This window comes from Rhodopirellula sp. MGV (genome assembly GCF_002251265.1).
GTDB classification, from domain to species: Bacteria; Planctomycetota; Planctomycetia; order Pirellulales; family Pirellulaceae; genus Stieleria; species Stieleria baltica_A.
In genome coordinates this window covers 1-49,678 of record NZ_NPDI01000043.1, presented here as the reverse complement: position 1 = coordinate 49,678, position 49,678 = coordinate 1, and the positions used below count along the sequence as shown (strand labels likewise).

Here is a 49,678-nt window from a genome sequence, read left to right as displayed (position 1 = left end):
TCGTCGGCGGTGTCAGGTGGTTGTCTCACCAACAAAGTATGTCATGTCATCGCTCGACGCGCAACTCCGCCCAAAGCCCCTGGTTGCCCTATTGTGACTGCGCAAATTCCGTGCCGAACAGTATTGTACCTGACACCTTTTCGCTATGGCTGGTAAAGAACTTCGTGGTTGTGAACGGTTTGTCGACATGTGGGCCCTGCCAGGCGTGCATGCGAGCAATGTCGAATTGTTGCAGCGGTTGAAGACGGCCGACACGAATCACTTCACCAAGAACATGGATTGTGTTGGCACCGTCAACACGCTGGACCAAGAAACTGGCGATTGGGAGAAGACGCATCTGATCGGACTTCGGACTGATATCTGGAAACCCGACGACGAAGAGATGCACAGTTGCCTGGAAGCGATGAAAGACAAACGTCGCAGTGAAGTCAAACGCTCGATCAAACGCAGCGGGCGGCTGAACGAAAAGCAAAAGTCACGACTCGAAGAACAACTCGCCGACGACGACATCATGCAGATGCAAAGCGGCGATATCCGTACGCGTCGTCTGGTCCTCAAGTTGTTTCGCACCACCGGTGAAAGCGTCCGTTGGTGCGGAACCATCGAAGAGATCACCGCAACCGAAGTTCATAATTCGATCGGCACCGGCAAAACGTTGCTGACCATGGCAGTGATGCTGGCCCGCAACGAATACGTCACCTACGTGCAACAAAACCATCGCACGTTCCGCATCCCGTCGATCTTCAGCTTCTGCTACCACAGCGACGACCAAATGTGGAACGTGATTCTGCGTCGACACTGGTTGTCGATCGGGGCCGACTTCGAAGTCGAAGTCGACGGCCAAGGCATCGGTGAAATCGATGGCAAGCTGTTTTCCTTCGGCAGCGACAGCCACCTCGTCTTCGATCCCCATCCGCTTGTTCAACAGCGGAACTTCATGAATCTGATCACGCTGTTCGCGGCATCAGTCGGTTATCACAAAGCCATGCGGCGCAGCGTCGACCGGCGGATCGAAGCGGCCCTCGAAGGCAACTCACATCTGAACGTGCTGCAGAACGAAGAGCTGCGGCTACGCCAAAACGGCCGCGCTGCGGCTTAGCGGCCTGTCGACCGCCGCTTACGCATCGAGCCCTACGTCCCAAAACGAACGCAGTAGCTTGATCCTGCGTGACGGCAACGCTGGCGTATAGACGCTGGCATACAGACGCTTTCGGTGTGCCCATCACTCTTTGAGAAGTTTGGCGGCTCGCGACGCGTTGTACTCGAGATGAAAGATCTTCCACGGCTCTTTGCTCGTGTTGACACTTAAAATCCAATCGTCGACGACAACATTTCGAAGCTCGCCGCCTGATTTAAGAACGACTCCTTTCGAAACGAGCTTCCCGGCCTGCAGACGTTTTTCGAACTGCTCCAGAACGCCAGCGACAACGCTCATTGGAAAATCAACATTGGCTCGCTTGTTCCAATCATTCGCGAATTGGGCACGCTGAGCCAAATGAATCGTTGCCGCACCAATTGGCTTTCCGTCCGGCCCGATCGCGTTCGGATTTCGAGCTATCTCCCACTTCCGTTTGCCAACGCGAAGATGAATGGTACTGGGAATTGTCGTGCCAGGAATCACCGGGCCGACCTCTTCAACCGTCCACCAAATCTCTTTCTTGATGGCCCTTTGGCTGCCACCGCGTTTCAAGAAGCTTTCCAAAGGCCGCTTGATTTGATTCACCCAGTCTTTCATTTTCGAACTGAGATTTTCGACCGGAATGGAATTCAATGCGGCGTAAAGTTTTTCGAACCAGGGGCGAACCTGCTTCGCGAACGCATTGTTCTGACGCGCCAATTCGATCGCTTGGCGAAGACGCCGCGAATAACGAGGCAACTTCCCGACCTTCGCCAAGTCGCCGAGATAGGGGATCACACCAAGTCCGCTAAGCCCCGCGCCCAACCAGTCGCCGCGTCCGAGTGAGATCACCACGTTCGCGCTGTCCGCAAATGGCGTTGGCTCAAAAATGCCAATGATGTCGAGCGTCAGCTGAACCACGTCCAAGACGAACTCTTTTTCTTCAGGAGTCAGACTTCGTTCGTCGCGAACCACACCAGGCGTGGCATAGCTCGCATTCGGCGGAAGGACGATCTCGGCACGCCGCTGGGCGGTAGGATCCCCAAATGAATAGCACATTGGTCCTGGTACCCGATTGTTTGCCATCACCGTGGCTCCTTCATCATCGTAAAGGCTGTCTGTTTCCGCAGAGATTTACCAGCGATCCATCTTAGCAAACCGCACTTGGTAGACAGTACCACTTATCCTGTCAGAATACTTGTCAGGAGGATGATCTATGGACTGTCGAAAAATTTGTTGTGTGTTGCCCCTGTCATTGATGCTCGCTTCGTTGCTGACGTTGTCGTCGCTTGCGCAGCCACCAACGTTGAACGAACCGACCGGAACGGATCCGATAGGAACGGAGCCACTCGAATCGGAGCCGGCAAATCCAGAGGCCGCCGAAGGACAAGACGCCCCCGATCCGTCGGCTGTAAACGAAGCGTTAATTGCCGGGATCCGACAACAAATCGAATCGATCGTCACGCAACAAAAGTCAGCCGCGACACGTCTCGAAGATCTTTCCGCCGCCAAGCTGGAAACCGAACAAACCTTGCAGCGGATCAAGGACACCGGCCTGAACGAAGATCCGCCGTATTCGATCATCCTGCTGGACGAAATCAACGACAACTTGAAAAGCGAGCGTGAACGCCGCGAGTTGTTGGAAGCGAGCATCCTGACCGCTCGTGAAGCGGTCGAAACGGCACGTGTCGAACTCGAAGATCACAACCGCGAACTCAGGCAACTCAAAGAGCAACTCCCCGAAAATGATGGCCGCCTGGTCGTTGCCCGAACGCGCGTTCAACTTGCCGAAGAAGTTCTTTCCCTGCGCCGCCAAGAACTTGCCATCGAAGAGGCAACCGAGCAACGTCGGAAACTGAAAACGGAATTCGAACAACGGCGTCAAAGTCTCGTTGCCAGTCACATCACGTTCACTCGATCGGAACTGAACGAACAGCTAGCCGAAATCAAAGTCCGCGAGAACGAATTGAAGCGTAGAAGCTCACGTGTCAAATCAGAAGCTAACTACGCGGAAAATCGCTGGATGCAAAGTCGACAAGACCTCGACTCGTCCCCTTCGCCCGACCCGGTGCTTCGTGAACGAGTCGAAGCGTTGAAATCGGCGCAACAGTCGACAGAGTTGGAAGGCGCCGTCATCAACCAACGACTGCAACGTCTGCCTTGGATTCGTACGTCATGGGAACGGCGTTTTCAATTGCTGCAAGGCAACGTCTCGCGAAACGATCGTCGCGATTGGTCGGACGAAACACATCAATGGCTGGAAACACTTGATCGTGAACGACGTGCCCGCGAATTAAAGCTCGACGAAGTTCGCACGTCACTTGGCAACCTGTCCGGCCGATTAGAAAACCGTGGCGAGCTCGACCCGCAATTGGTCCGCTGGATCGAAGAGCATCAAGCATCACTGAATCGTCAGATCACAATCTACAACGACAGCTTGATTGCGATTCAAAACGCCGCCGGCGTGCTTGGAAATTTACTTCTTCAACTTGAGGGTGGCCCGAAACGCACGTTCGGCGAATGGGTCGCCGACAGCTGGATCACGGTGCAGCGGTTTTGGAATTATGAATTGACCAATGTCGAAGACACATCGCTTACGGTCGGCAAAATCGTCAGCACGTTGTTGTTCGTCTTCTTCGGTTACTTTGCCGCGCGACTGATCAGCAGTTGGCTGGGGTCACGATTGCCTAAAGTCGGCGTGGACGAAGCCGGGGCGCATGCGATCGAGTCATTGTCGTTTTATATCTTGCTGATCACGTTCGGATTGGGAGCGTTGAAATATGCGAGTGTACCGCTGACGGTGTTCACGTTCTTGGGTGGCGCGATCGCGATTGGCGTCGGCTTTGGCAGCCAGAACATCTTGAACAACTTCATCAGTGGACTGATCCTATTGGCCGAGCGTCCGATCAAAGCTGGCGACTTGATCATGGTCGATGACACCTACGGCAACGTCAAATCCATCGGTGCCCGAAGTACCGTCATTCGTACCGGAGAGAATCTGGACATCATCATTCCCAACAGCAAGTTTCTTGAAAACAACGTTGTCAACCTAACACGGCGTGATGACCGCTTGCGTACGTCGATCAACGTGGGCGTCGCTTACGGTTCGCCGCTGGAACGCGTCATCGAGCTACTCGAACAAGCCGCCGCCGAACACGAGTCAGTTCACGAGCGTCCCAAGCCTTTTGTTTGGTTCAATGACTTTGGAGACAACGCGTTGGCGTTTCAGGTCCATTTTTGGATCAACGCCCGGACCGTCGTTCAACGTAAGAAAATCGAAAGCGAAGTCCGCCTTGCGATCGATCGGCTATTCCACGAAGCGGGCGTCGTGATCGCATTCCCACAACGCGACTTGCACCTGGACAGTAACCGTCCAATCGAGATCAGAATGGTCGACCCGAGAAACTAAACGGCTTTGAAAACGAAACGGTATTGAACCATAACAATCACTCCGCCGTTTCCAGCTTGGCTTCTAATTCGCGAAGCTTCTCACTCAGTCGTTTGATCTCATCCTTAATTTCAGCCTTGCTGCTGTCGGAGCTCTCGTCTGCAGCCTCCGCTTTCGATGGTGCCCCTTTCGACGGAGCAGGGAAGTCTTGCTCGAGTGCCAACACGTCGACTTCTGGAGGTGCGGGCAGTTCGTCGACAACTTCCGCTGGTGCCTTGTTGGTCACGTTTGCGTTTCCCAGCCTGCCAAACATAGCACCGAACCCGCCGAGCAATGATCCTGCTTCACCGCTATTGCCCGACGCAGCAGCGGCATCGGACACAGCAGCTTTGTTGGGATCGATCGAAATTTGGACCAAGTCATCTTGGCGAATCACGCCGAGTTCATAAACGCCATCGATCATTGCCAGCTGCTTTTCAAGCGTGACGCCGTCGGCGACCATGCGACCGTCAAGACTAATGATCCGGTCACCGGCACGTAGACCATTGGACACACCGACTTCATTGGGAGCTAGCGACTTGATCACGACCCCGCGCTGGCCAGAATTGACTGCAATCTCGGCCCCCAGCGCAGCGATGTTATCGGGTTGCGATATCGTGCGACGTGGCGTTTGCGATGAAGACGATTGAGTATCGATTGAAGGCGCCGGGAATAGCGTCCCGGAGGGTTCCAAGGACGTGCCGATCTCTGGAGAATTCAATTCGCTTGGCGATGCCACGTTCGCTGCACCAGACTTGCCAACCAAACGGATTTCGATGTCCTTAACGACACCGTTCTGTCCGACCCGAAGTGTGACCTGATCTCCGGGCTGATAGCGGCGAAGCTCATTTGCCAACACGTTGATCGACGGTGTGACCGCACCATTGAGCATAAAGATGTAATCGCCTTCGCGAAGTCCCCCTCGATTCGCTTGCGAGTGAGGCAAAAATCCGGTGATTTGAACTCCAGAGTACTGTCCCGCGCGAGCGTTCGAACCAGTGATGCCGATCGACGCTTGGTCACCATCGTTTTGATCCATTGACTGCAAAACCGACGCGCCGAACGCCTGTTGGACACCTCGATCAACGTTGCCGCGTCCGCGTGGCGTTTGAAGATTCGGATCTGGGTTGCTCGGTGGTAACGCGGTTCGGGGCGCAATCGGGCTAAACGTCGGACCATCCCCTCCGGCGGGGTTCCGATAGCGTGATGAGGGGTTGGCGGGTGCCGGCGTGCCGGGGTTGGGCTGATTCGGTGCAGTCCGGTCGGTTGCCGGATTGGCACCGGGACGCGGCTGTTGCTGATTTTGCAACTGGACGCTGATTCGTTCTCGCAAACGCTGGATCAAGCCTTGGCCCTGTGCTTGGGAATCGGCCCCAAACACAATTGCTGTCAAAATACCGGAGGCGAGGATAGCCTGTTGCGAACGCTTCATGGAATCGAAAGGAGTTGAAAGTGCGAGTGGGGATCGACCTAGTTCATCATAAGCACGCACCCACCCAGAAAACAGAGTCTTGTGGCCAAGCGGTGCTGTTGCGCGGCCGGAGAGCCACAAAAAATAGGGCAAACGATGTCCGATAGGCCGATCGGGGTTGCCGTCATTCAATGACAAACGCTATGCCCCATTTAGGAAGCCGGACGAACTTGAATCAAAGTTGTGATTTTTCAACAAGTGTCTCGGCAAGCACCTGATTCCACTCACCAAGTGATATCGGAGCCTAGTATGGCCAGCGGATGGATCCAGCCCAAACAGTGTCGCAATCTTCTTGTGCTCGTCGAATCAGTGACCGCACCCTTGTTGATCGATCATGCGGCTCCCGTTTGTTTGGAAGTCGACATCGATGTCAGCATTCCGGTGCCCTGTGACAACACACGCGCCGCCGACTTGATCACAGCGATCAGCCGTCAAGCACTTGAGGCGATGCCCGATGGCGGCGACTTAATCATCACCGCTTGCCGCACCGAAAACGGCATCGAACTTGAAATTGCTGACAGCGGAATGGACAGCAAGCATCGCGAGCGTTCGTTGCCGATCGCGGCCGCCGCCATTGGCGCTGACCTGACTTGGCAAAACTGTCCTCAAGGCGGCGTTGCTGTCACCATCTGCTTTCCAGCCCAATCGGCGCAAAGTCGACTGGCCGCGTGATCGCATTGGCGAGTATGAAGCGACTTGTCATCGCAACCACTCCGCAGCCCATTTTTGTCGTAGTCAACAGTGTCCGGATTCAACCTCGCACCACTTCCCATCAACAAGATCATTGTCGGGGGCGCATGCGTTGCCCTGATTTTGATCGGGATGTCGTTGATCCCAGCGCAACAAGCTGACTACGAGCGACTGCCGCTTTTGGGCGACCGACAATTCAATCGGGCCGAATTAGACGAACTCGAACTGGCTTTCAGCGAAGCGGGTTTGAAATCCTACGAACGACGAAGCGGGCAACTTTGGGTCGCACCTGAAAAAAGGTCAGAGTTCCTCGCCGTCGCGCAGAAATCCGGCGCACTTCCGATCGACCTTTTGGAACCCACCACCGAAGCGTCAAGCGGATTGGAACTGTTCGAATCCAGCATCCAACAGCGTTCTCGGTTGCAATCGCACAAGGCTCTTCAGTTAGGCACGAAACTGCGCGCGTTCCCCGATGTCGCCTGGGCATCCGTCACGTACGACCAACAGCTACTTGGCGGCTTGCAACAGGAAACCATCCAGTCTGCGAGTGTGGTGATCATCCCCAGCAATGAAAAGCCTCTGTCGCCGAACCGGATCGACATGATTCGCCAGTATGTCGCGGGAGCCTATGCGGGGATGACTGTCGAACAAGTCACCGTCACGGACACAACGGCGATGGAGTCTTACAACGGTAAAATTGACGAAACCAAACGCGCCCAACGGCACTTTGAATACGAGATGGAACAACGCCTGACCGATTTGTTGATCGGATTTGGCAACGTCCGGGTTGCCGTGATGCATTCGCCTGGCGAACCCGATGACCCCACTTCGGTCCAGCCACGGATCTCGATCGCACTATCCGAAGCCCAGTTCCACATTCAGTGGGCTCGTGACTTTCGATCTCTCCATCATGATGCCGAAGCAATCCCTTGGCCTTCGAAAGAACAACTCGCCAGTGCCCGCGACCGTGTGATCGCGAATGTCAACGAAGTGCTTCGCCCACTCGTCGGAAGCCACGTGGACGATTCGCGAATCCATATTTGCAGCTACCCTGACTCGATTCCCGCCGAGCAGTACGCGACACCACCGCACGAACCGTTCTCGCTCGCCAACGCACAATCGATCGCGTCAAACAATGTCCCGTTGACCGCGTCGATCATTGGCTTAGCTCTAATAACACTGTTTTGCGGTGCGGCCGCCCTGCGGATGCGACTGCGGGTGACCGACCCGTCGATCGCCGCAAAACACTCGATCGCAACCAGCAAGCACACCTCATCAAGACCTCGATCGGAAAACGATCGTCAACCTGATGCCACGACGATTCGTGAAGACTTGACCGAATTGATCGAGGCCAATCCCGAACTGGCTGCCCAAATTGTCCATCGCTGGATGGCAGACGCCGCCTAGTCACCCTATTCAATCGGATGCATGCCTGTGCCGAACGACTTGGCAGGAAGCGTCTGAAACAAACAGCGATTGAAATAACATCAGGGTCTGACCCCAGAGTTGATGGAGCAACTCATGCACGACATTGAAACCGACGAACGGTGCCTCGCCACTCGACAGATCGCCATCCTGTTGCAATCCCTGCCGGCACGTACCCACCGCGTCTTGGTCGGGCAATTGGATCAAGACGACAAGCACGAAATCAATCAACAACTCGAACTGTTGGGTGATGCCGACCCGCTGGAGCAATACCGCGTGATGAAGCGGTTGCGCGAACAATTGAAGGCCGGCACGAGCGATGCCGAACGCGTTGAATCGGAAATCCAAGACGAGATTCAAATCGGTCGCGCACGTGTTTCTCGAAAACGACGTAACGGCAATTACCGCCCGTCGGAACGTCCAACAATGACGAACGAGGAATCGGCGTCCAATCGGATTTCGTCCGATCAAATGGCGCCGGGTGAACAAGACGATTCCGAACCAGTCTATCAGGTCAGTTCCATCCGGCTGTCAGACTTTTACCAGTCCCAAGCCGTTGGTGTGATGCCGGCATCGGCACTGTTCGGCGGCATCAACGATGAAGATGCCGAACCGGTTCGTTTGCCGATCCGTTCGGCCCCCACCCCATCACGTGTCACACAACATCGCGATGGATCGAATCGACAAAAGTCGACTGCAGGTCTATCTGCGACCGAAGCCGAGTTGATTCAACGGGTCGACCAATTTCTTCAGCAACTTTCGCCCAGCGATTTGTGCCGCGCCCTCGCGATGGTCACGACACGACAAGCTTTCTTGGTATTATGCGGACTTCCTAACGAAAAAGCGGAAACGGTCTTGGGGTTGCTGCCACGTCGGAAAGCCAAACAGGTTCGCAATGACATGCGAACGTTAGGCCCGTTGCAACTGTCCGATATCGACGCCGCAAAACGCAAGCTGGCCGAAGTCGCCTTGGAACTGCAGTCCGAACCGCTGTCCGTGGCGGCTTGAACGCGTCCAATCATCGGGCCTGCTGAATCCACCAACAACGAATAGGCAACTCCATTGGTCGGATCTCGAATCCTTGCGGCAGGCGCATTTTTCTTCCTCGCGATTTTCGTTGGCGGGATGCTTTATCGTGGCCCCGCGCCGCTGGCAAGCGATGCTGATCCATCGGTCCCATCGGCGGCACGGATGCGCGAGAACCTGAATCACTTGCTCGGCGTGCCGGCCCAGCAACACTCTGCCGGTTCGCCCGAAGGCGTACAGTTTCGAGACCGTTTGCAGTCCTACCTTGATGGCGTCGGTGCTCAGACGACTCGCATCGATATCCCGTTCGATTTGGAAAATCAAAGCTGGCACCCAAGCGACCGTATCAAGCTGTTGCCGGAATCCCCGACGCTGCACAACTTGCTGGCGACTATTCCGGGAAAATCGCCCGAACTGGCTCCGATCGTGATCGCGACCCACCACGACTCCTGTCCCTGGGGTCCAGGCGCCGGCGATGCCGGCTCTGCCGTCGTGGCCCTGGCCGAGTGCGCGCGGCTTCTAGGACAATCGCCCCCACAGCGGACAACCCATTTCGTCTTTAGTGATGGTGAAGAGTTTGGTCTGCTTGGCGTTCATGCACTTTTTGGCCACAACGCTTTGCCGATCAATGACCCGGCATTCGTCTTGAATTTTGATGCGCGGGGAACACTCGGTGGCGTCCCCATGTTCGAAACGCACGACAACAATGCCGCATGGGCCAACGCGATCATCAACGATTTGGCATTCCCTAAAATCACGACGTCGCTCGCAGTACTGGTTTACCGCACCTTGCCCAACGCCACCGATTTCGACGTCTATCGTAAAAACTTTGGTTGGCCTGGATTTAACTACGCAACCATCGGTGGTGCCTATCACTACCACACGCCGCATGACACGCCAGAAAACGTCAGCGATCGAACGCTTCAACACATGGGCAACCACGTCGCCTTCATGCATCACGCGATCGATCGGCTGAGCAAGGACGAGTTACAAGCGATTCGGGATCAAACCACATCACAGCCAAGCAACGCCGTCTTCTTCGACGTGCTCGGGCTGCACGTCTTCATCATGTCCTCGGCAACACAGGTTGTTTTGGCGGTGATCGGATTCTTGGCGGTTTGGTGGCGACCGCTGCGAAATGGCATCGGCAATGCATTGATTACTGTCTTGAAGATACTGCCGGTCGGTTTGCTGCTGATTATCGCCAGCGTCATCCTAGGGTTCGTCACCATTGTCGTCTTGAAACAGACCCCGTATCACAGCCTGCGTTACACGCCCGTCGATTTGGAAGCAGGGCTGATCACGATCGCTGTCACGACCGTTGCGATCACGCTTCTGGCCGAAGTGTTACTGAAACGTGTCTTTCGATTCTCGGCCGAATTTGTCTTTGCCGACGCCGTCTGGATGATCGTCTCAACGCTCGGCCTTGTCGCCGCGTTTTTCCTCCCAGCCGGTGCCTACATTTTAGTCTTCCCCGTCCTAGCGTACGGAATCGTCGCGGTGATTGCGCCTCGCCAATCACTGGCCGCATGGTTCGGATGGTGTGTGATGGCCTTGATCGTTGGACCGGTGTTAGTCTTGTTGGTCCAATCGATCGGCCCTTGGAAGCAACCGATTTACGCGGTCATCGCGGGCTTGCTGTGTGTACCGATGGCAGCCGTTTGGTTTGCTTCGCACAAGTTTGCTGATCCTATGATTGAACCGGATCCATCATCATGACGAAACAGCTCTCCGGCTGGAAACGCAGATTGTTCGTAGCTCTCCGAGCTGCGGTGGTCGCGTATTTGGTGATTTTGCTCGCGATGGTACTTCTCGAACCACGGCTGTTGTTCCCCGGCGCCTATCGTGAAGTCACTCCGGCGGCAACGTCACTGCCAACCGCATGGTCCTACACGGCGGCCGATGGAAGCGAGATCGTCGGCCAATTGATCGAACACCCTGATGCCGAACGCACGGTGCTGTTCCTGCATGGCAACGCAACCTATGCGAGCCGTCAAGTTGCCTGGGCCGAACAGATCAGCCGCCTATGGAAAGCCAACGTCTTGGCGGCCGAGTATCGCGGGTTCGTTGACGACCAGCTGACTCCAGGTGAAGCCAACCTGACCGCCGATGCGATCTCAGCGTTCGATGCCCTCCAAAAGCATTATGGCTTGAACCCGCAAGACATCATCGTCTACGGCCGCTCGCTCGGCGGCGGGTGTGCAGCTGCGGTTGCCGCAGAACGTGAGATCAAACACTTGGTGCTTGACCGAACCTTTGATTCGGCAGCCAACGTTGGGGCTAGACGGTATCCGTTCATCCCAGTGCATCTGTTGATGCGCAACCCGTTCGATTCAATGGAACGGCTGCAATCGTATGATGGCACACTGGTCCAGGTGCACGGGACGAACGATTCAATCGTCCCATATCCCAATGGCCGTCATCTGTTCGAAACACTGACGACCGTCGACAAGTATTTTATACGCTTGGAGCCATTCGACCATCTGGATCCGATGAGCGACAAAACCTTGATGGACATCCTTGGCTATCTGTCCAGCCAGGACGAAACATCTGCAGAATTGTCACTCACTGATTGAGCAGGTCAATCATGAACGGGTCGCTCAATCGAGCGGCTGTTCTTCGAAATCAGTCGGCGAGACCCAACCGGCCTTTAACTTTTCGCCCGCCATGTAGCGTTCATAAAAGTGGTCGGTCGCCGGCGAAGTGTATTGGTACTGGTCGAAGAGATCGCCGTTACCAAACATGCGTGGGTCGCCCTGGCTTTTCAGTTCCGATTCCATCTGTTCACGCAACTTCGCCAATCGTTCTTCGTTGTCCGGATTGGTGGCCAAGTTGTCAACACAGTCTGGGTCTCGGCCGACATGATAAAGCTCCTCCTTGGCACGCTTGCCAAAACAAAGTCGCCAAAACGTCGATGCGGTTCCGCTGCGACGCAAATCCAACACATCGGTTTTGGTCGGTCCGCCGTCGCAATTCAAATAGCCTGTTTCTGGATTACCACCAGGCCAACGGTCGACCTCGTAGTTGCGAATGTACAGCCAATCGCCGTGCCGGATGCCACGAATCGGATAGCCGCCCTGGTTGGGACGTCCAATGTCGTGCCGTTCTTTTCCGACCAAGACATGGTCACGGCCGGCGACGGGCCCATCGGCGGCAAAGATGTCAAACAAGTCCTTCCCCGTGATCGATTGCATAATCGGGCCCGACTCGCGAATCCCCGCCGCCTTTAAAAACGTCGGCGCAAGTCCCGCGAAGTCCACAAAGTCATCAACGCTGCGTCCGGAATGCTCGATCCCGGCTGGCCAACGAATCGCCAACGGAATGTGATTCGATTCGTCATACGCTTGTCCTTTGGCACGGGGAAATGGCATGCATGATCACTCGTCGCGACAATCAAGGTATTGTCCAGCTGGCCAGCTTGTTCGAGCTGTTCCAGAATGCGACCCAAGTGATTGTCATAGTGCTCGACTTCGACGGCATAGTCCAACATGTCATTGCGAACCGTTTCGTTATCTGGCCAATAGCTTGGTACATGGTCGATGTCCGACGTTTTCTTTCCCATCCGCACACCAGCCCCGTATTCATACCCGCGGTGTGGTTCGGTGGTTCCATACCAAAACGCCCACGGTTTGCCGTCGGGGACATCAGTAAGGAAATCGCCAAAATTGCCCGCGTAGTCGTTGTTGGAAATCATCTTTGCAGGCGGCTGTGCCTTGCGTTTGGAGTATCCCTTTCCTGTGATCGCCCGGCGATTTCCATCGGCGTCATCGGCGTAGCCAGGGCCCCAGCCTTTCCCGGTAAATCCGGTGAAGTAGCCATCGGCAGCCAAACGTTCGACATAGCCACCGAACTTGGCGGGAAAGAAACACATGTGGTTGCCAGCCTGTTCCAACTGCCACGAATATCGCCCCGTCAAAATGATCGCACGCGATGGCGCACACTTGGCGTTGGGTGTGTAGGCGTTGTTGAACAGCAAGCCTTCTTTTGCGACACGATCAAAGTTCGGCGTGTTAACCCAAGGACATCCATAAGCACTCGCATGCCCGTACGACCAATCATCCGCGATCGCGATCAGAATGTTTGGCCGCTCGATCTGGTTACCAGGCTCATCTGCTGCCTCGTCTGCGGTCGCTGGCGAGCGGAGCAGGGGACTGGTCAAGAGACACAGTCCAAACAGTAGCGATGCCCAGCGATAACGCATCGACGGGACATTGGGTGATAAGAATCTCATCAGCAGGCTATCGGTTCGGCGGGGGTGGGGAAGGTTGGCAAAGTCCACCACCAGGATAGCCGATCACGATGCGAGCCGTATTAGGAATCCGAATCCGACGACTTGCCTTTGCGGGCACGACGTTTTTCGACGAGGTCTTTGATCTTCGCTTCGCGTTGACGCAACTTTTTGACGCGTGCTTCGTATTTGGCCTCGCGTTGCTTTAGCGCCTGATAGCGCCGATTGATCCGTTCGGCGGCTTCGCGAATGCGTTGCTTCTTCTGTTTCAGCTTGTCCCGTTCGTCGGCCGACAAATCCGGGTTTTGCAATTGCCGATCAAGCTCGACTTCACTGGCAACGAGTGCCTCGTCATCAGCCAATTGCACTTCGGCGGCCTGTTCTTCGTCTTCTTCCAACTCGTCACGACGAAGCAGCAGATCCGGTGACAGGAAAATCGCGTTCGCGACAATCATCATCGATCCGAACGTGATCATGCCAAGGAACATTGCGATCCCGCCGTGGACCATTACCGCGATCGCCAGCACGACCGGACGCGTGACGCGTGGCCATACCAACGCACAATAAAACACTTCCCAGAACAGCGTCACATTCGACAATGCCGAAATGATCGCGGGATAGCGTGACAGCCACGTCATGTTGATCGACTGGTACTCGTAGTTCGAAACCGCGTACCAAACCGCCAATCCGTTCCACCAGGTCTCGCCACGCGCTTTCGACAATCCGCCGAACAGATAGATCACGCATAAGTGCAACTGCAACAAACGCGTGCAAATGTTCGCCGCAACACTGGCGGTCGAATCGGGAAACAGCCAAGCCAGCCGTCGTGATGTTTCAATTCGGTCGCCCAAGCGAGTCCGAATGATTGCGTCCAAAGAGTACTTGGCACCACAGGGTGCGACGGCCAAGTACATCGTGATGTAGGTGACGATTTGATCCAGGCCAAACAACGCGCCCGTCAATCGATGCAGGTACATCAACTGCAAAAACAACGTCAGTGGCACGGTGATCCGCGTGAGCAATCCGACCGCCATCGCCGCCGTCACGAACAACGTGAATCCGTGGTGGGCATAGAGCAAACCTGGACTGTCGATTCGCCATAAATAGCTTCGTGCCCAGTCGCGATTTCCAAACGCCCCATCGTGCAATTGCTGGGCCATCTCGTTGCTGATCCAACCGTTCGGGCCGATGAATTTGAGCAAGCTTCCGGCCAGCACCAGATGGCAATACAGCAACATCACACCGGTTGCGATCCGCATCACACACAGCAAATGCGGTCGACGCGGTGTGAACCAAAAACGTTCCCAGGCATCACCCCACTTCGACAGCGATTCCTTATAAGAACCGGCTGCCGCGGAATTGTTTTGGGCAACGGTTGTGCCGGACGTCCCTCGCGTCATTGCGATTCCTCCGCTGCCGAATCTGTTTGTGGAACCGGTATGACTTCGGTCGAAACCTGCTCCGCGTCTTCCACCGGCACCGGTGCGATTTGATCAGAGAACACCGGCTGGTCTAACAGAATCCTGTAAAGCCGCTCGTCGCTTAGTTCGATGGGCTCCGCTTGATAGTTGGATAGCGAAGGCAAGCCATGTTCGATGCGACGCAGTGCGACGTGTCGCCCACCGTTTTCGTGTTGCAAATGATCGACCAACGACTGCCGAATGAACTCATATCGGGCACGTCGCTGTTGCCAAAGTTCTGCGGCCGCGCGATCGGTTTCGAACATGTCATCCGGCGGTCCGGGCGGCCAGTAGCTCGCGTGCAAGAACTCTGCCAGCATGAAATGCCGGTGATACAGCAACCTTGGCCATTGCTGTTTCAAATCGGGATACAGCTGCTCTGAAATCGACTGGTCTGGCTGTGTCAGCGCGGCTTGAAACAGGTGGCTGGGGCCGGGGTCGGGCGCAAAGAATGCATAGCCACGATTGAGATGCAGAAACTCACCATAGCCACGAAACGGCCGAATCAAAACGTCGATCAATGGCGAAGGCCCATCGACCGTCGTCGTTTGAAATGCCAGCGGCGGAAGCGCGACCGCCAACAGGTGAAACAGCAACAATCCGCTGATGATCAAGCGGCGACGCTTGGACAGGATCGATGGCTTGGCAGCAGGCGACGGCATGCGGTCGTGGACCATAAAAAAGACTGGGATGAATCGGGACACAACAGGGTAATCCGATCCATCCCAATGTGCAGGATTGATGTCGAGCAGGCCTGATGGTTCAGGCCACTTCGCAAAGCGTTAAACCTAGTCCGCTTTCTTCGCCAGCGTACGCAGGTGCAGCTCGGTCAGCTGTGCGGCATCGACCTCGCCAGGAGCTTCGGTCATCAAGTCCGACGCCTTTTGCGTTTTCGGGAATGCGATAACTTCGCGGATGTTGTCGAGACCGGCGAACAGCATGACCCAACGGTCGATCCCCAGTGCGATCCCGCCGTGCGGCGGTGCACCGAAACGCAACGCGTTCAACAAGAACCCGAAGCGGTCTTCTGCGGTCGCTTCGTCGATGTCCATCAAACCGAACACCTTCGACTGGATGCCTTGATCGTGGATCCGGATCGTACCGCCACCCGCTTCGCTGCCGTTGATGACCAAGTCGTACGCTTGGGCGCGGCAACCCTTCGGATCGCTATCGAGTTTTTCGAAGTCTGATTCCAACGGCGCGGTGAAGGGGTGGTGCATTGCAACCCAACGTCCCGACTCGTCATCGCGTTCAAACATCGGGAACTCAGTCACCCAGCTGCAGTGCAGATCGCCAGGTTTGTAGAGTTCCAGTTCGGCGCCCAAACGTTTGCGCAGTGCGTTGAGACCTTTGCAGGTGACTTCCCAGGAATCGGCCAGGAACAACAACAAGTCACCGGGTTCGCCACCCATCAAGGATTTGATTTCGGCGAGGTGTTCGGCTTCGAAGTTCTTGGCGATCGGGCTCCACAATGATCCGTCTTCTTCGACGCGGAACCAAGCCAATCCCTTGGCTCCGAAGTCCTTCACAAATTCGGTCAGCTCGTCGATTTGGCGACGCGAGTATTTCTCGGCTGCACCTTCGGCTCGCAAACCGCGGATAAAGTTGCCCGAGTCGGCGACCGCGCGGAAGACGCGGAACTCGGTCTTCTTGCCGACCGAAGTCACGTCGGTGATTTCCATTCCGAAACGCAAATCAGGCGCGTCATGGCCGAAGCGACGCATCGCTTCGTCATAAGTCATCCGTGGCAACGGCAACGGGACGTCTTTACCCAAGATTTGCTTGGCGGTCTTGGCGACCAATCCGTCGATCAAGCCCATGATGTCGTCCGAATCGACGAACGACATTTCCAAGTCCAACTGGGTGAACTCGGGCTGGCGGTCGGCACGTAGGTCTTCGTCACGGAAACACTTGGCGACTTGGACGTAACGGTCAAAACCGGCGACCATCAGGATCTGTTTATAAAGCTGCGGCGACTGGGGCAGGGCGTAGAAATCGCCGGGGTGCACGCGGCTGGGCACCAAATAATCGCGAGCACCTTCGGGAGTGCTGCGTCCCAAAATCGGTGTTTCGACGTCGATGAAGTCGTGCTCGGCGAAGTAGTCTCGCATGGTTTTGACGATCTGGCTTCGCAGCACCATCGCACGCTGCATCTCGGGACGACGCAGGTCCAAGAAGCGATACTTCAATCGCAAGTCTTCGCCCGGCATGTCAGCCTGACTTGGCGTGAACGGCGGGGTTTGGCAAGCGTTGAGAACCTTCAACTCGGGGCAACGAACTTCGATTTCGCCCGTCGCCAGCTTCTCGTTGGTCTTGCCTTCCAAGCGATTGGCAACCGTTCCGCGAACCAGGATCACGCTTTCGATCGGCACGTGGCCGGCAGCGTCGATCTGTGCTGCACCAGCTTCGGGGGGTCCGATCACAACTTGCGTCAAACCATAACGGTCTCGCAGGTCGATGAAGACGGCTCCGCCGTGATCGCGTCGATTTTCGACCCAACCGCACAGGGTAACTTCGGTTCCGACGTGTTCTTTGCGCAGTTCGCCGCAGGTGTGTGTTCGCAGCACGAGACTTTGAGGGGGAAAATAGGGGAAATTGGCCTGAGAGAAAGCGGGATTTTAGACGCTCAGGCCCCGATTGCTCAGGGGGCCTTTGCCGGTCGGGCGGTTCTTTCTGAAAACCACCCCAAACGCCCCTGAATGGGAACGAGATCCAACCGGTCGCTCGCTTTGCAGGCATGCTGAATTTCGCAGCCGCAAATTGCAAAAAAGAAACGCCCCGCCAGATGTTGGCGGGGCGTCGTGTCGTTCTTCCGATCTGGATCAAGCGAGATTAGTACTCGCTGGGTACCGGTTGCTCCAAAGCATCGTCAGTCGCCTCGTGGTCCTTTTCACCCCCGCCAAGCGTGATGACTTTGTAGCCACCGATGGACTTGAAGTAGACCATCAACCCGAGAAATCCGACCGCCATCATCGCAGGCACATACGCGGTCAAGGTCAACGCTCGGCGACCGCCAAACAAGTACGATGCCTGCACGGCAGGAATATCGGTGTCTGCGTTGGCAACCAAAGCTTCCTTTTCCTCTTCAGGAATCAGCTTTGCATCGGAAATACCTGATGGGTCCACGCCTTCGCCTTCGGCCAAGTGGGTACCGTTTGCCGCATTCAGTTTGGCAGCATTCAGTGGCCGATACTCATAGCCCCAGGACGTGACGGGATCTGGATCGGCGTAACGTTCGAACGTGTCCGTGGCAGTCGCTTGCAGGTTCTGACTCATCTCATAACCCTGCTGTGTACCGATGCGTGGACCAGCGATTTGGCCGACGCACAACATTCCTGCAGCACCGAGTGCTCCCATCGCGACCGAACCGCTTTGCGGATATCGCTCACCAGCAACACCCAACATCGTCGGCCACAAGAACGCTTTACCGAGCGAGTAGAACGTTGCGGCAACGAAGATCATGCCAACGCTTTGGATCGGCGACCCAAGCCAAAGCAGGCCCAAGCAAGCGATGATCGAACTTCCGAACAACAATCCGATCGGGTTGACCTTGTGAACAATCGGCCCGGCGAAAAATCGCAGCACGAACATCAACGCCGACGTGTAAACCAAAATCAGCACCGAGTTCGGCAGCAGGTTTTCCATCAACTTGGTCATCCACGAGTCGACACCAAGTTCCATGTATCCGATCAACGCGTGCAGCACGATCAAGACCAAGAACGGGATCGAGGCAAAGCACGAGAACACCGCACCGAAGTTGCCGGACGATTCGCCAACCGTTTCGGGCAATTTCTCAGGCAGAATCAACACACCATAAATCACCACAACGATCGCGAAACTCGACAGCGCCCACTGCCAAGGCAATTCGACAAACCAGCAGTTTTCGCCGATGAAACCAGCCGCAAACAAACCGCCGATGATCATCCCCGCAGGCCAACCGGCATGCAGAATGTTCAAGTAATGTGTTTTGTTCTCTGGATAGATCTGGGCGATCAGCGGGTTGATCACAGCTTCATAAAGCCCCTGACAAATCGAGAACAAGAACGCACTCCAGAACAGAACATTGAAGACGTTCTTGGTTGCGTTCTCTGGATCCGACTCGCGCCACCCGTCAAACAATGGGTTCGCCGCAAACAACATCACCGCACTCGCTAGGTGCAGCACAAACGCGAGTGCGAGCAGTTTCTTGTACCCGAACTTTTCGACCAAGATCCCGCCGAAGAAGATCATCAAACCGAAGCCAAGGAATCCGGCACCTAAAATCGCACCGAAATCACCTCCGCCCAAATCGAATTCTCGTTCCCACGGGCCCCCAGCAGCCGTTCGTGTTGCAAAACCAATTCCAGAAGCCACCAGCGTCAGAAAGCTGGCAAGCATCAATTTTCCACGTGCTTGTTCCATTCGGGGAGCTCCGCAAGGCGAGAAGGAGTATTTTGAAGGTGGGGGATCGGAATGCTGCCGATGGTACCGGGTTCGGTCAAGACGTTGCTGGCAATTCCGTGCGAGAAACAAAAGTTAATCCCCACACCCCTTCGTCGCTACCAGCTTGCCCGTCAGAGTCACCCTGACAAGCAAATTTTCCGCCATTTTCTGAGCCACACCTAGCCATCTAACAGCGTTCAAACTGCCACAATCCGCCACCGGGTGGCAAGAAACCAGACTAACGGCACTGCAATCAAGGACTGAGCCACCACCCAAATCGGCGGACTTCCGTAGCACGCGCCCATTGCCGGATCGGTATCATGCGGCAACTTTGACAGGCACCCTTCCGATACCCCACGCCTCTCCACACTCGCCTCCGTTCCACAGGAATCCAATCATGCGTCTGATCTTCTCCGCACTCCTCGCCCTTGGAGCTTTGACCACTATGCCAAACGCCGGACAAGCTGCCGAGAAAAGCACCGAGCACGAGTGCGCGCTCGACTTCAAAATGAAAGACATCGACGGCAAAGAAGTCGATTTGGAAGATTACGAAGGCAAAGTGGTGCTGATCGTCAACACCGCCAGCCAGTGCGGTCTGACCCCGCAATACACCGGACTGGAATCGCTGTACCAAAAGTACAAGGACAAAGGATTCGTGATCCTCGGATTCCCCTGCAACCAATTCGGTTCGCAAGAACCCGGCACCGACGCTGAGATCAAAACGTTCTGCAGCACCCAGCACAACGTTTCGTTCCCCATGTTCAGCAAGATCAAAGTCAACAGCGACGAAGCATGTGACCTGTACAAGTACCTGACCAGCAAAGACACCAAACCGAAGGGCGCCGGCGCCGTGTCATGGAATTTCGAAAAGTTCCTGATCGATCGCGAAGGCAACCTGGTCGGCCGATTCGAGCCCCGCACCACGCCAAGCGACTCGACGTTGGTCAAAGCGATCGAAGCGAAGCTCTAAGAGTCCTGAGCGAATTAGAGTCGCTCAGTGTTGGGAATACTCGATGTTCTCGGTGGGCGGCTCGGCAAATCCAACTTCTGGCGAAAGCTTGATCGCCTTGGAGATCAACTCCGCTTGCTGTCCGACCACGTCGGCTTGATCCCGATAGGTTGCGGCGACGTCATCTCGCTGCAACCTCGTTTCTTCTTCGCCAAGCGAACGCAATAGACGCTCTTTTTCACGCAGCGTTCGCAGCATCGACCACCCCATTCGCTCAGCCGCGTCTCCGTGATATTCGATCATCGAGAGCAGCGTGTGGGCATGCCCGACGTGGCAACGGTACCGAGGAATCGACGAGTCCTGGACCCGCCACATCTGCCCATTGCAATCGGGGCACATGTAAGGCGACAGTTTGCCGATTCGGTTCTCCGCCGAGATATTGCTCTCGACCGTCATCGCAAACTGTAACTCCATCAATAACTGCTGCGATGGCGTGACTGTTTCACCGGCCGGTGTCTGTGCCAGTACCGACATCGCAGTCGCGATACCATCGAGTGGCAAAATCCCGTCGACGTCACAATAGCGAATCGCATTGCTGGGCATATCGGGGGCGACGGCGGTCTCGGGATGCTGGGCGATCGCTTTCCCGCCACATTGTTTGATTGCCTCCAAGCCGGCGGCGCCATCATCGAGCATTCCCGTTAGCACGATTCCAACCGCTGCCCCACCGTGATGAACCGCTGCGGAGCGAAACATCGGATCCGCAGCCGGGCGTGAATAGTTTTCCTTCGGACCGATCGTTGTACGAATCGTCGCCCGCTCAATTAACAAATGCCGATCGGGTACCGCGACATAGACGTTTCCCTTTTCGAATCGCATCCCATCAACGGCGAGATGACACGGCAAATTGCTGTGCCGGCCAAAAATGTCCGCCAGGTAGTTCCGGCGTGGGCTGGCTGAGGTGTGCTGCGTGATAAAGATTGCACCTGGGAAATCGCTCGGCACATCGGCAAGCAATGACGAAATCGCTTCAATTCCGCCCATCGACGCCGCGATGCAATAGATGTCGTGCGTTCGGCTGCCATCGTCGTGTTTGGGTTGGATGTACACCGCGTCACCTCGTTGCCTGCGTAGCCTGTCGACCTGCCACTCCAGCTGGCCGCTTTTCAAACAGCCATCAAGGCGTGCAATCGCTATGCCAACAGAGGGACCGGCGCAGGACTTGTCGTGCCGTCATGACAAACACAATCGACAAAATGCTTGACAGCCATGCTTCTCGCGATACGATCAGCGTGCCTTTGGTGACCCGCCCCGGATTCTTTGAACCGGAGGGGTGAACAGGGAACTCCGGTGCAATTCCGGGACGGTCCGGCCGCTGTATGCCGCCCGCGATCTGTGAAATGATCGCATCCTTCACTCGATTCTTATCACTGCCATTGTTCTGTGGCCAACATCGCGTTGGCGGCTGGAACGAGAAGGCACTGGGTGAATGGAAAAGGCGGTAAGTCAGAAGACCTACCATAGGCAAGACGAACTTGTGCCCTCCTGGATTGGGGCGGTCGTTGCAGCGAACTGCTGCCGGTCCAAAGGCAACATCGCTGGCACCTTTCTAAAGCCAACCTGTTGGAACCTGCCACACTCAGCTTTTGCTCGACGTGGTACGAAGACTCTGCACGAAGACTCTGCACGAAGAGTTTCCAACAATCGTCCCCCCACTCTCCACCGTGAAAACTCAGCTGGCCCTGTCTCTCGTTGCCACCACCTTACTCAGCCACTCCACCGTCCAAGCACAACAAGGCGGACCTTACTCCGGCCCCACTGGCGTGACCGCCGGAGCGATCGACAATCCAATCGCTCGAGCCGACATCTCAATTTTTGAATCACGTGTCGTCGACTATTCCCCCGCCCCCGGGGTCGGGCCCAACTTCGATTCCCCCACCACAGGCATCTCCTCGCTAGGCGAACTTTATAGCCCCGTCGCTCGACCATCGGACCTGACAGGCTTCGACAAACGCTACCAACCGGCGATCGGAAGCGAACCTTCCGGAGCCCACGCCGGCGCTGTAACCGATCCCTTTGCCGGTGACCTTTACAACTCGTCGGATACCTACGGATTCATCGGGATCGATAATCCAGGCTCGATCACGCTGGGATTTGACAATCCGATTTTTAACGGGGACGGTGCCGACTTTGCCGTTTTCGAGAACGGCTTTTCGTTCGGTGGCTCCACGTCGTTGTTTGCCGAATTCGCATTCGTCGAAGTCTCCACCAACGGCAGCGACTTTCTGCGTTTCGCTTCCATCTCACTTAACGATGGCGCATCCGCAGGTGCCGGTTCGTTCCAAAGCTTTGATGTTTCCAACGTTTACAACTTGGCTGGCAAGCACGCAGCGAACTGGGGCACGCCGTTTGACCTGGATGAATTGAGCAATGACACCATGGTGCTGGACGGCATCCTGGACCTGAACCAGATCAACTATGTTCGCTTGGTCGATGTGGTCGGCAGCGGCGAACTGTTGGATGATCTCGGAAATCCGATCGACGGAGTCGCACGCGATTCACTTGGCAACCCGATCCTGGACAACTGGGTCAGCTTCGATTCGGCCGGCTTTGATTACGTCGGTCTATCCACCGGAGCAATCGGTCTTTTGAATGTCAGTGCTGTCCCCGAGCCATCCGCGTTCGCGTTGCTAGGTTGCATCTCGTTTGGCTTGATCACACGTCGCCGCCGACGCGGTCACTAGGAGCCATTTGTGGAAAACCGGACTGACGACGAATCCGCATTGAATCCGCAACTCGCGGTTTCTGTCACCTCGCCATGCAATCGAGTCTGCCGTTTGAACGGCGACGCGGTCTGCATCGGTTGCGGCCGCACGCGTCAGGAAATCGGTCGCTGGGCAGTTTCCGGATACCAAGACAAAACCAGCATCAAACGTTTGGCTTCTGCCCGGTTGCAAGCGATGCACCAACCCTCGGCAACAATCCTTTCTGCACCAGACGCCGCTAAACGTGGCTTCACCTTGGTGGAGTTACTGGTCGTGATCGCAATCATCGGAATCCTTGTCGCGTTGTTGCTCCCCGCCGTTCAAGCGGTCCGCGAGGCGGCGCGGCGAGTGCAATGCGTCAACAACGAAAAGCAAATCGGACTTGGCATCCTGAACTATCACGCCGCCTACAAGAAACTGCCCGTGGGCGGCGCGGGAATCGTCAGCCTAACGAACTGGGCCATCCGTAGTCGCTGGCGGCCGAGCTGGGGATCAACGATCTTGCCGTTTATCGAACAGCAATCGCTCTACGATCAACTGGATGTCACGATTCCTTACCTGGCACCGGAGAACCTCGATGCAGGCCGCAAGGTGGTTTCAACCTATCTGTGTCCTTCCGCGCCCAAGATGGAGTTGACCCGACCAAATGGCGACACGCTGTCATCACCACTTCGGTTCGGACGGACAGACTACGGCGGCAACTATGGCGAACGCGGATTGCGCTGTGCTCCGCTTCGCAACTGCCCGAACAACTATTCCGACATCGGGATGACCGATTCGACCGGGCGTGGCGTGTTGCTGTTCGGCAAAGATCATCAGATCGCGCTGCGTGATTTGCTTGACGGAACGACTCACACCATCGTGATGGGCGAGTCACCCGAAGGTTTGCATTCGATTTGGGTTGGTCACAAAAACCTGTTTGACCAGAGCGCACCGATCAACGCGCAGGTTCAAGCGACAACCAGTTGGGACGCCTGCCGTCCGGGGCTATCGAGCCCACAAGGTGACTTCTGTGACTTCGGTCAGGAGTTCCATAGTTACCACGTCGGCGGAGCCCATTTTTTGATGGCCGATGGATCGGCACACTTCGTCTCCGAGTCACTCGACTTGAAGATTTTTTCTGCCTTGCTGTCCCGCCGCGGTGGCGAGGTAGTGACATCGTTTTAATCGCTCGGCCGATGATCGGCTGACACCATCACCATCTTTCGTTTTCACAACCATGTACCGAACACTACGAAATGCCGCCCTCGCGATCGCGATGACCTGCACCGGCGTTGCCAGCGCCGAAAACCTTGTTGACTTTGAATCGTTTTCGTTAGGCGCTGAGGGCTACTTCAACGGACCGACCGCCAACGCCGTTGCGGAAGAACGACAATACTGGTGGGGAACACAAACCGAACAAGTTGGCACCTTCGACGTTCAAGGCGTCGACTTTTCGAACAGCAGTGCGCCATTCAGTTGGGGTGGTTTTGCGGTCAGCAATCACACTGACAATTTCACCCCTAGCTTCGCGAACCAATACAGTGCGTTTCCAGGCGGCGGTGCAGGTGGATCGTCCCAATATGCCGTCGCATTCGGATACCGCGATACACAAACGACCGCCTTCATCGGCGAAGACATGCTGTTGGACCCGACGGACGTCAGCCAACTGCAACTGCTGCCCAGCATTTATCTCCCCGAAGGTGCCATCGCGACGAGCATCGAAGTTGCTAACACGACCTATGCGGCGTTGACGATGCAAGACGGCGACGCATTCACCGAAGCTTTTGGCGGTCTCAGCGGCAGCGACCTTGACTACCTGACGCTGTCGATCTTTGGTGTCAACGCAAGCAATCAGGTGCTTGCCGAATCGATCGAATTCAACTTGGCCGACTACCGCTTTGCGAACGATGAAGACGACTACATCCTCGACACATGGGCTCAGATCGATCTGACCTCGCTCGCCGGCGCACGAAGCTTGCACTTCAATCTCGCTTCCTCCGATATCGGCGATGGCGGTATGAACACACCGTCGTACTTCGCGATCGACAACTTGGCGATCACCGCGATCCCCGAGCCAAGTTCGTTCGTACTGCTTTCCGGTGTCGGCCTGATCGGCTGCACCCTTCGCCGCCGACGCGGCACACAACGCAGCAACCTCTCTGCCTAGGACCTCGTGTCCTTCACCAAGCTAGCCTAGCCATGCACTTGAAGCGGGAGCAACGTTCTCCCGCGAATGGCTGACCTATTTCGTCAGCGTCCCGCTAGCACCTCCCCATTTCATTTTCCAACTGCCTGCTTTTGAAACTCATCAGCAGAGCAGGGCGGTCGTACGCGCGCCTATCACAGAAGATTTTTAAGAGCGAAAGTAATGAGTACCCCATCGATCGGCGAATTATCGGTCTGTAAACGAGATGGCCGCGAGGTCACGTTCGACCCGCAGCGAATCGAAGTGGCTTTGCGAAAAGCATTCCGCGCCGAACGGAGTGCCGACCGGCCGACCGCAGAAGAAACACTCCCGACGGAAATCGAAAACGACATCCAAGCCATCGTCCAATCGGTGGTCGAGGCTGCCGCCGAAGCGAACCGTGAAACCACGATCGGTGTGGAGCAGGTTCAAGACATCGTCGAAATCGGCTTGATGAAACGCCAGCACTACCGCGTCTCGCGGCGCTACATCCTATACCGTTCCGAACAAGCTCGTGTGCGTGCTGTCCGGCAACAAGACAGTGATCTGTTGGACCGTCCGGGAAATGGTAATGAAGCGGCTGCGACATCAAACATCCCGTTTTATGTAACACTTGAACCCGGCGTCCGGGTCCCCTTCGATGCCACACGACTGGAGCGATTCCTGACCTCGATTCCAGCTGCTTCGGCGAGCGAGGTTTCTACGTCTGACATCATCGACGAAGTCATTCGCAGTGGCTTCGACGGAATGACGACGGACGACCTTGCGCGTTCGCTCGTGCTTTCCACTCGCTGCCGCATCGAACGCGACCCGGCATTCGACCGGTTGGCCGCGGCACTGCAACTGTCGATCCTCTACCGCCAAGCACTTGGCGTGACGCAAACCGCCGCTGACTTCGAACGCGTGTATCGCGACCGGTTCGAACATTTCCTGATCGAAGGAATCCGCGAAGGCAGGCTCTCCGAACAACTTCGCGAGTTCGACCTCGCCAAACTGACCGCAGCTCTGCAGCCGCTACGCGACACCCAGTTCCGCTACCTTGGCGTCCAGACGATCTACGACCGCTACCTGTTGCACGTCGATGGCCGGCGTATCGAAACGCCACAGTATTTCTGGATGCGAGTTTCGATGGGGTTGGCTTTGGCTGAATCCGCCGACTCGCGAACCGACCGCGCGATCGAATTCTACCGATTGCTGTCGTCCTTCCGTTTCACCAGCGCAACGCCAACACTGTTCAACAGCGGCACTTGCCACCCGCAGCTCAGCAGTTGTTACCTGACCACCGTCCAAGACGACCTAGAGGACATCTTCGCTTGCATCAGCGACAACGCGATGCTTTCGAAATGGGCCGGCGGCCTAGGTAACGACTGGACCAACGTCCGTGCGACTGGCTCGCTCATCAAAGGTACCAACGGAACCAGCCAAGGCGTGATCCCGTTTTTAAAAGTCGTCAACGATGCCGCCGTCGCGGTCAATCAAGGCGGCAAACGCAAAGGCGCCGTGTGTGCGTACATGGAACCGTGGCACTTGGACTTTGAAGAGTTCTTGGACCTTCGCAAAAACACCGGTGACGATCGTCGTCGTACCCATGATATGCACACCGCATCGTGGATCCCCGATCTATTTATGCAGCGACTTCGCGACGGCGGAACGTGGACGCTGTTTAGTCCTCAAGAAGTCCCCGATCTGCACGACACCTATGGAAAGGCCTTCCAAGAGCGTTACGAACACTACGAGCGTCAAGCCGAAGCGGGAAAGATCAAACAACACCGCCAAGTCCCAGCCGTCGACCTGTGGCGTAAGTTGCTGACCCGGACCTTTGAAACCGGTCACCCCTGGGTCACATTCAAAGACCCGTCCAACATCCGCAGCCCCCAAGATCACGTCGGTGTCGTCCACAGCAGCAACCTGTGCACGGAAATCCTGCTGAACACCAGCCAGGACGAAACCGCCGTTTGCAACCTGGGCAGCATCAACCTTGCCGAACACATCGTCGACGGCAAACTCGATCACCAGCGACTTTGCGAAACCGTCACGACGGCAATGCGGATGCTGGACAACGTCATCGACATCAATTTTTATCCCACACCAAAATCTAAAAACGCAAACACGCGGCACCGCCCTGTGGGCTTGGGCATGATGGGATTCCAAGACGCACTGCAGCGACTTGGAATCAGCTATGCCAGCGAAGCGGCCATCCAGTTTGCCGACGAAAGCGCCGAAGCGATCAGCTATTACGCGATCCTTGCATCCAGCAACTTGGCCAAAGAACGCGGGACCTATCAAACCTACAACGGTTCGAAGTGGGACCGTGGTCTGCTGCCGATCGACACCCTGGAACTGCTGCAACAGGAACGTGGCGAAACGCTCGACGTCGACCGCGGAAGCACGCTGGACTGGCAACCCGTTCGCGAAGCCATCGCGGAGCACGGGATGCGAAACAGCAACTGTTTGGCGATCGCACCAACGGCAACGATCTCGACCATCATCGGCGTCACGCAATCGATCGAACCGACCTACAAATACCTGTACGCCAAAAGCAACTTGTCGGGTGACTTTATCCAAGTCCACGCAGACCTTGTCGAGGAACTGAAGCGTCGCGAACTTTGGAACGCCGGGTTGCTAGACGAACTGAAGTACCACGATGGAACACTGGCTGAGATGCCAAGCATTCCGCAAGACATCAAAGAGCTGTTCTGCAGCGCTTTCGAGATCGACCCACGTTGGCTGATCGAAGCGGCTGCGCGACGGCAAAAGTGGATCGACCAAGGCCAATCGTTAAACCTGTATGTCGCCCAACCGAGCGGCAAAGCGATCGACGCGATGTACCAACATGCTTGGAAACAAGGTTTGAAAACAACGTATTACCTGCGTTCGTTGGCAGCCACGCAAGTCGAAAAATCAACCGTCGACGTCAACCGCCATGGGATCCAACCTCGCTGGATGAAATCGGCGAGTTCATCCTCTTCGATCCGTGTCGACCGTGCTTCGGCAACCTCCGGATCGGTTTGCAGCATCGATGATCCCGATTGCGAAGCCTGCCAATAGGTTGTGATCACGACTCACGAACAAGCAGGCATGCTCGGCGATGCCGCGACCTGTCGCGTTGGGGCAACTCGCTGGCCAACGCTCGCCGACATGCCTGCCCATTGATTCCTTTTAACGCTGAATCCCCAAGGCTGTTCATGCGGTTTTATCAACAGTGGATCGAACGTGCCTTCCGTGTTGAACACCGTCCAGGGATTGCCCGATCGTACTGGCGCGTCGAACCGGACGGCACCATCATCATGCTGACCGACGAAGGCGGGTTCGACCTGCCTAGCCGCGACGGACCGTTCCTCGCGATTCACATGGATCGCGACAACAACGTCCTATGCGGCCCCGAGTGCTTACCCACACGCCTTTCACTGGCCGTGTGGCTGCGACCGCGATCGACGTGCCCCATCCCCACCGACCCACGAATCTAAACCATCACCTCCATCGACCGATACGAAATGAACGAACGATTTGCCGCGACCGAAAAACGACTGATCAACTGCAACCAAGTCGACGTCAACCAATTGATGCCCCTGAAATACAATTGGGCTTGGGAACACTACAACAATGGGTGTGCCAACCACTGGATGCCAACCGAAGTCCCGATGACCAAAGACATCGAAACGTGGCGTGGGAACACACTGACCGATGCCGAACGTCGTGTGATCATGCGCAACCTCGGTTTCTTTTCCACCGCGGAAAGCTTGGTCGGCAACAATCTTGTCCTGGCAATCTTTAAACACGTCACCAATGCCGAATGCCGCCAGTACTTGTTGCGTCAAGCATTCGAAGAAGCCGTTCACTCACACACGTTTTTGTACGTCGTCGACAGCCTCGGTTTGGACGAGGGTGAAGTGTTCAACATGTATCACGAAGTCCCTTCGATCGCCCGCAAAGACGCTTTCGAAACCGAGCTAACCGCCGAAGTCCTGCGGCCAGACTTTACAACGGCAACTCCTGAGGGTGCGCAGGCGTTGCTTAAAAACCTGATCGGCTACTACCTGATCATGGAAGGCATTTTCTTTTACACCGGCTTCGTAATGGTGCTGTCTTTCCATCGTCGCAATTTGATGACCGGCATTGGCGAACAGTTCCAATACATCCTGCGCGACGAAACCATTCACCTGAACTTCGGCATCGACTTGATCAACGGCATCAAAGCGGAGAACCCTGAGCTTTGGTCCGAAACGTTTCAGCAACAGATGATCGAACGCGTCCGCCAAGCGGTCGAACTGGAAATCGAATACGCGGCCGACTGCTTGCCAAACGGCATCCTAGGACTCAACACCAATCTGTTCCGCGATTATGTCCAACACATCGCCGACCGCAGACTGGAACGAATAGGCTTGCCGATGCAGTATGGGTCTAGCAATCCGTTCCCTTGGATGAGCGAAACAATGGACTTATCGAAAGAAAAGAACTTCTTCGAGACCCGAGTGACTGAATATCAATCCGCTGGAAGCCTGCAGTGGTAGCAGATCACTCCGTATCAAAATGAGACAGGGGTCTCACAGATTGAGATCTGATAGCAAAGAAAGTTAGGGTTTCACGGCAGAAATTCTTTGGAATAGCAATTGCAATAACCAATGCTTCGACATCGACCCAAGATTTACCGGAGCATGTGATGTTGACCCTCTTCAGTGCGCTATTCGCAATCAGCCTGTTATTCATTGTGACCGAGATCGCTCGATCGCCACAAATCAGTGACCAGCGGATCTCGAACCGTCAATTGAGCGAGTCTCTACGGTCGTCTCGCCCTTCGCTCCGAAAAAGCAATGGCCAACAACAACGCTCGAAAGTTGGCATTTAATCAACGTCTCACTTCGGCAACGTATCGATGATCAAATCGTTGGCGTTGTCGAGTTTGGTTTGAAGCACTGTATCTGGAGCACAGTGAATCTGGAGCACAGTGAATCTGGAGCACAGTGAATCTGGAGCACAGTGAACGTTTCTTGCTGTTCGCTTACGCACACCCAAGCTTGCTTAGCTTGCTCAGCCAACCACCGCGGCTAGTGTGCATCTGCATGGCGAATGAAGGCTTTCCGTCAGCCTAGGGAAATTGCTGCAATGAGCAGGCTGACTGGGGCGATTCCTCACTACACCCCCCACTGCGGTAAGACTGCAACGCCTCCAACCGAAATCGGATTCATGGAATGGAACCGGACGATCGAGCACGTCATCTGCTACTTCTTGCGGCCATCCTGCTTTGCGGTTTCTTTCGCATCGCTAGCACCGGCACCGTAAACGCAGACGAGCCAACGCCCGCGGTCAGCGTCGACCACCTTTACGCGCGGATGGTTAGAGTTCACTCGGACCTCGAAACGATCGCGACGTTCATGGGACGGACACCTCACGAGTCTCCGGCGTTTGTCGTTCGAAATGTTGGACCACGAGAAGTTTACTTCCAGTCCTTGGTACTGTTGCGATTCACCAATCGCTTCGCTTTCGACCATACCCGCAAACTTTGTCCGCCGGTCGATACTTCGGCCGAATCAGACGACTACGCCGAAATCGACCGATTGATCGGCGAGACACTTCAGCGTCTCTCTTCGATTCGAGAGTTGTACGGAATCGCAGGGGCAACACTAAACTCAACCGAAGCGAGTGGGGTGACGCCGGTAGAACTATTCGAGTCCGTCGTGCTTGCCAACCGTAAACTGAATGCCCTTCTTGATGTGCCGATCGCCCCCGGTGATGTCTTCGAACAAGTCACCGTGGGAATCGGATACACCTCACGGATTTTGGAACAATCCGCCGTCGGTCAGGTCATGCCTTCGCCGCCGAACTTTGAACCGAATAAAAAACCAGCGGATGTGTACGCGAGACTGCTTGGATGTTTGCGAACCATCCAACGGATCGCCGAAAAATCGGGACTGGAAATACTTGAACTTGATTCGTCCGATCGAGGATTTAACAACGTACAACCCGGTGACGTACTCAACTTGGCTTCGCTAGTCGTGTCCGAGATTGCGTACCTGCATTCACAACTTCCTAATGCCTTGCCACCCCGAGAGGTTTATTCGACCGGTCGAAAATTTCCGGCGCATGTCTACCAACGTGTTGGGATTTTAGAACGCCAGCTTCAACGCCTCGATGAGGTTGTCAACGCTGACCCGCATTGGCTTTCAGCCGGTAGCAGTGACAAATGATCGAGTTGCTCCCTGACGAAGTGCCGCGTGACGAATTCGTCGCCAGAAAGCCGCTGCGGACTCAACTGCTAAAGTCACACTTGGCAATCGCCGCACTCGGTCTCGCGGGACTGGTGATCGTTCTGATGTTGTTGCTGACATTGCGATCTCACACGCTTCGGCTGACGGAAGTTCGCGAGCCAGCCGCCCAAGCATCAATGCAAATAATCACCGGAGTTCAACAATCACTCGCGGGACTTCGCGGTTGGATCGTTTCAGGTGATCCCGCATTCTTGGACGCGCGTGAGTCAGCTTGGCAAGAAATCATCACGCCTTCGCTTCAGCAACTCGGTCAAATTCGCACGAAGCACGACGAAATCGTGGGGATGCAGGATTTGGAAACGATCGAGTTGTGTTTGATGGACTTACACGAAACTCAATGGTGGATCGAAGACGTCGCCAACACGCCTGGCAATCAACCGCTACGTGTGTTTTACAACGAACGCGTGCGACCGATCGGCGACAACATCGTCAATTCGATTACCAATGTGATCGACTTGGAAAAACTGCATCATGAAAGTGGTCGTCACTCGTTGTTAGCCGCGATGGCGGACGTGCGTGGCTTTTTCACACGCTGCCAAACGGTGCTACTGCGGTTGCTTGATCAAGAAGGCGACGTCGACACGGCCGCCTACCAACAATGGCTTCAAATCGCCGAAAGCCAACTGCAATTTTTGATCGACCATCAATCGGAAATTGATCCCGAACAACGCCAGATCGTCAATCTCATTCAAGGCGAATTCCGAGCATTCAAATCACTCGCAGAAGTTTTATTTCGACGGGGAACATCGCAACCATGGAATGTAGCGCGACATCGATTGAATACCGAAGCCGTTCCCGTCGCACTCGAAGTGACAACGTTGCTCGACCAACTTCGAAGCACAAACCTTGACTTAATGGACAAAGAGTCCAAACGAGTCTCGTCGCTCACCAATTTCATCGCATCACTTTTGGTCGCGATGACATTGATTTTGTCGGTCGCTTCGGCGAGTATCGCGAACTGGATTGCCAAACGGTTGTCGGCTCCGATTGTCGAACTGACCGAGGCCACCGTACGCCTTGCAGAAGGCGACATCGACGCGCCTGTCCAGATGAATTCGAAAAACGAGCTGGGTATTCTGGCTCGCCAATTCAACGACATGCGAATCCGTCTGGTCAATGAAAGCCGAGCCTTACGTGAAGCCAAAGACGTTTTGCAGCGAAAAGAAAAATTGCTCCAAGAGGTGTTCAGTTCCGCGCCCGTCGCAATGCTAATGATCAACGAATCTGGCGAGGTGGCACTTACTAATCTTCAAGCCGAGTTGTTGTTCCGCTATGACAGCCAACAGCTAAAGGGCATGACAATTGACCGTTTGTTTTCAGAAGATTTCCGGGATTTGCATCGCCAGCATCAGCAATCGGATGAACCTACTGCCGTGCACCGCATGGGCGGCGGCATCGAGCTTTCTGCCTATCGTCAATCTGGCGAAATGATCCCGATCGAGATCGGTTTGACACCGGTCCAGACCAGCGACCAAATCTATGTGTTGTGCGCGATCGTCGATCTTACCGAACGCAAGCAACAAGAATATCAACTGATCCAGTCGCGTGAAGATGCGTTGCGTGCCTCGCGAGCGAAGAGCGACTTCCTGGCAAACATGAGCCATGAGATTCGCACCCCGATGAATGCCGTGATCGGTCTAACGAATTTGGTGTTGCAAACGTCATTGGACGAGCTGCAACGTGATTATCTGGAAACCGTCTCCGATTCAGCCGAATCACTGCTGATTGTCATCAACGACATCTTGGATTTCTCCAAGATCGAAGCCGGTAAACTAGACCTGGAATCGCACGACTTTGCACTTCGCGAACTGATTGGCGATACCCTGAAAACATTCGCACTCAAAGCTCACGAAAAGAATCTCGAGCTGTCTTGTCGGATCGCGAGTAACGTCCCTGATGTTGTCATCGGCGACGCCGGACGGATGCGTCAAGTGATCCTGAATTTGGTTGGCAACGCCATCAAGTTCACACCCGCCGGACATGTGCTGGTCAACGTTGCTGTCGATATTTTGGATCCGATCCCGTCCAACCTCGTCAAATTGCGTGTCAGTGTTGCTGATACAGGGGTGGGGATTCCACAAGACAAGCTCTCACGTATCTTCGAGAATTTTGAACAGGCTGACACTTCAACCACGCGGAAATTTGGCGGCACAGGACTAGGGCTTTCAATCGCCTCTCGTCTGGCCGAAGCGATGGGAGGCCAAATCGAGGTCGAGAGCGTTCTCGATGAAGGGAGCACGTTCCATTTCACCGCCGTGTTCCGACGCAGCGAATCGATGACAACGACTCCCTGGCGTCAGTTGATTGAAAAACTACAGTCGACTTATCTGTTGGTCGTCGACGACTATGAAATGAATCTCGTTATCTTGCGTGAAATGCTCGAGACGCATGGAATCCATGTCGTCACCGCATGCAGCGCCGAACACGCGATGCAACAGCTGCACTTGAGTGAGTCCGAGGGCAAAGCGTTCAGCATGATCATCTCGGATTTCAACATGCCCGGGATGAACGGTTACGAGTTCGCAACGACGGTCTCACAATCTCCCAGTTACTTTTCCAAGATCCCATTCTTGCTGCTGACATCATCCGGCCCTGAGGGTTCGCCGAGTGAATCGACCGCACCAAACATCAGTGGCAGCGTCCGCAAACCGGTCAAACAGTCTGAACTCTGCGAATTAATTGTTCGAGCACTCAATGTTCGTGAAGACGTCGAAATCAAATCGTCCGTGCCGTCGGCAAGACGACGAAAGCAGACCCCCGATTTAAACGCGCTGTCCATCTTGCTTGCCGAAGACAGTATCCCCAATCAAAAACTCGCCTTGGCGATTCTGAATGCCGCTGGCCACCGTACCGTCGTCGCCGAAAATGGCCTCCAAGCTGTCGAGGCCGCGACCGACCAGGAATTCGATGTGGTGTTGATGGACATTCAAATGCCAGAAATGGATGGATTTGAAGCGTGCGCAAAAATTCGTGAACTTGACGCCCAACGCGGACAGCATACGCCAATCGTCGCGCTCACCGCCCATGCGCTTGCCGGCGACCGCGAGAAATGCTTGTCCGCCGGTATGGATTCCTACGTTGCCAAACCCGTCAATCCAAAGCAGCTTTTCCGCGCGATCGAGATCGCCATTCTCGGTGAGCAAACCGACGAAACACAGTCGCCGAGGTTTATGATTGACAAGCCTGCCGAACCAATCATCGGCGACCTTGAAATTCCCTGGGCGCTACTCCTCAAACACGTCGGTGGCCAGCCAAAACGTTTGCAAGAGATCGCGAGAAACTATGCCGACGAAATCCGCTCGGCAACCGCAGGACTCGCACAGTCTTTGGATCCTTGGGACCCGTCGCAAAGCAACCAGTACGCGTTGCAGATCAAAAAGGCCATTCGATTCTTTCGCCAACGCGACGCGATCGAAACGGCAGAGCAACTCGAGTCGTTCACCGGCGAGGATGATGGTGTCGCATTCGAACGGACCTTCGACCGTTTGGAACCACGAATCGATTCACTTCTCAACGCGATTGATCAATACATCTCGTCGATTTCCGAACCCTAACTCGCGATGATGTCCGCGTATCAAAAAAGGGCACCGCGAAGAATCCAATTCTTCGCAGCACCCCGGAGACGAACGGTTCGTTCACTTTGACGAGAACGGTTGCAAGCCCTACTGTGGCAACACTTCCAGCGTCGCGGTGTAACTCAGACGGCGCTGAGTCGCGTTCGGGATCGAGGTGTCTGTGTCGTTTTTCGACGTCGACAACCAATACATGCCAGCTTCTGGCCACTTGTACGAGAACTTGCCCTCGTCATCGGTTTTAACCCTGGCCGAATCCTGAGCGTTGCGATAGCGTGTTCCACCTTGAATGATCTCGATTTCCATCTCAGGTGCAGGCTTGCCATTGACCAACAATTGGAACGTGCCTTCTTCACCAGCGTAAAGGTCGTTGGGGTGTGATACCGGAGCGAGTTCGATTCCTTCACCGGTCGATTCGAGCGCCGTACCAGTTGGCGCGCCGTTGGTGACGAACGTTTCAACGCGTCCGATCGACTCCGAAATGCTGACGTTCGTCGCACCCTCTGGAATCACGCCGTCAAACGTAGCCGGCGTCCCACGCCAGCGCTTGCGTTCGCCGCCTTCTTCCCAGCTGGCAAACATCCCCTTGTTCAACACGGCGATACGGTACGTGCCTTGTTCTTCGAGGGCGACGTCAAACACGCTGCGGTACTTGCCGACGCTCTCGTTTTGCGCGGCGACCTCTTTTCCTTCAGGTCCGATCACCACCAAACCGTCGAGCCCCAACGGAAAGTGATTGAAGTAAAACAGGTCATTTGAAACCGCGGCGTCGACGGTCACCCAAGGCTCCGATCCAGACAACGAGGTCTGCGACGGGCGTAACCAGACTTTGTGGGCAAAACAAGTGCTCGACAACGCAACAAACGACGCGACACAAAACAGTGCAGTACGGATCATGAAACAGTCCTTCAAATCTTAAAGAGACAGAGTCAGTGTGAATTTAAGTCAGTGTGAATTCGAAAGCAGGATTGGCAGCGTGCTGATCTTCGGATGAAGCATCAACATGCTGTTAAGGGGTGATTGTCAGAACGACTTCACCCAATTCTTTTCCGCCGCGAACCTTGATCGGCTCAGCGGTCTTCTTTGGCCATTCAAATGAGATTTCGACCAGCTCTCGGCCGCCCACTTCGCGTGACGCTTCGACCAACAACGTGTATTTGCCAGGCTTCAGCTTTGCCAACTCGCTATCTGCGGTATTGAACTTCAGTTCGTGCTTGCCGGCAGGACGCGTTGCCGAAGAAATCCCATCGACGGGCATCTCCAATCCGCGGCCCGACCGCCGCCACCATTGACGCAAATCAGGCAACCACTTGGTTCCATGGCCTTTTCGCGAGCCTCGAATTTGGTACCAAACCGCTAAATTCGCGGCGACCTTTTGGTCTTCGTCCTGAACCCAAATCGCAACATACGGACGGTGATACTCCGATACGTCAAGACGTGGTATTTCCACGTCCAACGACAACTCGGCCGCAGCGATAGGAGCGGTCCCCATCACGAGCAAAACCAACCACGCTGAAAAGGTTCTCATCAGTGGATTCCTCTGTCATTCAATGAGTCGTTTGTCAGTTAATCTGTCTGTCAATTTCTTAATGCATAAAGATCGCGATTAGTAACCACGGGCCGAGAAGCCCCGCGGCGACCAATGGCCAAGTCATCGAACGACGCTTGGCATGCATCGCCAACAGCAATAGCCCGCTTAAACAAAACACCATGGTGGCAACCGAGAACACGTCCAGAAAGTATTTCCAAGCCGTTCCCGTATGCCGGCCTTTGTGCAGATCGTTGAAATAAGCGATCCAACCACGCTGCGTCGCTTCAAACTCGGCTTCACCCATCTCACGATCGATCGCCAACCAAGCGTCCGAACCAGGCCCCTGCATCGACAAGTAAACTTCGTCCTCGGAGAATTCCGCTGGCCGACCTTGAAGGCTCATACCGATCTGCTCGCCAAGGCTTTGGGCCAGTGATTGCGGCAATGTGCCGGTACCTTCAACGGGCAACGCCGTTACCTCGGAACGTTGCTCGCTCGCCAACTGAATAATTTCAGACTGGCGTTCCGGCTCCGACTCGATCTCTGAACCATGGTTCAACGTGATCCCGGTGATCGCAAACAACAGCATCCCGACCAAGCTGATTGCCGAACTGATCCAGTGCCACGCGATGAACTGCTTCATCCAAAAAGAACGGCGGTTCTTGCGTCGAGGCTTCTTCTCGACGCCAACACTATCGTTCGAATCAGTTTCTGAAATCGGTTCAGGAGCGAGGGCACTCACCGTGTTTGCCTAGTTGTTAGCGAAATCGTTCACGTTGGTTTCGCTTCCATGCCGCGTCCACACCGCGTGCCAGACATCGCGATCGATCGAGTCGGTGACGAATTGGACGCTGCCGTCACAAAGCCCAACCGTGACACCACCCGGATGATGGCTTCGTGCCGCCGTCACTTTGGACGACCCGCGAACAAGATCGGGTACGATGGCGTTCGGTGTCAATCGCCCATTCATGATCGGCCCATCCGGCGAACACCCACGCAACCAGAACGACAAGCGATTCCCATTCCACTCGGGGATTGTCGGCCAGAGGCCTTCCAGGTCCTTGTTGTCTAGTAACACGAGCGTCGGGGCATCGGCCGCCATCGCTGCTCGATAGAGCTGTGTCGTGTTCTTATTGCGACCAAGCTCGGCCATCGTTCCACTGGGACCGCGAAGCGATTCCGCAAACGCCAACGTATGAGTCGTTCCGTCCAGAACCGATGCGAAACGAATCTTCGCCCCGACCCAGCAAAGCCCGTCGGCTTCGTCAAAACTGGGGTGGAAAACGCCGTCCATTCCGCTGCCTTGATTCATCGCATAATTCGAACCCGCAATCGTCAGACTCTCGCCCGAGGGCATCGTGGTCATATGCGTCGGGGACTCAGGATCGCTGGGACACAGGTACGTCGGAACCGCAGTCCCGGCCGCCTCGCGAAGCCCCTCAGGGATGTCCGCGATCGCAGGGTGTCCAAGATACAAGTTGAAATCAATCAGGTCCGTCAACGCGACCTGCTCTAAGAACGGCAACAACTTTGCCATCGGCGAGTAATCATTCGGATAGCCGCCGGGCCAAGCGTATCCGGCATTGGGAAACCGCTCGCGATAGACCGACGCATAGTTGTGCAGCGCCAACCCGATCTGCTTCATGTTGTTGCCGCAGCTCATCCGACGTGCTGCCTCGCGAGCCGCTTGGACCGCCGGAAGCAACAACCCCACCAAGATGCCGATGATCGCGATCACGACCAACAATTCGACCAACGTGAAACCGCGTGATGCAGCGGTGCGGTGCGTGCAATTGGAATGAAATCGTTTGCCAAGACTCATGTACGTGTTCTCTTAAACTCGCGCCAAAGGAATGTAAAAACAAGTCGCGGGATGGGACGTCTACCCGGTCCACGCGGCGGGCCGAATCCCGCAAGGTTGGCTGGCTAAGAGAAGCACTCGATCGCTCGCTGCCCAGAAAACTAATGCTATTGCGAATCAATTGCAACATCGTCAAACAAGGATTAGTTTGGAAAACAACATTTCGCGTCGAAACGCCGTTGAGATGAACTCAATGGAGCATTCACGCCCCTCGGAAAACGAAAGCGTTTTCGCTGTCGCGCACTGCAAATCCGTCGTCGCGTCCCACCACCTCCATCCCTCAGGCTGAACGTTGATGTCAACCTTTGCCGCGATCTCCGACAACGCGCTCGCCACCTCGGCGATCTTCCTCGCGCTGCTCACCACGCCGTTTTCCACGACGCTTTCCGCAAACAATCAAACCGACAGAATGCTCGGTGCGGGGGAGTCGTTGGAAGGATCGCTGGATGCCAACCACCCAATCACCATTCGTCTCAATGCGATCGAAGGTGACTACATTCGCGGCCAATTCACAGGCCAGGATGCAACACTGTCGCTTGTCGACAGCAACCAGGCGCCGGTACGAAGACTCGCCAAGGGGAACGGCGAACGCGAGAGTTTTTACTTCGTTCTACCTCAAGAAAACTCAGTGCGTCTTCACATCACCTCCGCCGTTCCAACAACGGTCGAGCTCGAACTCGCTTCAATCGTGCCGGCTTCCGAGCAAATGCCGCCGCCACAATCACCCGCAAGCCCGCGGCTGAAAGCATTACAGCGCAGCATTGCCCGAGGCGAAAACACACAATCGTTTTGGAACGAAATCGAATCCTCCGGCGCACCGCTTGTCGAGTACGAAAACGTCACTCCTCCGCTCGCTGACGACGAAGCCTTGGTCACGTTTCTCTATCGAGGTGCTAAGAACCGAGCGCAAGTGTTCTCAGCACCATCAGGCGACCACGATGAAATGGTCCGTCTCGAAAACACTGACGTCTGGTATGCGAGCTACCGCGTCCCACGTTCGGCACGACTGAGTTACAAACTCGCTCCCGACGTGCCGCAACTCAACGAATCATTCTGGGACCGTCGCCGCGCCATTTTGGCCACCGCGCAACTTGACCCACTCAATCCCCATTCGTTTCCCGAACATCCTGTCGATCGCTTTGCCGGAGAATCGGTTCTTGAACTACCCAGTGCTCCCGCGCAACCCTGGCTGGAATCCGAGCCTAAAATTCCGACCGGCAGCGTAACACCACATCGCATCACAAGTGACATCCTTGGCAACACCCGCAACGTGTTCGTCTATCGCCCGTCCGGATATCAAAGCGATGATCCCGACAACGCTTTGATGGTGGTCTTCGATGGCGAACGCTATGTCAACGATGTCGACGTCCCACACATTCTGGACCGATTGATCGCTGCAAAACAAATCCCGCCCACCGCTGCGATTTTGATCAGCAATCCCAGTCAAGCGTCTCGCTCCAAAGAACTGCCGTGTAACCCCGACTTCGCCCGATTCTTGTCCGACGAATTGATGCCTTGGGCACGCCAAGAACATCTGACCGCCGATCGGTCTCGAACCGTTGTTGCGGGCGCTAGCTATGGCGGTCTGGCGGCCGCCTACATCGGGCTCACACTGCCCGAGATTTTTGGCAACGCCTATTGCCAATCAGGCTCGTTCTGGTGGTCGCCAGGCGCCAAACCCGGCAGCCCCCAAGCGGACCCCGAATGGCTGACGAGGCAGTTCGTCAGTGCCGACGTTTCCGATGTCAACTTCTACCTCGAAGCCGGATCATTCGAAGACCACGGTGACACCAGCATTTTCAAGTCGACGCGACACCTCCGCGATGTCTTACAAGCCAAAGGCTTTCAGGTTCAACATCGCGAATACGCAAGTGGTCACGGCTACTACTACTGGCGTTACAACTTTCCAAACGGGGTCATCGCGTTGCTTGGGGACGCACACGACAACAAAGAATAGGTTTCAAGGAAGACGTCAATCGCCAAAGAACAGTTGGTGCAGGTAGCGTCCCGGAAACAACGTAAACGATCCAGCAATCACGATCGCACCGACATACGTCATCACCATCGAAATCTGGTGCCCACGTACGTTGCCGGTCCGCACCGCATAGATCGCGTACGGCAACGAAACGAGTGTGATCACCGAGAACGTGTGGATAAAACCGAAGTGCAGAAACAACCGTCCGCCGGCCCGTGCGGGCATGCACAACGTGATCGCTGACGTCAGCAGCATCAGTCCCACATAAACGCGGCCAACCACACGATGTGGCTGCGAACCTTTGCGCAGCAACATCGCCGCGATCCCCAATCCAATGCACGGCACCACCGTCACCAGGTGCGCGAACATCAACGTTTCATAGCTCAACCGAACTTCTCCTTCTTAGCCTTGTTGCGACAGGACTCCGAGCAATACTTCACCTCGTCCCAACATCGCTCCCACTTCTTTCGCCAGACGAACGGACGTCCGCATACCGGACAGATCTTCGTCGGTAAGTTCGGTTTCTTGTGAGCCATCCTATTTTTTCGAGTAATCGCGACAATGGGGGCAGCTCTTTTCATTGCCCCATGCGGTGCTCTGTTTGACGTCTTCCCAAATCGACATGCTAGGCACATAAATCCGATCGCCTGGCATCAGTTGGTAGTTCGTCGACACATCTCCCAACTGTAAAATCTGTTGATAGCACACCGGATAGATCGCCCGCTCTTGGCCGTCCGGCTGTGGACGCGTCAAAATGATTTTGTGGTCGTTGCTGCGATCCGTTAAACCACCAGCGGCAATAATCGCGTCCAACACGGTCTCATGCCCAACCAGCGGATACGATCCTGGCGCATTGACTTCGCCCATCACATAAAACAAAGCACTCTCTTTGTTGACCAAGCGGACCGTCACACCAAAGTCTTCAGACTCCGCTGGCTCGACGGGCAAACCCAGCGAATTACCACGGTGTGACGCCAGCTCTACTTTGCGTTGCCGCTTTGCCAGTTCCGTTCGCGTGACAACTCCTTGAACCTGCGACTGGATCTCTTCCGCCGACATCCCGGCGACTTTCAAACGCCCGTACCCACCAAGCTCAATCGTTCCGTCTTGTTGCACCGTCTGGTCTGACGACAATCGGATCGGTGAATTAAAGTCGTTCGGTTCGATCACCAACACGTCGCCCGCTTCGACGCGGTGCGCCGGCAAACTTTCCTTCGCTAGCTCAGTCGGAATCATCTTCGGGTGCCCCGCCTTTTGACGGCGTTTACTGGCCGCCGAAAGCAACGGATGGCCGCCAGCTGAAACCGGCAATCCCAGCGACGCGGCCGTACGGCATCCGACCTGGCTGGAACAGACCGCCGCGATCAGCAGTCCGATTACAAGCGATCGCATTCCCATCGCGAAAACGTTTGTCTGTTTCATGATTCGATCCATCGATACTTCTAAAATTATCTTCGACGTTGGTTTTCTTTGAGTTGTGACACGTTGGTCACCGCCGAGCCAAAGCTGCTGGTCAAGAAAAACTTAACCGCGTTTTGGCCGAGCTGTTTTCCGGTTTGCAAACGCAGCACCGGGCGACTAGCCGTCCCGCCGACATGCACGTTCACCACGCGATCCTTTAATAATTCGTTTGCCTTGACGATCAACGCGACCGGTGCAGGCGCCGCCAACATCAACGGCGAATCCAACAGCGACACCAACTGATCCGTAGGGCTTTCCGAACTGGTGCTCGCGACCACATCCAAGTCCAACGACTGGTTGAAGTTCGCTTTACCAGTTACCAAGACCTGCACGTTGCTTTGATACACCGCGACCTCATCAACATGCACGATGCCGTTACCAATTCGCCCGTACGCGATCGCGCCGTCTTGCCCGCGACCAGGTGTGGGTGCGGACAGCGTGACCATCTTCGGTAACTGATCCAAAATCGGAAACTCCATCGCTTCGATGTTGGACATTTCAAAGTCATAGGTGCCGACGATGTCATCGATCGAACGCGCATGCTTCGCACGTAACGTGATGTCTCCATCAACAATGCCCGAACCCGCTGAGCCGCGTTCCATCAATTTGGCTAAATCGACGCGTTGGATTTGCACTGACGTCACGGTATCCAAGCTTCGTGTGTAGCGACCTTCCGACGCGACGCGAACGGTCCCGCCGCCCAACGAAAGCCGTCCCGCGCGACATTGCCAACGCGCCGTCATCCCCGCCGGACGAAAACTCCAATCGACAGGAAACGTGGCTTGTCGAACGCCCACTCCGGCGGCAACCAAGTGATCAACCTGCACGTCCGCTCGGCCCGAAATCACAGGACCAAGTCGACTGCGCAGCCGCAGCGTCGCCGCCCCGGAAAGATCATTCACACCGACAGCCGATGTCGCCCGACGCAAATTCACCCGGCTAACCACACAATCAAAGTAGCCCGACGGAATTCCAGCAAACGTCAATGCGCCCGATCCATTGATCCGCCCATCGGCGAAGCGACCTTGCAAACTGTTCAGTTCGACCCGCTCGGGATGCACGACCGCGTCCAACGAACAGATCTGTGAGAGTCCGACACCGTTGTAACGAAAGTCTTCCAGTGCGCCGGAAACCTTACAAAGATGCCGCCCGTCAAATGCATTCGCTTCTCGAACACATTCTCCCGTGATCACCCCGCCAACCGAACGCAACTCTGGTCCCAATCGCAACGCCGAAACGATTTGATCAACCGGCAAACCAACCAACTTGGCTCGACCAGCGACAGGCACCTTTTCAATTTCCATCGTCGATGACGACGCGAACGCGACCAACTGCTCCAAACGTGTGGATGCGGTCCCGGTGAAGCGACCTCGTAACACGCTGCCGTCAACTTGGCTGCTTAACCGTTGATCAGCAACGGTAACGGTGGCACGGTCAAGCTGCAACGGAATCCGCTGAACCGATGCTTGCTTGGTCCCTAGCCATGCGTTCCCGGCGAGCGATTCTAAACTTGCCAAGGAAGTAACTTGGAAGCCACCCTGCAATAGCCCCGTCGAGGGCAACGCTTGGCCAGACAACGCGACCAAGGCAGGCAATTGAATCTCTGAAAACTGTCCCTGAACTTGTGTCGTCGTCCAATCCAATTCATTCATTTGGGCCGCCACCGAAAATCGGCCGCCAAAGCAATTGTCGGACATCGTCTGCAGCTGCACCCCATCTGGTGTCAGCTCCCATTGCAAGTCCGCATCGCCAACCGCAGAACCTTGATAGCTCGCTTGCCGCAGGCTCGCTAAACCAGATGCCACAATCTCATGGGCTCCGGTCTTTAGATCCGCAGTGACATGCACCTTGCCGTCCACTTCGGCGAGTCCTTGTACAGGGATGGCCGCATCCGAAAACTTTGCGACTAGCTGTCCGATCTCGTCCAACAATACGCCGTCGATCGCAAGACTTGCGTCCAGACTTGATTGATCGTCGACAAGACCATTCAACAACAACTCACCGGTTGCATTTCGCCAGCGGAATACGAGCGGTGTTGATGTAATCTCGCCCTGCTGAAGCTGCACCTGCCAATCGATGTCCGAAATCCGTTCGCCAACCACGCCAAGATCATTCAGTCGCAATTGTGTTGTCGCTTGCCAAGCAGCAACATCAGTGACTTCCGACAGGGAACAGGATGCCTTCAGCGACGTGCTTAAACGCCCCTGAGGCGTAAGTGATTCGAGCCCAAACTGTTTGATCAGAGTGTCGGTTGGCTGAACCGAGCATTCCAATTGCGTGGTCAGCACCTTGTCACCAACCAAGTGTGCCTCGACGCTTGGCGATAGCTCAACGAGCGCGTCCTTGGCAACATCGCGAACCACGATCACATCTGAACGAATCGCTGCGATTCCGTCTCTCAATTCACAACGGACTGCGGCGTCATCAACACCGAAGCCGAACGCGTTCAATTCTTTCCAATACAGTTTCGATGCGATCACCGCCGCAGTCGGTTGGCTCACCGATTCCAGCGGGACGACAAAACTCGCATCGGCAGCAAGCAGACCTTTCGCATTGGCAACGCCAAACCGATCCGCGACCGCGGCGATTTGATAGGGCGACACCTGCACCGTTCCCGTCGCTTCACCCGACATCGCGGCAAAGTCGTTGATCGATGAATCGCCATGAATCTTGGCCTCGAAAACTGCGGAGGGCAGGGCGATCGAAGCGATTTCGATCTCATTGGCAACACAACGGGTCTGACCGGCAAAATGAAGTTGATCGCCAACCAACTTTGCCGAAGCCTGAATCACAGCCGCAGCGGTCAGATCACCGGGTGGCAACTCAGGCAGCTCACCGGCAAGCGACTTGGACAAGTCCTCGGCCAACGGCCCAAGCTCAAACGGTGATAGACGCAAATCGAACGTGGCCGACGGATCAGGCGATTGCAAATCAACACGCGAAGCAATCAAAAACTGTGCATCGAAGGGGTTCGCCATCACATCCAAACTCGCGTGGCGATTGTCGAACGCACCCGCCACACGCACCTGTTTGCAAACCTCGCCCAATCGCTGTGATCGAATGTCATGCAAATCAACCGTCAAGCTGACTTGGCTATCAAGCAAATTTTCTGAGATCGGAGGATGTGAACTGCGCAGCTGAAAATCCAGCCCGGCGTTCACCGCTTCCACATTCACAATCGCGGGGACGAGCGGCAACTCGGCGATCCTTTGGCTGTCCAGCTTGATACCTAACAGATCAACCGCGCTGGTCCCGGCAAATGTTTTCGCATCCAACTTGCACTGGGCGACCAAACTGCCGCCGAACAATGCGGGAATCGTGACTCGCGCATCAATGTTCCCTTCGCATCGCACATGCACATCAACATCGGTAACCGATAGAGACTGCTTTCCGATCTGATGCACGGCGAACTCCGCATCATTGATAATCACATGATGCACCGGAATCACACCGATCTCGCCGCCTTGTGATTCGGAGTTTGATTGCGGAAAGACGCTGATCAACTTGCCCGCTTCATCGAATCGCAAATGGCCTTGAGGGTGATCGACGATGACAAGCTCCAGCCAGACTCCATCACGAAGCCCACGCCGAAGCGACGGAACGATCGTCAGCTTGTCAAACCCTACTTGCACCTCACCAGGCTGTCCGGGTTCCTCAACCACCAATCCTTCGATCGTCCAACGATCGGAATTCAGCGTTACCGCGGCGACCTCAACCCGTGTCGACAACACCATCTCTGCGCCGCGGACCGCGGCCCAGCGAACGATTTGATTGCGGGCCATGAACGCAGCGATCAACCCGATGCAGCAAACCAACAACACGCGGCGGAATAGTCGTGACCAATAACGCATCGTCACCCCACCAATCCGTTGGCGTGTGATCGATCCATGACGTCAGTGCAAATTCGGCTTGTTGCAATTCGATGCAACATGCGTGTGTCCCAGTGGTCCAAACATTCGAAGCAGTGTGCGGTATGCGTTTAGCAATTCCAAACAACACATCGAAAGGCCAGACTTGCGGCCCGATCGCAGCCCCGCATCCTAATGGTTTCAGTTTCACGGACGCCCAAGTCACCAAACGTCGGCAGAAGACTTGCCCAACCTGCCGCCTCGCGTTCGGCAATGATCACGTTCCTTCTCACAACGTTTGCGGAACAGAACACGACCTTTCGTGACGGCTGAAACTGAAAAACAACAGCGGTTCGTCGAAAGAATTCAAGCTGTTTTCCCCACGGCCGATGCGATGTTTCCCGCGCGCTGAACAACGCGTGAATTCCGTAGAAACTTTTTCCCTCGACAAGCTCCTGTCACGAATTCGCAATCGCGAAAACAGTGCCGCAACGGTTTGGTCGCGTGAAACGAGACACGCCGTGAAACACCGTAAAAACCGCAGTGAAATGTCGGCATTCCGCATCCCTCAATTTTCGGGGATTCAGTTGCGCGACCCGTCCAATCATGACCTACGGTTCAGCAACCACCCAGAGGAGATTCATGCGTATCGTAACCGTCCTATTGATGATGATCGTCACGTCGTCGGCCGCCATTGTTGTCGTTGCCACTCAAGAGTTTCAGTCGCAAAAAGCTGAAACGAAGAAACCGTCACCAAAACAAGGCAACACCTATTTCAGCGACATTGTGGCGACACGAGACCGCGAGCTGCTCGATCAATTCATGGCGACGCTCAACCCGACGATCATGCAGGAATGTGCCGCCGAACATGACCTCGGTCACACCATCGACCTCGACTACTTGGCCAGCTGCGGTGATTTCGATCTGTACGCCAAGTACCTGCGGATCTCTAAATTCGAGGCCGTCAAAAAGTTCGAATACGTGATGCTGTACTCGTCATCGAAACTCGAATTCGAAGAGCGTCTCGCGCGATAGGCGTCGTCGCTTGATGCACGCCACTAGGCCGTACGAAGACGCGCAGTATCGCTGGCACTTTGATAAAGGTTCCAGTCTTGGATCGATCCGATCGTGCCGTGTTCTTGCGCCACGACGGCGTGACTAACTTGAATCACATCGATCCCCGCACTATTTGCCGCCGCAATCCCTGCCGCCGAATCCTCGAAGATCAAACACTGAGACGGCTGCATCCCATGACGCTCCATCGCGAGTTGGAACCCTTGCGGATCAGGCTTGCTACGCTGTGTCTCGTCAGCCGTGATCAGCGTTCGCGGATGCGGCAACCCCGCCGCATCCAGACGCGTCATCGCGAGCCGCCGTGTACACGAAGTCACAATTGCCCAACGCGCAGGATCCAGCTGACTGAGCAACCGATTTGCTCCCGGCACCTCGACCACATCGCTCGCGTCAGCGATTTGGTACTCAAGCAACAACTGATCTTCCGCCAGCGCATCCAAATCCGGACGCAACTCGGCGACAACCGCGTGCCCCTGGCGGCCTTCCGAGATCGCGAAGATGTCCGATTCGGCGACCTGATGGCGTCCTGCAAAGTCACGCCACGCCCGTTTTACACTTGCAGTCGAATCGACCAGCGTTCCGTCCAAGTCGAACAACAATAACGCTACTTCATCGACCAACTTTGTAAACGTCTCTGCGTTCATAAAATCTCTCCTTGTAATAAGGTGTTCTCTTCTTTGACTCGGATCGCGTCATCCGTTGATCGGTCCGCAGCTCCCGCACGCGTGACGATCGCAGGAGCCCGCAGGACCTCTGCCATGGCCGCAACAACACTGGCAACCGCCAGCGACGCGGCTGGAACAAACAACGCGATTCGTAATGAACTCATATCGGCGATCACGCCAATGACTGGCGGCCCAAACAAAAACCCGGCATAGCCAATCGTGGTGACGAGTGCCAACGTCTGCCCCACGCGTCGCACGTCTTTGCCGCAGGCTCGAAACGCAGATGGAATCACATTGGCCAGCCCTGCGCCTGCGAACATCGCCGGGACATAGGCCATCACCGGATTGCGTGTCATCAAAACCAGCATCAACGAAACGCTGGATACCAAGCAGCCAATGATGATCGTCCGACGATCACCAACCGAATGCGAGATCATGTCGCCGGCGAATCGGCAAACCGACATCCCGATCGCAAACGATGCATAGACAAAACCCGATCCCGTCGTCGCCGTTTCGACGGTAGGACCTTCGCCGGGCTGAAACAGTTTGACCAGCCAGTCGACCATCGCGCCTTCAGCAACCAAACAACAAAACGCGATCGTGCCAAGTGAAACAACAGCTGACAACGGATAGGCACTGCGATGTTCCGCTTGCCGTTCCGTATCGCTGACGCCTGCCGCTGCTTCGGTTTGTCCAGCGACTTGTACCCCAGCCGTGCGATCTTTCGCTCCAGCCGCAATCACGATCAACACCATTGCCGTCGCGATGATGGCCGAATACCAAAATGCAACCATCGCCGGTTGGTCATTCAAGATCAAACCAAAGGTCCCCGCACCAACGGCCGCGCCCAAGCTGAAACAGCCGTGCAACTTGGACATGAATCGACGGCCCGACAGTCGTTCCGTTTCGATCGCGCTCGCGTTCATCGCAACATCCATCGCACCATGGCAACCGCCAAAAAAGAATGCCGCGATCGCAAGTTGGCTAAGCTCGGAAAGCCCCACCACAACCGGGAATAAAAACAGGAACCCGACCCCGGCAGCAAGACTGACCGTTCGCGTCCCTAATGCCTGGATCGCACGTGGCGTCAACAACATCGCCACGATGCCGCCCACCGCAAAAGAGAGCAGCACGACGGACAGCAACGATTCGCTCAGTCCCGCCTTACGCCCCACGATCGGGATCGCCGTCGCCCAGCCGCCAACAACGAGACCATTTGCTAAAAACAGCCCAATTGGCTGCAACAAACTGCAATAAGTTGCTTTTTCGTGCGTCATATTTGCATATTATCGCTTAACATTGCAGATTCAAGCATCAAAGCTGCACCAAACTGCAACTTCATCATTTAGATCGTTACGGGAGATTGGATTCGTGCTCGCATCCGAACGTCGGGAAAGAATCGCTCATTGGGTCGACGAACATGGGCAAGCGAGCCTCGACGAATTGAGTCAGCACTTTGAGGTTTCGACCGACACGATCCGTCGCGACCTGAATGAGTTGCACAAAGCGGGAAAGCTCCGGCAAGTTCGCGGGGGTGCGTTGCGGCATTCCGAGGATCCGTACCCGTACCAACGTCGGGCGATCCGGGGCATCGAGGAAAAGCGTTTGATCGCCAATCGCGCCAGCGAGATCATCCCCGAAGGCATCGTGTTGTTTTTGGACCTTGGCACGACCGCTCTGTGTCTTGCCGAAGCAATCGCCCATCGCAGTGACCTGACGGTTGTGACCAGCAACCTTCCTGCTGCCGTACGCCTTGGCGAAGGGGGCAAGGTGACGACGATCGTTCCTGGCGGACAAGTCGACGGCGCGATTCAAGGACTTGTTGGCAGCGCGACATTCCAGCAACTCAGCACGATTCATTTCGACATCGCGGTGCTCGTGCCACGAGGCGTCTCGGCATGCGGTCACCTCACCACGGCAGCCAATGAAGACGCGCAGATCAAGCAGCTCGTTCGGGAACGAGCCGACCGTAGTCTTTTGATGGTGACTGCCAACAAGCTTGGCGTCAAAGGCGCCTTCCAATTCGCCGAACTCGAAAACGAAGACACCTTCATCACCGACGCCGGCGAATCACACTCCCTCCTGAAAAGCATCCGCCAAAACACCCCCGAGCTAGAACTCTACTCCGCCAACATTAGCCGTACGGCGCTAACCGCGGTTCCCGACCACCAACCACATCCCCGGACAGAACCGGGCCAATCACCCAGCGGTAAAAATCCCCGATCCACCCAACGTCCCCAACCGTTCGCTAAACTGAATTACTGACAACCTCTCATTG

At 55.5% G+C, this 49,678-nt stretch carries 38 protein-coding genes and 1 riboswitch; of the genes, 19 read left to right on the top strand and 19 right to left on the bottom strand.

The annotated features are described in order from the left end of the window. Nucleotides 1–145: 145 nt before the first annotated feature. Complete coding sequence (locus CGZ80_RS15770; RefSeq protein ID WP_094416133.1) at nucleotides 146–1,099, top strand: hypothetical protein; 954 nt, start codon at nucleotides 146–148, stop codon at nucleotides 1,097–1,099. A 123-nt stretch (nucleotides 1,100–1,222) separates the two neighbouring features. Here the strand turns inward: CGZ80_RS15770 and CGZ80_RS15765 are convergent, their stop codons facing one another. Beyond that, complete coding sequence (locus CGZ80_RS15765; RefSeq protein ID WP_143543959.1) at nucleotides 1,223–2,203, bottom strand: hypothetical protein; 981 nt, start codon at nucleotides 2,201–2,203, stop codon at nucleotides 1,223–1,225. 130 nt (nucleotides 2,204–2,333) lie between these two features. Between CGZ80_RS15765 and CGZ80_RS15760 the strand changes: the two genes are divergently transcribed. Further along, nucleotides 2,334–4,526 carry a mechanosensitive ion channel domain-containing protein gene (locus CGZ80_RS15760; protein WP_094416129.1) on the top strand — a complete coding sequence of 731 codons (2,193 nt, stop codon included), beginning with the start codon at nucleotides 2,334–2,336 and terminating at the stop codon, nucleotides 4,524–4,526. A 37-nt stretch (nucleotides 4,527–4,563) separates the two neighbouring features. Here CGZ80_RS15760 and CGZ80_RS15755 read toward each other — a convergent pair whose 3' ends face one another. Then, nucleotides 4,564–5,976, bottom strand: coding sequence for a PDZ domain-containing protein (locus CGZ80_RS15755; protein WP_094416127.1), 1,413 nt, complete (start codon nucleotides 5,974–5,976; stop codon nucleotides 4,564–4,566). 288 nt (nucleotides 5,977–6,264) lie between these two features. Here CGZ80_RS15755 and CGZ80_RS15750 point away from each other — a divergent pair, with 288 nt between their 5' ends. The 5 genes from CGZ80_RS15750 to CGZ80_RS15730 all read left to right on the top strand — a co-directional run bounded on the left by CGZ80_RS15750 (nucleotide 6,265) and on the right by CGZ80_RS15730 (nucleotide 11,732). Further along, complete coding sequence (locus CGZ80_RS15750; protein ID WP_094416125.1) at nucleotides 6,265–6,687, top strand: sensor histidine kinase; 423 nt, start codon at nucleotides 6,265–6,267, stop codon at nucleotides 6,685–6,687. A gap of 69 nt (nucleotides 6,688–6,756) precedes the next feature. Then, nucleotides 6,757–8,112 (top strand): hypothetical protein, encoded by a 1,356-nt coding sequence (locus CGZ80_RS15745; protein ID WP_094416122.1) that lies wholly within the window; start codon nucleotides 6,757–6,759, stop codon nucleotides 8,110–8,112. A gap of 114 nt (nucleotides 8,113–8,226) precedes the next feature. Further along, nucleotides 8,227–9,138 carry a FliG C-terminal domain-containing protein gene (locus CGZ80_RS15740; protein ID WP_158222716.1) on the top strand — a complete coding sequence of 304 codons (912 nt, stop codon included), beginning with the start codon at nucleotides 8,227–8,229 and terminating at the stop codon, nucleotides 9,136–9,138. Between the two features lie 54 nt (nucleotides 9,139–9,192). After that, nucleotides 9,193–10,875, top strand: coding sequence for a M28 family peptidase (locus CGZ80_RS15735; protein ID WP_094416118.1), 1,683 nt, complete (start codon nucleotides 9,193–9,195; stop codon nucleotides 10,873–10,875). Continuing rightward, nucleotides 10,872–11,732 (top strand): alpha/beta hydrolase, encoded by an 861-nt coding sequence (locus CGZ80_RS15730; RefSeq protein WP_094416116.1) that lies wholly within the window; start codon nucleotides 10,872–10,874, stop codon nucleotides 11,730–11,732. The genes CGZ80_RS15735 and CGZ80_RS15730 overlap by 4 nt, the downstream gene beginning before the upstream one ends. A 24-nt stretch (nucleotides 11,733–11,756) precedes the next feature. On the opposite strand, the gene CGZ80_RS28290 is transcribed toward CGZ80_RS15730, so the two are convergent. The 6 genes from CGZ80_RS28290 to CGZ80_RS15705 form a co-directional block, all read right to left on the bottom strand. Then, nucleotides 11,757–12,350, bottom strand: coding sequence for a hypothetical protein (locus CGZ80_RS28290; protein WP_198953708.1), 594 nt, complete (start codon nucleotides 12,348–12,350; stop codon nucleotides 11,757–11,759). Nucleotides 12,351–12,382: 32 nt separating this feature from the next. Then, entirely contained in the window at nucleotides 12,383–13,387 is a 1,005-nt protein-coding gene (locus CGZ80_RS28285; RefSeq protein WP_198953707.1) for a sulfatase-like hydrolase/transferase, read from the bottom strand. 80 nt (nucleotides 13,388–13,467) lie between these two features. Then, the gene (locus CGZ80_RS15720; RefSeq protein WP_143543958.1) at nucleotides 13,468–14,784 is read right to left on the bottom strand and encodes an HTTM domain-containing protein; all 1,317 of its coding nucleotides are present in this window, start codon (nucleotides 14,782–14,784) and stop codon (nucleotides 13,468–13,470) included. Continuing rightward, complete coding sequence (locus CGZ80_RS15715; protein WP_143543957.1) at nucleotides 14,781–15,548, bottom strand: hypothetical protein; 768 nt, start codon at nucleotides 15,546–15,548, stop codon at nucleotides 14,781–14,783. Before CGZ80_RS15715 ends, CGZ80_RS15720 begins: the two co-directional genes overlap by 4 nt. Nucleotides 15,549–15,632: 84 nt before the next feature. After that, nucleotides 15,633–17,411, bottom strand: coding sequence for an aspartate--tRNA ligase (gene aspS, locus CGZ80_RS15710; RefSeq protein ID WP_094416112.1), 1,779 nt, complete (start codon nucleotides 17,409–17,411; stop codon nucleotides 15,633–15,635). Between the two features lie 265 nt (nucleotides 17,412–17,676). Next, nucleotides 17,677–19,245 carry an MFS transporter gene (locus CGZ80_RS15705; protein WP_094416109.1) on the bottom strand — a complete coding sequence of 523 codons (1,569 nt, stop codon included), beginning with the start codon at nucleotides 19,243–19,245 and terminating at the stop codon, nucleotides 17,677–17,679. A gap of 466 nt (nucleotides 19,246–19,711) precedes the next feature. On the opposite strand from CGZ80_RS15705, the gene CGZ80_RS15700 reads away from it, so the two are divergent. Beyond that, on the top strand, nucleotides 19,712–20,236 hold the full coding sequence (locus CGZ80_RS15700) for a glutathione peroxidase (protein ID WP_255407716.1): 525 nt from the start codon (nucleotides 19,712–19,714) through the stop codon (nucleotides 20,234–20,236). Between the two features lie 24 nt (nucleotides 20,237–20,260). Here the strand turns inward: CGZ80_RS15700 and CGZ80_RS15695 are convergent, their stop codons facing one another. Then, nucleotides 20,261–21,325 carry a chemotaxis protein CheB gene (locus CGZ80_RS15695; protein ID WP_143543956.1) on the bottom strand — a complete coding sequence of 355 codons (1,065 nt, stop codon included), beginning with the start codon at nucleotides 21,323–21,325 and terminating at the stop codon, nucleotides 20,261–20,263. A gap of 172 nt (nucleotides 21,326–21,497) precedes the next feature. Next, nucleotides 21,498–21,753: riboswitch (cobalamin riboswitch) on the top strand. Nucleotides 21,754–21,939: 186 nt separating this feature from the next. On the opposite strand from CGZ80_RS15695, the gene CGZ80_RS15690 reads away from it, so the two are divergent. From CGZ80_RS15690 to CGZ80_RS15650, 8 genes are all read left to right on the top strand, one after another. Then, the gene (locus tag CGZ80_RS15690; RefSeq protein ID WP_094416103.1) at nucleotides 21,940–22,959 is read left to right on the top strand and encodes a PEP-CTERM sorting domain-containing protein; all 1,020 of its coding nucleotides are present in this window, start codon (nucleotides 21,940–21,942) and stop codon (nucleotides 22,957–22,959) included. Between the two features lie 9 nt (nucleotides 22,960–22,968). After that, nucleotides 22,969–24,147, top strand: coding sequence for a DUF1559 domain-containing protein (locus CGZ80_RS15685; RefSeq protein ID WP_094416101.1), 1,179 nt, complete (start codon nucleotides 22,969–22,971; stop codon nucleotides 24,145–24,147). Nucleotides 24,148–24,199: 52 nt separating this feature from the next. Then, nucleotides 24,200–25,129, top strand: coding sequence for a DUF4465 domain-containing protein (locus tag CGZ80_RS15680; RefSeq protein WP_233148451.1), 930 nt, complete (start codon nucleotides 24,200–24,202; stop codon nucleotides 25,127–25,129). A 201-nt stretch (nucleotides 25,130–25,330) separates the two neighbouring features. After that, on the top strand, nucleotides 25,331–28,195 hold the full coding sequence (locus CGZ80_RS15675; RefSeq protein WP_094416099.1) for a ribonucleoside-diphosphate reductase subunit alpha: 2,865 nt from the start codon (nucleotides 25,331–25,333) through the stop codon (nucleotides 28,193–28,195). Between the two features lie 137 nt (nucleotides 28,196–28,332). Next, the gene (locus CGZ80_RS15670; protein ID WP_094416097.1) at nucleotides 28,333–28,614 is read left to right on the top strand and encodes a hypothetical protein; all 282 of its coding nucleotides are present in this window, start codon (nucleotides 28,333–28,335) and stop codon (nucleotides 28,612–28,614) included. 27 nt (nucleotides 28,615–28,641) lie between these two features. Beyond that, nucleotides 28,642–29,658, top strand: coding sequence for a ribonucleotide-diphosphate reductase subunit beta (locus tag CGZ80_RS15665; RefSeq protein ID WP_094416095.1), 1,017 nt, complete (start codon nucleotides 28,642–28,644; stop codon nucleotides 29,656–29,658). 678 nt (nucleotides 29,659–30,336) lie between these two features. Then, entirely contained in the window at nucleotides 30,337–31,332 is a 996-nt protein-coding gene (locus tag CGZ80_RS15655) for a hypothetical protein (RefSeq protein WP_094416091.1), read from the top strand. After that, a complete protein-coding gene (locus CGZ80_RS15650; RefSeq protein ID WP_094416089.1) occupies nucleotides 31,329–34,967 on the top strand; it encodes a response regulator in 3,639 nt (1,212 codons plus the stop codon). Before CGZ80_RS15655 ends, CGZ80_RS15650 begins: the two co-directional genes overlap by 4 nt. Before the next feature lie 108 nt (nucleotides 34,968–35,075). On the opposite strand, the gene CGZ80_RS15645 is transcribed toward CGZ80_RS15650, so the two are convergent. From CGZ80_RS15645 to CGZ80_RS15630, 4 genes are all read right to left on the bottom strand, one after another. Further along, entirely contained in the window at nucleotides 35,076–35,882 is an 807-nt protein-coding gene (locus tag CGZ80_RS15645; RefSeq protein ID WP_094416086.1) for a DUF4198 domain-containing protein, read from the bottom strand. Nucleotides 35,883–35,994: 112 nt separating this feature from the next. After that, on the bottom strand, nucleotides 35,995–36,516 hold the full coding sequence (locus CGZ80_RS15640) for a DUF2271 domain-containing protein (protein ID WP_409994551.1): 522 nt from the start codon (nucleotides 36,514–36,516) through the stop codon (nucleotides 35,995–35,997). 55 nt (nucleotides 36,517–36,571) lie between these two features. Then, nucleotides 36,572–37,258 carry a PepSY-associated TM helix domain-containing protein gene (locus CGZ80_RS15635; RefSeq protein ID WP_233148450.1) on the bottom strand — a complete coding sequence of 229 codons (687 nt, stop codon included), beginning with the start codon at nucleotides 37,256–37,258 and terminating at the stop codon, nucleotides 36,572–36,574. Nucleotides 37,259–37,267: 9 nt separating this feature from the next. Then, a complete protein-coding gene (locus tag CGZ80_RS15630; protein WP_094416082.1) occupies nucleotides 37,268–38,338 on the bottom strand; it encodes a DUF1559 domain-containing protein in 1,071 nt (356 codons plus the stop codon). A gap of 334 nt (nucleotides 38,339–38,672) precedes the next feature. Between CGZ80_RS15630 and CGZ80_RS15625 the strand changes: the two genes are divergently transcribed. Further along, nucleotides 38,673–40,334 carry an alpha/beta hydrolase-fold protein gene (locus CGZ80_RS15625; protein WP_233148449.1) on the top strand — a complete coding sequence of 554 codons (1,662 nt, stop codon included), beginning with the start codon at nucleotides 38,673–38,675 and terminating at the stop codon, nucleotides 40,332–40,334. Nucleotides 40,335–40,349: 15 nt separating this feature from the next. On the opposite strand, the gene CGZ80_RS15620 is transcribed toward CGZ80_RS15625, so the two are convergent. Genes CGZ80_RS15620 through CGZ80_RS15605 form a run of 4 tightly spaced genes read right to left on the bottom strand, consistent with a single transcriptional unit; the run spans nucleotide 40,350 to nucleotide 45,664 of the window. Continuing rightward, nucleotides 40,350–40,739: a DUF2306 domain-containing protein gene (locus tag CGZ80_RS15620; RefSeq protein ID WP_198953706.1), complete on the bottom strand. Its 390-nt coding sequence runs from the start codon at nucleotides 40,737–40,739 to the stop codon at nucleotides 40,350–40,352. After that, on the bottom strand, nucleotides 40,736–40,888 hold the full coding sequence (locus CGZ80_RS29255; protein ID WP_094416080.1) for a DUF2256 domain-containing protein: 153 nt from the start codon (nucleotides 40,886–40,888) through the stop codon (nucleotides 40,736–40,738). Before CGZ80_RS29255 ends, CGZ80_RS15620 begins: the two co-directional genes overlap by 4 nt. Nucleotide 40,889: 1 nt before the next feature. Continuing rightward, nucleotides 40,890–41,774 (bottom strand): polysaccharide biosynthesis/export family protein, encoded by an 885-nt coding sequence (locus CGZ80_RS15610; RefSeq protein ID WP_158222715.1) that lies wholly within the window; start codon nucleotides 41,772–41,774, stop codon nucleotides 40,890–40,892. 26 nt (nucleotides 41,775–41,800) lie between these two features. Continuing rightward, nucleotides 41,801–45,664: an AsmA-like C-terminal region-containing protein gene (locus CGZ80_RS15605; protein ID WP_094416076.1), complete on the bottom strand. Its 3,864-nt coding sequence runs from the start codon at nucleotides 45,662–45,664 to the stop codon at nucleotides 41,801–41,803. A gap of 639 nt (nucleotides 45,665–46,303) precedes the next feature. Between CGZ80_RS15605 and CGZ80_RS15595 the strand changes: the two genes are divergently transcribed. After that, nucleotides 46,304–46,696, top strand: coding sequence for a hypothetical protein (locus CGZ80_RS15595; RefSeq protein ID WP_094416071.1), 393 nt, complete (start codon nucleotides 46,304–46,306; stop codon nucleotides 46,694–46,696). Between the two features lie 23 nt (nucleotides 46,697–46,719). On the opposite strand, the gene CGZ80_RS15590 is transcribed toward CGZ80_RS15595, so the two are convergent. Continuing rightward, a complete protein-coding gene (locus tag CGZ80_RS15590) occupies nucleotides 46,720–47,379 on the bottom strand; it encodes an HAD-IA family hydrolase (RefSeq protein ID WP_094416069.1) in 660 nt (219 codons plus the stop codon). Next, nucleotides 47,376–48,677: an MFS transporter gene (locus tag CGZ80_RS15585; protein WP_094416067.1), complete on the bottom strand. Its 1,302-nt coding sequence runs from the start codon at nucleotides 48,675–48,677 to the stop codon at nucleotides 47,376–47,378. Before CGZ80_RS15585 ends, CGZ80_RS15590 begins: the two co-directional genes overlap by 4 nt. Nucleotides 48,678–48,771: 94 nt before the next feature. Between CGZ80_RS15585 and CGZ80_RS15580 the strand changes: the two genes are divergently transcribed. After that, nucleotides 48,772–49,665, top strand: a complete 894-nt coding sequence (locus CGZ80_RS15580; RefSeq protein WP_143543954.1) for a DeoR/GlpR family DNA-binding transcription regulator — start codon at nucleotides 48,772–48,774, stop codon at nucleotides 49,663–49,665. Nucleotides 49,666–49,678: the final 13 nt, after the last annotated feature.

Bases quoted from the DNA above. Each gene is read 5' to 3' on its own strand.
- CGZ80_RS15770 (WP_094416133.1), top strand. From the start codon at position 146: ATGGCTGGTAAAGAACTTCGTGGTTGTGAACGGTTTGTCGACATGTGG.
- CGZ80_RS15765 (WP_143543959.1), bottom strand. From the start codon at position 2,203: ATGGCAAACAATCGGGTACCAGGACCAATGTGCTATTCATTTGGGGAT.
- CGZ80_RS15760 (WP_094416129.1), top strand. From the start codon at position 2,334: ATGGACTGTCGAAAAATTTGTTGTGTGTTGCCCCTGTCATTGATGCTC.
- CGZ80_RS15755 (WP_094416127.1), bottom strand. From the start codon at position 5,976: ATGAAGCGTTCGCAACAGGCTATCCTCGCCTCCGGTATTTTGACAGCA.
- CGZ80_RS15750 (WP_094416125.1), top strand. From the start codon at position 6,265: ATGGCCAGCGGATGGATCCAGCCCAAACAGTGTCGCAATCTTCTTGTG.
- CGZ80_RS15740 (WP_158222716.1), top strand. From the start codon at position 8,227: ATGCACGACATTGAAACCGACGAACGGTGCCTCGCCACTCGACAGATC.
- CGZ80_RS15730 (WP_094416116.1), top strand. From the start codon at position 10,872: ATGACGAAACAGCTCTCCGGCTGGAAACGCAGATTGTTCGTAGCTCTC.
- CGZ80_RS28290 (WP_198953708.1), bottom strand. From the start codon at position 12,350: ATGCAATCGATCACGGGGAAGGACTTGTTTGACATCTTTGCCGCCGAT.
- CGZ80_RS28285 (WP_198953707.1), bottom strand. From the start codon at position 13,387: ATGAGATTCTTATCACCCAATGTCCCGTCGATGCGTTATCGCTGGGCA.
- CGZ80_RS15720 (WP_143543958.1), bottom strand. From the start codon at position 14,784: ATGACGCGAGGGACGTCCGGCACAACCGTTGCCCAAAACAATTCCGCG.
- CGZ80_RS15705 (WP_094416109.1), bottom strand. From the start codon at position 19,245: ATGGAACAAGCACGTGGAAAATTGATGCTTGCCAGCTTTCTGACGCTG.
- CGZ80_RS15700 (WP_255407716.1), top strand. From the start codon at position 19,712: ATGCCAAACGCCGGACAAGCTGCCGAGAAAAGCACCGAGCACGAGTGC.
- CGZ80_RS15680 (WP_233148451.1), top strand. From the start codon at position 24,200: ATGTACCGAACACTACGAAATGCCGCCCTCGCGATCGCGATGACCTGC.
- CGZ80_RS15675 (WP_094416099.1), top strand. From the start codon at position 25,331: ATGAGTACCCCATCGATCGGCGAATTATCGGTCTGTAAACGAGATGGC.
- CGZ80_RS15670 (WP_094416097.1), top strand. From the start codon at position 28,333: ATGCGGTTTTATCAACAGTGGATCGAACGTGCCTTCCGTGTTGAACAC.
- CGZ80_RS15665 (WP_094416095.1), top strand. From the start codon at position 28,642: ATGAACGAACGATTTGCCGCGACCGAAAAACGACTGATCAACTGCAAC.
- CGZ80_RS15655 (WP_094416091.1), top strand. From the start codon at position 30,337: ATGGAACCGGACGATCGAGCACGTCATCTGCTACTTCTTGCGGCCATC.
- CGZ80_RS15650 (WP_094416089.1), top strand. From the start codon at position 31,329: ATGATCGAGTTGCTCCCTGACGAAGTGCCGCGTGACGAATTCGTCGCC.
- CGZ80_RS15645 (WP_094416086.1), bottom strand. From the start codon at position 35,882: ATGATCCGTACTGCACTGTTTTGTGTCGCGTCGTTTGTTGCGTTGTCG.
- CGZ80_RS15630 (WP_094416082.1), bottom strand. From the start codon at position 38,338: ATGAGTCTTGGCAAACGATTTCATTCCAATTGCACGCACCGCACCGCT.
- CGZ80_RS15625 (WP_233148449.1), top strand. From the start codon at position 38,673: ATGTCAACCTTTGCCGCGATCTCCGACAACGCGCTCGCCACCTCGGCG.
- CGZ80_RS29255 (WP_094416080.1), bottom strand. From the start codon at position 40,888: ATGGCTCACAAGAAACCGAACTTACCGACGAAGATCTGTCCGGTATGC.
- CGZ80_RS15610 (WP_158222715.1), bottom strand. From the start codon at position 41,774: ATGAAACAGACAAACGTTTTCGCGATGGGAATGCGATCGCTTGTAATC.
- CGZ80_RS15605 (WP_094416076.1), bottom strand. From the start codon at position 45,664: ATGCGTTATTGGTCACGACTATTCCGCCGCGTGTTGTTGGTTTGCTGC.
- CGZ80_RS15595 (WP_094416071.1), top strand. From the start codon at position 46,304: ATGCGTATCGTAACCGTCCTATTGATGATGATCGTCACGTCGTCGGCC.
- CGZ80_RS15590 (WP_094416069.1), bottom strand. From the start codon at position 47,379: ATGAACGCAGAGACGTTTACAAAGTTGGTCGATGAAGTAGCGTTATTG.
- CGZ80_RS15585 (WP_094416067.1), bottom strand. From the start codon at position 48,677: ATGACGCACGAAAAAGCAACTTATTGCAGTTTGTTGCAGCCAATTGGG.